The sequence below is a fragment of the Mesorhizobium sp. M0514 genome (genome assembly GCF_040321145.1).
Classification (GTDB): Bacteria; Pseudomonadota; Alphaproteobacteria; order Rhizobiales; family Rhizobiaceae; genus Mesorhizobium.
Genome location: NZ_JAMYQZ010000010.1, coordinates 54,299 through 102,455, shown reverse-complemented (window position 1 = coordinate 102,455; position 48,157 = coordinate 54,299). Strand labels below are relative to the sequence as shown.

42 protein-coding genes and 1 pseudogene (1 of these 43 only partly in view) are annotated in these 48,157 nt (G+C 62.5%); 22 read left to right on the top strand and 21 right to left on the bottom strand.

Annotation, left to right across the window (positions count from 1 at the left end; translation table 11 throughout):
* Window positions 1–34: 34 nt before the first annotated feature.
* Window positions 35–1,138, bottom strand: coding sequence for a saccharopine dehydrogenase family protein (locus NKI61_RS07065; RefSeq protein WP_023742032.1), 1,104 nt, complete (start codon window positions 1,136–1,138; stop codon window positions 35–37).
* Between the two features lie 150 nt (window positions 1,139–1,288).
* On the opposite strand from NKI61_RS07065, the gene NKI61_RS07060 reads away from it, so the two are divergent.
* A complete protein-coding gene (locus tag NKI61_RS07060) occupies window positions 1,289–1,717 on the top strand; it encodes an Lrp/AsnC family transcriptional regulator (protein WP_023742033.1) in 429 nt (142 codons plus the stop codon).
* 178 nt (window positions 1,718–1,895) lie between these two features.
* Here the strand turns inward: NKI61_RS07060 and NKI61_RS07055 are convergent, their stop codons facing one another.
* The 5 genes from NKI61_RS07055 to NKI61_RS07035 form a co-directional block, all read right to left on the bottom strand.
* Window positions 1,896–3,929: an aldo/keto reductase gene (locus NKI61_RS07055; RefSeq protein ID WP_352839081.1), complete on the bottom strand. Its 2,034-nt coding sequence runs from the start codon at window positions 3,927–3,929 to the stop codon at window positions 1,896–1,898.
* Between the two features lie 29 nt (window positions 3,930–3,958).
* Window positions 3,959–5,038 (bottom strand): ABC transporter ATP-binding protein, encoded by a 1,080-nt coding sequence (locus NKI61_RS07050; RefSeq protein ID WP_352839080.1) that lies wholly within the window; start codon window positions 5,036–5,038, stop codon window positions 3,959–3,961.
* Between the two features lie 12 nt (window positions 5,039–5,050).
* Complete coding sequence (locus NKI61_RS07045; RefSeq protein ID WP_023672164.1) at window positions 5,051–5,887, bottom strand: carbohydrate ABC transporter permease; 837 nt, start codon at window positions 5,885–5,887, stop codon at window positions 5,051–5,053.
* Window positions 5,884–6,744, bottom strand: coding sequence for a carbohydrate ABC transporter permease (locus tag NKI61_RS07040; RefSeq protein ID WP_352839079.1), 861 nt, complete (start codon window positions 6,742–6,744; stop codon window positions 5,884–5,886). Before NKI61_RS07040 ends, NKI61_RS07045 begins: the two co-directional genes overlap by 4 nt.
* 285 nt (window positions 6,745–7,029) lie before the next feature.
* Entirely contained in the window at window positions 7,030–8,298 is a 1,269-nt protein-coding gene (locus NKI61_RS07035; protein ID WP_352839078.1) for an ABC transporter substrate-binding protein, read from the bottom strand.
* A 106-nt stretch (window positions 8,299–8,404) separates the two neighbouring features.
* On the opposite strand from NKI61_RS07035, the gene NKI61_RS07030 reads away from it, so the two are divergent.
* Complete coding sequence (locus NKI61_RS07030) at window positions 8,405–9,274, top strand: helix-turn-helix domain-containing protein (RefSeq protein ID WP_023730312.1); 870 nt, start codon at window positions 8,405–8,407, stop codon at window positions 9,272–9,274.
* A gap of 239 nt (window positions 9,275–9,513) precedes the next feature.
* On the opposite strand, the gene NKI61_RS07025 is transcribed toward NKI61_RS07030, so the two are convergent.
* From NKI61_RS07025 to NKI61_RS07005, 5 genes are all read right to left on the bottom strand, one after another.
* The gene (locus NKI61_RS07025; protein WP_352839077.1) at window positions 9,514–10,902 is read right to left on the bottom strand and encodes a HAMP domain-containing sensor histidine kinase; all 1,389 of its coding nucleotides are present in this window, start codon (window positions 10,900–10,902) and stop codon (window positions 9,514–9,516) included.
* A 56-nt stretch (window positions 10,903–10,958) separates the two neighbouring features.
* Window positions 10,959–11,630, bottom strand: coding sequence for a winged helix-turn-helix domain-containing protein (locus NKI61_RS07020; RefSeq protein WP_023740151.1), 672 nt, complete (start codon window positions 11,628–11,630; stop codon window positions 10,959–10,961).
* Between the two features lie 120 nt (window positions 11,631–11,750).
* A complete protein-coding gene (locus NKI61_RS07015; RefSeq protein WP_352839076.1) occupies window positions 11,751–12,371 on the bottom strand; it encodes a cytochrome b in 621 nt (206 codons plus the stop codon).
* On the bottom strand, window positions 12,372–13,172 hold the full coding sequence (locus NKI61_RS07010; protein ID WP_352839075.1) for a COG4705 family protein: 801 nt from the start codon (window positions 13,170–13,172) through the stop codon (window positions 12,372–12,374).
* A gap of 64 nt (window positions 13,173–13,236) precedes the next feature.
* The gene (locus tag NKI61_RS07005) at window positions 13,237–13,494 is read right to left on the bottom strand and encodes a hypothetical protein (protein ID WP_352460938.1); all 258 of its coding nucleotides are present in this window, start codon (window positions 13,492–13,494) and stop codon (window positions 13,237–13,239) included.
* Between the two features lie 229 nt (window positions 13,495–13,723).
* Between NKI61_RS07005 and NKI61_RS07000 the strand changes: the two genes are divergently transcribed.
* A complete protein-coding gene (locus tag NKI61_RS07000; protein ID WP_352839074.1) occupies window positions 13,724–14,356 on the top strand; it encodes a methyltransferase family protein in 633 nt (210 codons plus the stop codon).
* Here the strand turns inward: NKI61_RS07000 and NKI61_RS06995 are convergent.
* On the bottom strand, window positions 14,350–14,565 hold the full coding sequence (locus NKI61_RS06995) for a hypothetical protein (RefSeq protein WP_023672157.1): 216 nt from the start codon (window positions 14,563–14,565) through the stop codon (window positions 14,350–14,352). The two genes, NKI61_RS07000 and NKI61_RS06995, sit on opposite strands and share 7 nt — an antisense overlap.
* Window positions 14,562–15,317, bottom strand: a complete 756-nt coding sequence (locus NKI61_RS06990) for a COG4280 domain-containing protein (protein ID WP_023706786.1) — start codon at window positions 15,315–15,317, stop codon at window positions 14,562–14,564. The genes NKI61_RS06995 and NKI61_RS06990 overlap by 4 nt, the downstream gene beginning before the upstream one ends.
* Window positions 15,318–15,376: 59 nt before the next feature.
* Here NKI61_RS06990 and NKI61_RS06985 point away from each other — a divergent pair.
* Window positions 15,377–15,563: pseudogene (locus tag NKI61_RS06985) on the top strand (ABC transporter permease); the annotation flags it as partial.
* Between the two features lie 90 nt (window positions 15,564–15,653).
* The gene (locus NKI61_RS06980; protein WP_352839073.1) at window positions 15,654–16,655 is read left to right on the top strand and encodes a LacI family DNA-binding transcriptional regulator; all 1,002 of its coding nucleotides are present in this window, start codon (window positions 15,654–15,656) and stop codon (window positions 16,653–16,655) included.
* Between the two features lie 6 nt (window positions 16,656–16,661).
* Here NKI61_RS06980 and ocd read toward each other — a convergent pair whose 3' ends face one another.
* Window positions 16,662–17,723 (bottom strand): ornithine cyclodeaminase, encoded by a 1,062-nt coding sequence (gene ocd / locus NKI61_RS06975; RefSeq protein ID WP_352839072.1) that lies wholly within the window; start codon window positions 17,721–17,723, stop codon window positions 16,662–16,664.
* Complete coding sequence (gene rocF / locus NKI61_RS06970; protein ID WP_023831909.1) at window positions 17,720–18,655, bottom strand: arginase; 936 nt, start codon at window positions 18,653–18,655, stop codon at window positions 17,720–17,722. Before rocF ends, ocd begins: the two co-directional genes overlap by 4 nt.
* A gap of 146 nt (window positions 18,656–18,801) precedes the next feature.
* Here rocF and NKI61_RS06965 point away from each other — a divergent pair, with 146 nt between their 5' ends.
* The 4 genes from NKI61_RS06965 to NKI61_RS06950 all read left to right on the top strand — a co-directional run bounded on the left by NKI61_RS06965 (window position 18,802) and on the right by NKI61_RS06950 (window position 23,438).
* Window positions 18,802–19,242: an Lrp/AsnC family transcriptional regulator gene (locus NKI61_RS06965; protein ID WP_023685065.1), complete on the top strand. Its 441-nt coding sequence runs from the start codon at window positions 18,802–18,804 to the stop codon at window positions 19,240–19,242.
* A 590-nt stretch (window positions 19,243–19,832) separates the two neighbouring features.
* On the top strand, window positions 19,833–21,047 hold the full coding sequence (locus NKI61_RS06960) for a glycosyltransferase family protein (RefSeq protein ID WP_023740146.1): 1,215 nt from the start codon (window positions 19,833–19,835) through the stop codon (window positions 21,045–21,047).
* 1 nt (window position 21,048) lies between these two features.
* Window positions 21,049–22,293 (top strand): glycosyltransferase, encoded by a 1,245-nt coding sequence (locus tag NKI61_RS06955; RefSeq protein WP_023827410.1) that lies wholly within the window; start codon window positions 21,049–21,051, stop codon window positions 22,291–22,293.
* Window positions 22,290–23,438, top strand: coding sequence for a glycosyltransferase family protein (locus NKI61_RS06950; protein ID WP_023824401.1), 1,149 nt, complete (start codon window positions 22,290–22,292; stop codon window positions 23,436–23,438). The genes NKI61_RS06955 and NKI61_RS06950 overlap by 4 nt, the downstream gene beginning before the upstream one ends.
* On the opposite strand, the gene NKI61_RS06945 is transcribed toward NKI61_RS06950, so the two are convergent.
* Window positions 23,416–24,087 carry a class I SAM-dependent methyltransferase gene (locus tag NKI61_RS06945; RefSeq protein ID WP_081731654.1) on the bottom strand — a complete coding sequence of 224 codons (672 nt, stop codon included), beginning with the start codon at window positions 24,085–24,087 and terminating at the stop codon, window positions 23,416–23,418. The genes NKI61_RS06950 and NKI61_RS06945 overlap by 23 nt on opposite strands.
* Window positions 24,088–24,349: 262 nt before the next feature.
* Between NKI61_RS06945 and NKI61_RS06940 the strand changes: the two genes are divergently transcribed.
* The 3 genes from NKI61_RS06940 to NKI61_RS06930 all read left to right on the top strand — a co-directional run bounded on the left by NKI61_RS06940 (window position 24,350) and on the right by NKI61_RS06930 (window position 28,529).
* On the top strand, window positions 24,350–27,064 hold the full coding sequence (locus NKI61_RS06940) for an ABC transporter transmembrane domain-containing protein (RefSeq protein ID WP_352839071.1): 2,715 nt from the start codon (window positions 24,350–24,352) through the stop codon (window positions 27,062–27,064).
* Window positions 27,065–27,098: 34 nt separating this feature from the next.
* Complete coding sequence (locus tag NKI61_RS06935) at window positions 27,099–27,566, top strand: cyclic nucleotide-binding domain-containing protein (RefSeq protein ID WP_023672144.1); 468 nt, start codon at window positions 27,099–27,101, stop codon at window positions 27,564–27,566.
* Between the two features lie 111 nt (window positions 27,567–27,677).
* The gene (locus NKI61_RS06930) at window positions 27,678–28,529 is read left to right on the top strand and encodes an MBL fold metallo-hydrolase (protein ID WP_023687624.1); all 852 of its coding nucleotides are present in this window, start codon (window positions 27,678–27,680) and stop codon (window positions 28,527–28,529) included.
* 1 nt (window position 28,530) lies between these two features.
* On the opposite strand, the gene NKI61_RS06925 is transcribed toward NKI61_RS06930, so the two are convergent.
* Complete coding sequence (locus NKI61_RS06925) at window positions 28,531–29,289, bottom strand: polysaccharide deacetylase family protein (protein ID WP_352839070.1); 759 nt, start codon at window positions 29,287–29,289, stop codon at window positions 28,531–28,533.
* Entirely contained in the window at window positions 29,286–30,374 is a 1,089-nt protein-coding gene (locus NKI61_RS06920; RefSeq protein ID WP_023685074.1) for a glycosyltransferase family 4 protein, read from the bottom strand. Before NKI61_RS06920 ends, NKI61_RS06925 begins: the two co-directional genes overlap by 4 nt.
* Before the next feature lie 74 nt (window positions 30,375–30,448).
* On the opposite strand from NKI61_RS06920, the gene NKI61_RS06915 reads away from it, so the two are divergent.
* The 7 genes from NKI61_RS06915 (at window position 30,449) to NKI61_RS06885 (ending at window position 40,019) form a co-directional block, all read left to right on the top strand.
* Window positions 30,449–31,627: a DUF3095 domain-containing protein gene (locus NKI61_RS06915; RefSeq protein ID WP_031196755.1), complete on the top strand. Its 1,179-nt coding sequence runs from the start codon at window positions 30,449–30,451 to the stop codon at window positions 31,625–31,627.
* A 303-nt stretch (window positions 31,628–31,930) separates the two neighbouring features.
* A complete protein-coding gene (locus tag NKI61_RS06910; RefSeq protein WP_023726703.1) occupies window positions 31,931–33,271 on the top strand; it encodes an adenylate/guanylate cyclase domain-containing protein in 1,341 nt (446 codons plus the stop codon).
* Window positions 33,272–33,422: 151 nt separating this feature from the next.
* Window positions 33,423–35,318: an ABC transporter ATP-binding protein gene (locus tag NKI61_RS06905; protein WP_023706796.1), complete on the top strand. Its 1,896-nt coding sequence runs from the start codon at window positions 33,423–33,425 to the stop codon at window positions 35,316–35,318.
* Window positions 35,315–37,213: an ABC transporter substrate-binding protein gene (locus NKI61_RS06900; protein WP_023672137.1), complete on the top strand. Its 1,899-nt coding sequence runs from the start codon at window positions 35,315–35,317 to the stop codon at window positions 37,211–37,213. Before NKI61_RS06905 ends, NKI61_RS06900 begins: the two co-directional genes overlap by 4 nt.
* A 2-nt stretch (window positions 37,214–37,215) precedes the next feature.
* Entirely contained in the window at window positions 37,216–38,214 is a 999-nt protein-coding gene (locus NKI61_RS06895) for an ABC transporter permease (RefSeq protein ID WP_352839069.1), read from the top strand.
* Complete coding sequence (locus NKI61_RS06890) at window positions 38,211–39,392, top strand: ABC transporter permease (RefSeq protein WP_031198424.1); 1,182 nt, start codon at window positions 38,211–38,213, stop codon at window positions 39,390–39,392. Before NKI61_RS06895 ends, NKI61_RS06890 begins: the two co-directional genes overlap by 4 nt.
* A 147-nt stretch (window positions 39,393–39,539) precedes the next feature.
* Entirely contained in the window at window positions 39,540–40,019 is a 480-nt protein-coding gene (locus NKI61_RS06885) for a class I SAM-dependent methyltransferase (RefSeq protein ID WP_023672134.1), read from the top strand.
* Window positions 40,020–40,034: 15 nt separating this feature from the next.
* On the opposite strand, the gene NKI61_RS06880 is transcribed toward NKI61_RS06885, so the two are convergent.
* A complete protein-coding gene (locus tag NKI61_RS06880) occupies window positions 40,035–41,450 on the bottom strand; it encodes an adenylate/guanylate cyclase domain-containing protein (RefSeq protein WP_023685078.1) in 1,416 nt (471 codons plus the stop codon).
* A gap of 300 nt (window positions 41,451–41,750) precedes the next feature.
* Here NKI61_RS06880 and NKI61_RS06875 point away from each other — a divergent pair, with 300 nt between their 5' ends.
* The 3 genes from NKI61_RS06875 (at window position 41,751) to NKI61_RS06865 (ending at window position 44,603) form a co-directional block, all read left to right on the top strand.
* A complete protein-coding gene (locus tag NKI61_RS06875; RefSeq protein WP_023706798.1) occupies window positions 41,751–42,572 on the top strand; it encodes a hypothetical protein in 822 nt (273 codons plus the stop codon).
* Between the two features lie 136 nt (window positions 42,573–42,708).
* Window positions 42,709–43,230, top strand: a complete 522-nt coding sequence (locus tag NKI61_RS06870; protein ID WP_023685080.1) for a GNAT family N-acetyltransferase — start codon at window positions 42,709–42,711, stop codon at window positions 43,228–43,230.
* Window positions 43,230–44,603, top strand: coding sequence for a hypothetical protein (locus tag NKI61_RS06865; RefSeq protein ID WP_352712985.1), 1,374 nt, complete (start codon window positions 43,230–43,232; stop codon window positions 44,601–44,603). Before NKI61_RS06870 ends, NKI61_RS06865 begins: the two co-directional genes overlap by 1 nt.
* Window positions 44,604–44,623: 20 nt before the next feature.
* Here the strand turns inward: NKI61_RS06865 and NKI61_RS06860 are convergent, their stop codons facing one another.
* Entirely contained in the window at window positions 44,624–46,387 is a 1,764-nt protein-coding gene (locus NKI61_RS06860; RefSeq protein WP_352839068.1) for an adenylate/guanylate cyclase domain-containing protein, read from the bottom strand.
* A 149-nt stretch (window positions 46,388–46,536) separates the two neighbouring features.
* Window positions 46,537–48,157 carry the 3' portion of an SAM-dependent methyltransferase gene (locus NKI61_RS06855; protein ID WP_352839067.1) on the bottom strand. It continues 602 nt past the right edge of the window, so only the last 1,621 of its 2,223 coding nucleotides appear in the window; the start codon falls outside the window, past its right edge; it ends in the stop codon at window positions 46,537–46,539.

Below are 48,157 nucleotides of genomic sequence, written 5' to 3'. Positions count from 1 at the left end.
ACTTCACCCTCCCCACAAGGGAGGGTGAAGTAGCTCAGCTCGCCAGGCGGCTCACCATCTCGTGCTGCGCATAAGCGCGCCCAAAACGATTGGCGAGAAACGCATCCAGCGCGATGTCTTCCTGCTTGACGAAACCGGTCGCCGGCAAGGTGCCGTCGGCCAGCATGTCGAGCACGGCGCAGATGCCGGAGGCGGTGGTGATCTGGATTGCGCTGCGCACCTGGTTGCCGATGCGCTGCGAATAGATCTTGTTGGCGTAGGTTTCCTGCAGCAGGCGGCCATTGCGGCGGCCCGAGACGGTGACGAAGACGATGACCACATCCTGCAGCGTTGCCGGCAGGGCGCTCTCGAAGATATCCTTCAGCACGTCGCGGCGGTGGCGCAGGCCGAGATCGTTGAGCAGCGCCTTCATGATCGCCGCGTGGCCGGGATAGCGGATGGTGCGGTAGTTCAGCGTGCGCACCTTGCCCTTCAGCGTCTCGGCCAGCGTGCCGAGACCGCCGGAGGTGTTGAAGGCCTCATAGGTGACGCCGTCGAGCGAGAACTCTTCGCGCTCCTCCAGCGGCGGCACCTCGATCAGCTCGCCCTCGACGATCGCCTCGCAGGGTTCGCAATATTCGTTGATGACGCCGTCGGTGCTCCAGGTCAGATTGTAGTTCAGCGCATTGGACGGGTATTGCGGCAGCGCGCCGACGCGCATGCGAACGCTTTCCAGCGTGTCGAAGCGGCTGGCGAGATCATTGGCGACGATCGAGATGAAGCCCGGCGCCAGGCCGCATTGCGGAATGAAGGCGCTGTTGCCCGACTTGGCCAGCTCCTTGACGCGGCGGGTGGAGACGACATCCTCGGTCAAATCGAGATAGTGCACGCCGGTGGCGGCGGCCGCTTCGGCGATGCGCGTGGTCAAATGGAAGGGGGCGGCGCTCAGCACGGCGAAGGCGCCGGCAAGGGCGGCCTCGAGTGCGCCCGGCGCTGCGATATCGAGCTCCAGCCCCTCGACGCCGGCGGGAAGTTCGGCCGCGGCAAACTGTGCCGCCGCGCGGTCGACAACGGTGACGTGGTAGTCGCCGCTGTCGGCGAGCATGCCTGCAATGGTCGAGCCGATCTTGCCGGCGCCGACGACGATGATTTTCTTCATGACCTTGCCCCTCGTGAAAACTCTTTGGCCCAGACCGCCGCGCGGTGGACGCGATGCCTTCAAGAATCGCAGCTTGCCTGTCGAAAGGAAGCGTGGGATCGTTCGAAATGAACCCTGCAATTGAACGATACGCCGACGAGGTTCGTCGAAATGCTCAGTGACGCCGAACAAAAACTGCTTTCCCTGCTGCAAGCCAATGCCCGCGCGTCGACCACTGAGCTGGCGCGCCAGCTCGGCGTTTCGCGCACGACAGTGCAGAGCCGGATCGAGCGGCTGGAACAGCGCGGCATCATCACCGGCTATGGCGTGCGGATGGCGCCGGACTACGAGCAGGGGCTTGTGCGGGCGCATGTGCTGCTCACCGTCACGCCCAAGCTCGCCGACAAGGTGGTGCGGGCGCTGCAGGCGCTGCCGCCGGTACGGACGCTGCACTCGGTGAGCGGCAATTTCGACATGATCGTCATCGTCGACGCGCCGTCGATCAGGGATCTGGATGCGTTGCTGGACGAGATCGGGGCGATGGACGGGGTCGAGCGGACGTCGTCGTCGATTATTTTGTCGACACGGATCGATCGGTAGGTGGAACGCATGAGCCGCTAATCTCCCCCGTGCGGGGGAGATGGCCGGCAGGCCAGAGGGGGTCGGTTCGACTGGGCTCGGCCTACCTGCCGCTGCAGAAGGAGGTTAGCGCTCCACGCGAGGCGACCCCCTCTGTCGCCTTCGGCGACATCTCCCCCTCAAGGGGGGAGATTAGCTGCTAAGCCCGCCGCCTTTCCGGCCCGCTATCCAGCCACGCCACATCCTCCGCCGACAGCTTGATATCCAGCGCCTTCAAACTGTCCTCCAACTCGTCCAGCGTGCGCGGGCCGATCAACGGCACCGACGGAAAAGGCTGCGCCAGCACATAGGCGAGCGCGATGTGGATCGGACTTTTGCCCAGGCGCTGCGCCAGCTCGATGGCGCGGTCGCGGCGGCCGAAATTTTTCTCGGAATACCAGACCCGCACCAGCTCCTCATTGTCCTGCTTGTCGCGGCCGGCGCGGTCGGTGAAGAAGCCGCGGCCCTGGCTCGACCAGGCGAAGTTGGGCATCTGCCTTTTCGTCAGCCAGGATTTCCAGTCGTCGGTGGACGAGGTGATGCAGCCGGCCCAGATCGGTTCCAGCATCTCGGCCAGCGAGAAATTGTTGGAGAGCACGCCGGGCTTCTGCTTGCCGGTGCGCTCGGCATAGGCAATCGCCTCGTCCATGCGCGCCATCGTCCAGTTCGAGCCGCCGAACGGGCCACGGATGCGGCCGGCCTTGACCTCGGCGTCCATCGCATCGACGAATTCGCCGACCGGCACATCCGGGTTGTCGCGGTGCATGAAATAGAGGTCGACATGGTCGGTCTGCAGCCGGTCCAACGACTGGGCGAGCTGCTTGCCGATGACATCGGGATAGCAGAGCGGCGAGTGGGCGCCCTTGGCGATAATCACCGACTGCTCGCGCACGCCGCGATTCCTGAGCCACTGGCCAAGCAGCGTTTCGGTGTAGCCGGCGCCGTAGACATAGCCGGTATCGAACAGATTGCCGCCGGTCTCGAAGAAGGCGTCGAGCAGGATTGCGCCCGACGAGAAGGTGCGGAAATCCTCGAAGCCGAGCGCCACCACGGAGGCCGGCTTCGACAGGCCCGGAATCTTGCGCTTGCCAATGGCCGTGCCGCCGGTGCGCAGCGGCCGGCCCGAAATGGTGTTGGTTCGCTTAGCCGGCTTTTCGATCTCATATTCCAGCCCAACGGCGGCGCGCCATTTGTCGAGCACACGCAGCGTGCCCAGACTGTCGGCCCAGGCCATGCCTGGCCAGGCGAACTCTTGTTTCCCGGCCAGGATCGCCTCGCCGGCGGCGTCGACCTCGAAGGAATAGAGATGGCGGGTTTCGTTGAGGCTGATGGTCTCGCGCGTGTCGTCGGCGAGAATTACATCGATCCGGCCAGGGCCGCCATCGCGGTAGGCGCCGCCGGCGAACCAGAAATCCGGCACCTCGATGCGGCCCTTGGTGCCGAGGATGCGCAGGACATTGTCCTGTTTGAGCGAGATGCTGCAGGATACCTCGGCAACGATACCACCGGGAAAATGCAGCAGCGCCGAGGCCCATTCGTCGACGCCGGACTTGCCGAGATGGGCGGTGCCGACGACCTTGTCCGGCTCGGCAAAGGGTTTGCCTGTGGCAGCGCCCGCGATCAGCCGCACCATGGAGACGGGATAGCCGCCGACGTCGAGAATGCCGCCACCGGCGAGATCGTTGGAATAGAGCCGGTGCTCGGGCATGAAGCCGGGCATGGCGAAGCCGAAGCTCGACTTGATCAGCCTGACATCGCCGATGACGCCCGACTGGATCACCTCGACCAGCTTCGCCGTCTGCGGGTGCAGGCGGTACATGAAGGCTTCGCCGAGGAAGGTGCCGGCCTTGCGCGCGGCATGGATCATGGCGTCGGCCTCGAAGGCGGTCAGCGCCAGCGGCTTTTCGCACAGCACATGCTTGCCGGCTTCCGCCGCCTTGATTGCCCATTCGGCATGGCCGGGATGCGGGATGGCGATATAGACGGCGTCGACCTCGGGGTCAGCGAGCAGCGCGTCGTAACCGTCGAGGATGCGGGCGCCGGGAAACGTCTCGGCCAGGCCTGCCTTGCCGGGATTGCGGGCGCCGAGCGCCACGATCGTGCCGGTGCGCGAGCCTGCCACGCCGCGGGCGAACGCTTTGGCGATGTCGCCAGGCCCGAGTATCCCCCAGCGGATGGGCGCGGTTGCAGTCATGGTCATTCTCCTTGCAAGGCTGGAAGCGCTCAGCGCAGCCGCTGGCCGTTTTCGTCGAACAGATAGGATTTGCGGATGGACACGGTGATCTCCTGGGTGTCGGGGACCTTTGCCGCGTCGCGCTGGATCACCAGGTCTTCGCCATGGGCGGTCCTGGCATAGATGAAGCTGGTGCCGCCGAGATGCTCGACCACGTCGATGCCGACGGTGAGGTCGGCGTCGCCTTCGCCGCCATTGCCGAAATGTTCGGGCCGCACGCCGACAATGACCTTGGCTCCTGTTTGCGGCACGGCGCCGGTCAACGGTTGCATAATGCGGGTCATTTCCTCGCCCACCAGCTCGACGGTGACGCTGCTCATGTTGCGCCCGACGACGCGGCCCTTGACGAAATTCATCTTCGGCGAGCCTACAAAGCCGGCGACGAACTGGTTGTCGGGATTGTCGTAGAGATCGAGCGGCCTGCCGATCTGCTCGACATGGCCACCGCGCAGCACGACGATCCGGTCGGCCAGCGTCATCGCCTCGGTCTGGTCGTGGGTGACATAGATCATCGTTGTGCCGAGTTCCTTGTGCAGGCGCGAGATCTCGACCCGCATCTGGACGCGCAGCTCGGCGTCGAGATTGCTCAACGGCTCGTCGAACAGGAAGACTTGCGGTTCGCGCACGATGGCGCGGCCAATGGCGACGCGTTGGCGCTGGCCGCCGGACAATTGCCTCGGCCGCCGCGCCATCAACTCTGTGATGCGCAGAATTTCGGAGGCCCGCTTCACCCGCCGCTCGGTGTCCTCCTTGGGGTTGCCGGTCATCCTGAGACCAAAGCTCAGATTCTGCTCCACGCTCATGTGCGGGTAGAGCGCGTAGGACTGGAACACCATGGCGATGCCGCGCTCGGCCGGCTCGACATCGTTCATCACCTTGCCGCCAATGGCGATCTCGCCGCCGCTGATATCCTCCAGCCCGGCGATCATCCTGAGCAGCGTCGATTTTCCACAACCCGACGGGCCGACAAAGACGACGAACTCGCCATCGGCGATATCGATGTTGGCGCCATGGATGATCTCATAGACGCCGAAGCGTTTTACGACATTGGTGAGGGTGACTGCCGCCATATCGCTCTAGTCCTACTTGACGGCGCCGGCGGCGATGCCCGCGATGAAATGGCGCTGCAGCAGCACGAAGACGACCAGCATCGGTACGGTCAGCATGACGGCGCCGGCCATGATGCCGCCCCATGAGACCTTGGTCAGGCCGATCAGCGTGCCGAGCGCCACAGGGGCCGTCATGGCGCCGGGCTGGCTGTTGATCAAAAGCGGCCAGAGATAATTGTTCCACGAGGCGAGGAACAGAATGATGGCGAGCGCCGCCAGCATCGGCCGCGCCAGCGGCAAAGCGACGAACAGGAAGATACGCCATTCCTTGACGCCTTCGACTCGCGCGGCGTCGAAGAGGTCGGCCGGCATCATCGAGAAAGCCTGGCGCATGAACAGCACGCCCAGCGAATTGAACAAGGGTGGCACGATCAACGCAATCCAGGTGTTGGCGAGCTGGAAGTCGCGCGCCACCATGATGAATTGCGGGATCAGCACCACCGCATAGGGCAGCGTGATGGTGCCGAGGATGATCGCCACCACCGCGCCCTTGCCGAAGAACTGATAGCGGGCGAGCGCCCAGCCGGCCATCGAGGTCAGCAGCACCGAGAAGAAGGTGTAGGTCACCGCCACCGCCACCGAAATGCCGATGGCGCCGACGAAATTGGTGTCGCGCTGCAGGTTGTTGAAATTGTCGACGAAATTGCCGTGCGGCAGAAGCTCGATGCCGGGGCTGAAAATGCCGTTGTCGGGCATGGTCGAAAACACCACCATCATCCATAGCGGAAACAGCCAGATCACCGCCAGCGGCGTCAGGACCAGATGCAGCAGGACGCTGCGGCCGAGCCGGCGTTGCGACAGCGAACTCATTTCGGCTCTCTTGTCAGCCACAGCTGCACCAGCGTGATGGCGATTGCCAAGCCCGCCATGGTGTAGGCGACGGCCGAGGCGTAGCCGAAATTGAGCGAGCGAAAACCCTGGCGGTAGAGCAGCAGGCCAAGCGTCTCGGTGCCGCCGCCGGGGCCGCCGCGCTCGGTGATCAGGAACGGCTCGGTGAACAGCTGCATGGTGCCGATGATCGACAGCACGGCGCAAAACACGATGACCGGCTTGAGCAGCGGCAGCGTTATGTAGAAGAACTGCTTGAGCTTGCTGACGCGGTCGAGCGTCGCTGCTTCATGGACGTCCTCGGGGATCGACTGCAGGCCGGCGAGCAGGATGATGGCGTTGTAGCCGGCCCAGCGCCAGGTTACCGCGATCATGATCAGCGCCATGGCCGGTGTGACGTTGGAGAACCAGTCGATCTTGGCCAGGCCGACGCCGGCGAGGAGCTTGTTGATGATGCCGAAATCCAGGTTGAACATCAGCCGGAACACGGCGGAATAGGCGACCTCGCCGACCACCACCGGAGCGAAGAAGGCAAAGCGGTAGAGGCCACGTGCTTTCAGCAGCGGCGAGTTCAGCAGCACCGCCATGATGATCGCCAGCGAGATCATCACCGGCACCTGGATGACAAGGATGAGCAGCGTGTTCTTCAGCGCGTTGAAGAAAGCGGGGTCGCCGATCAGGCGGCCCCAGTTGAACGTCGGCGCAAAGCGCCAGGGCACCGTGCGCGTCGCCTGGAAGGAAATCATGAACGAGGAGATGATCGGCCACACCCAGAAGATGGCAAAGATCAGAAGGTAGGGCGTAAGGAAGCGATAGGCCGTGGCGTTCTGGTAGCGCATGGTTTCCTCCTCCTTCCTCTTTCCCGGTTGATATCCGGCGTGTTGTTAGCCGGCGTCAATTATCAGGGCTTGGCGCCGCCCCTCATCCCCTGCCGGGACCTTCTCCCCGTATAGTGACGGGGAGAAGGGGCTTGTTGGGACACCGCCGGCGATTGGCGAACTGTTGGGCGAGAGCGTCCCCTCTCCGTCACTATACGGGGAGAGGATGCCGGCAGGCAGGTGAGGGGCAGCGCCAACGGTCCGGCAAATTGCCCTATATCTGGCCCGCCAACATCTCCGCCTTCGTCACTTTACCGGCAATCCAGTCGCCGCCGCGATCTGGCTGGCGGCGTCGTCGAGGGCGGCCTTGGCATCGGGATAGCCGCCGCCGAGATATTTGGTCTGCACGGCGCGCATGATGATTTCGGCGTCGCTCTGGAACGGCGTGCCGCGGCTCGGCACCACCTTGGGCAGCGTGGCGAGAATGTCCTTCCACACTGCCTGGCCGCCCCAATAGGGGAGGCCTTGCGAGACATAGGGATCGTCGAGCGCCGAGATCAGTGACGGCACCAGGCCGAAATCCCTGAGCATGGTGATCTGGCCGTCATTGGTCTCGAGCGTGTATTTCAGATAGGCGTAGGCGGCCTCCTTGTTCTTCGAGGCCGAGGTGATGGCGAGCGACGAGCCGCCGAGATTGGCGGCGCGCGGGCCGTCGGCGGTCAGGCTCGGCATCAGATAGACACCCCATTTGCCGTTTTCGCCGGCCGATTCGGTGCGGATGGTGCCCTCATACCAGCCGCCATAGACCTGGGTGGCGACGGTCCCGGCGGTGTTGTTGGTGATCTTGGTGCCCCAGTCGGCCGACGAGATGATGCCGGCGTCCTTCATGTCCTTGATCTTGGCCAGCGTGTCGACGCATTTCGGCTGGTTGACGGTGATCGACTGCCCATCGGCGGCGAAATAGCCGCAGCCCTGTTCGTTGGAAATCATGCGGAAGAATTCGGTGTCGCCGTTGAAATCGGCATTGGTCATGGTGACGCCGGGATTGGCGGCCTGGACCTTCTTGCCGGCGGCGATGAAATCGTCCCAGGTCTTGATCGAGGCCGGATCGACGCCAGCCTTCTCGTAGAAGTCGCGGCGGTAGAAGGCGGCGACTGGGCCGGAATCCCACGGCATGGCATAGGCCTTGTCGCCGACCTCCAGTTCGGTGCGCTTGAAATCCGGGAATTTCTTCTGGTCGTCGGCGGTGTAGCCCAGCGTGTGCAAATCGACGAAGCAATCGGGGAACTGGCTCCAGTAGTTCTCGGCCTCGCCGTTTTCGATCGAGACGATATCGGGCAGGCCGACGCCGCCGGCCGCACAGCCGGCGATCGACTTGTCATAGGTCGGCTGGTTGCCGAGATCCTGAACGGTGACCTTGACGTCGGGATGCTGTTTGTTGAAGCCGGCCACCGTCGCCTTCAGCGACGAAGCGGCGATATTCCAGCTCCAGATCGTGATTTCGCCGGACTGCGCCAAAGCTGGGGCTGAGCCCAGGCCAAGCGCCAGCGCGGCACAGATCAGTGTCGTGCGCATTGAAATCCTCCCATTTCATTTGCTCTCTCTTCGCGAGCATGGCTAGACTAGGCGGCGCGGAAGGCTTGTCCCTGACAACGGGAATAAAAGATGGGCGGAAAGTAAGATGCCGGAACGGCCGTTTTACCAGCCTGGCGCCAGCAGCGTCGAAGGCCTGCCGATGGCTTTGCAGATGTTTCACAACCATCCGCTGGTGATGCTGAAGCCGCATTGGCATGCCCAGGTCGAGGTCAATTTCATCGTCCGCGGCAGCGTGCATTACCGCATGAACGAGCACGAGATTTCGCTGTCGGCCGGCGACATGTGCCTGTTCTGGGGCGGGCTGCCGCACCAGATGGACGATCTCTCCGACGACGCCATCTATGCCGGCGCGCATCTGCCGCTGGTGCATTTCTTCCGCCTGCATCTGCCGACGGATGTCCGCCACCGGCTGATGACCGGCGCCACGCTGGTGACATCGGCGACCGACCAGGCCGACCATCACAATTTCGAACGCTGGAACCGCTATTTCCGCTCGGGCGATCCGGCGATAACCGAGCACGCCGTGAACGAGCTGCTGCTGCGGTTGGAGCGGGTGCGCTTCGAGCCCTACCGGCTGGTGCCGGAAACCGCCATCGGCCAGGAACCCGGCGGCCCGTTCGACCAGCAATCGCTGCGCAATGTCGGGCGCATGTGCGACTTCATCGCCGAGAATTTCCTCTACGACATAGACTGCGTCGACATTGCCGCTGCCGCCGACATCCACCCCAAATACGCCATGAGCATTTTCAAGAAATCGACCGGCATGACGCTCAACGAATATATGAATCTGCTGCGGCTGAGCTACGCGCAGGCGCTGCTGATGCATGAAGACGCCAATGTGCTGCGCGTCGCCATGGATTCAGGCTTTGGCTCGCTCAGCGCCTTCAACAAATCCTTCCGCAAGCTGGCAGGGATGTCGCCCTCGGATTTTCGCCGGGGTGCGGTGGGCCGATAGGTTCAACGGTGATCTTGATCAACCCGCAGCCGTTCCGGGTGGAAACATGTGCAAGGCTAATCGCGACCGCCTTTGTCGGATGCTATCATCAACTTGGAGAAAGTTGTCAGCGACTTCGCGTTTCATGAGCGCCTTCCCCCACTCCGTCGCTGCTTCGCAGCGCCACCTCTCCCCCGTCGATCGGGGGAGAGGTGTCGAGCGAAGCTCGACGGAGTGGGGTCGACCTGGCCCTGGCGTTGTCATTTCAAGCCGGGACCGGTGCCCTCCGCCCGAGGAAACCCGACAATTACCGCCAGCCCAGGCCGGCGATCCTCCAGCGCAATAGTTGCACCATGCAGGTCGGCGATGGCCCGCACCAGGCTGAGGCCAAGGCCGCTGCCGGGCGTGGTGCGGCTGGAGTCCAGCCGGTAGAGCCGCTGGAACACTTTCTCGCGCTCCTGCGCCGGGATGCCGGGGCCATTGTCGGCGACCTCAGCCAGAATGCGGTCGCCTTGCCGCCGCACCGATAGAAGGATTGCCGTGCCATCGGGGCAATGCCGCAGCGCGTTCTCAACCAGATTGGCAAACAATTGCGTCAGCAGGTCGCGGTCGCCGTGGACCAGGCATGGGGTGCCGTGGACGATCGTGGCCGACAGCGACTTGCCGTCATCCTCGGCGACACCGGCGTAGATTTCGGCAATGGCATCGATGACGCCGGTGAGGTCGAGATCGACAAAGCGCGCCTTGCGGGCGCCGGCCTCGATCTGGGCAATACGCAACAGCGCATCGAAAGTATCGTTGATCTGCAGGCTTTCCCCACCTGCCTCCGCCAGCTCATCGGCAACGGCCTCACCCCGCGCGGTCCTGTCGGCCGCAGCTTCCAAAATCATCTGCAGCCGGTTGAGCGGCGTCTTCAGATCATGCGCGATGTCGGCGCTGACCTGGCGCATGCCGTCCACCAGCGCCGCCAGCCGCTCCAGCGCGGCGTTGACCTGGCGCGAGACGCCGTCAATGTCGTCGCCATTGCCGAGCAGTGGAATGCGGGCGTCGAGCCGGCCGTTGGAGACATCGTCCATGGTGGCGGCTATGCCGTCGAGGCGGCGCTGCACGCGCGACGCCAGCAGGGCGCCGCCGGCCACCCCAAGGCCGGAAATGATCAGGGTGGCCCAACCGAAGCTCATCAGCACGATGTTTTCCAACGCCCTTATCTCAGTCAGCGAGAAGGCCACGGTCAGGCTGTTCGGCCCGACCGAACCGGACCAGGCGCGGTACATGGTGCCGGGCGTCACATCGGGCAGGGACGCTGCAAAATCCGAAAAGCCATCGGGAAGGTCGGCGGCGGTGAAATTCCCGGCCAGGCGATTGCCGGCGGGATCGGTGAGCGAGAACAGCTGTTCCTTGCTCGGGCTGAGCGCGGCGTGGCTGTCGACTGCCGAAACCAGATCCTCCCGGTCGTTTCCGGCATAGGTCACCGCCACGACCGAATAGGTCTCCTTGACCGACTGGTCGAGCTGCTCGGCAAGATCCGCGCTCATCAGCTGGTAGACGATGGCGCCTGACAGGATGAAGGCGAGCACGAACAGCAAGGCGAAGGTCAGGGCCAGCCGAAACGGCGTGCTGCGCAGCAGGCGAGAGCCTGTCTCAGTCATAGTGCGTTTCAGTCATGGCAAGCTTCAGTCATGGCAAGTTTCTGTCATGCCGCGCCTCAGTCGTGAACACTGTAGCCAGTGTTGCGCACGGTGTGGATCAACGTGGTTTCGAACGGCCTGTCGATCTTGGCGCGCAGCCGGCTGATATGGGTTTCGACGACGCTGGTCTTGGGGTCGAAGTGAAAATCCCAGACCCGTTCCAGAAGCATGGTGCGGGTGATGACGCGGCCCTCGCCGCGCATCAGCACTTCGAGCAGGCTGAATTCGCGCGGCTGCAGGTCGATCGCCTGGCCCTGCCTGGTGACGCGGCGCTGGATCAGGTCCATTTCGAGGTCTGCGATGCGCAGCGTCGTCTTCAGCTCCTGCACCGCAGGGCGACGGCCGAGCGCGTTGATGCGGGCGAGCAGTTCGGAAAAGGCGAATGGCTTGACGAGATAGTCGTCGCCGCCGGCCTCAAGCCCTTCAACCCTGTCGTCGACGCCGCCGACCGAGGTCAGAAAGATCGCCGGCGTGCGCACGCCCGCCGCCCGCACCGCCTTGATCATCGACAGGCCGTCGAGGCCGGGCAGCATGCGGTCGACGACGATCACGTCATAGGCGTCGCGTGTCGCGGCAAACAGCGCGTCATGCCCGTCGCGCAGCAGATCGCAGACATGCCCGGCTTCGCTCAGGCCCTTGACGACATAGTCTGCGGTCCTGGGGTCATCCTCAACAAGGAGAAGTCGCATCTCTGTTCCGGTCTGTTGCCGAGGCTTTGCCAGAGCGGCATGCTAGCACCGGCGGCGGTCCGTTCCTAGAATATCCGCCGGCGCCTGGTCGCTCGTGGTCGTTGCACATGTCCATAAGTGTCATCCGACCGGATCGCGCGCAGGGACAAGCATCCTGCGCAGCACGGCGTCTTTCAGAATAAAATGATGGAAGAGTGCCGCACCGGCATGAATGCAGATCAGAACGATGAATACCGGCTTTGCCCAAGTATGGACATCGCCCATCCAGCTCCAAACATAAAAGGCCAGAAGCCCGGAAACAGGAGCGGCAACGAGAAGGCCATAGAACAGCGCATGCGTTGTGCGTGAGGCGAAAGCCATCCATTTCGGCATTGTGGATTGCGGCTTGGGCGCACCGATGAAGAGGCGGACGGCCAGTCGCACGAACACCAGCAACAGGATCGCCAGGCCGACCCAGTAATGGGCGGGCCCCATGGTCTGCCCGTAGGACGACAGTTGGCGTCTGTCCGCTGCCGCATCGACATAGATTGTCATGTTTTCGCCGAACAGGAGCTGGAACAGGACAAGCGCCGCTATCATCCAATGCAGGCTAATTTGGAGGCCGCTATAACCGGATTTCCTGGAGTTCATTCTTCCGTCCATGAGGTGAGCGCGATAGCTGCCCAGGGCGACCCACGGCAGGGATCCATTGACGTTTTGGCGCGTTCTCGTCGCGTCAGGCGGGCGTGCAGGTGCTTGCATCTACTCCGATTCAAGCAGGATTTTGTCGGCCTCGCCGGTGCCCTTCTTCAGACTCATATAGAGAACGAGGGCGACGATGCAGCCCAGGAAGATCATGCTGGTGAAGGTGGTGCCGAAGCCGAGGCCGCCATATTCGACCGGCTGCGACAGCAGGTCGCCGAACGAGGCGCCAAGCGGTCGCGTCAGGATGTAGGCCAGCCAGAAGGCGAGGATGGCGTCGATGCCGAAGGCGAAATAGCCGAGGGCGATGAAGACGATGACCGCGCCGAACAAGAAGCCAGTCGTGAGATAGCCAATGTCGAACGTCTCGGCGACAAGGTCGCCGGCCGCGGTGCCGAGCGAAAAGGTGAACAGGATCGCCAGCCAGTAGAAGATCTCGCGCCTGGTGGTGACGATCGTATGGATGGAGAGCGTTCTTTCGCTGGCGTACCAGACCGCGAATGTCGCGGCGAGCAAGACCGTGAAGGCAATCGTGGTGGTTTGCAGACGGACGCCCAAATTGTCGACCAGATTGTCGGTGATCAAGGTGCCGACGACGCTGATCAGCACCACCGCCAGCCAATAGGCCCATGGCACATAACGCTTCTGCGCGAATTGCAGCGCCAGCGCGACGACAAGGATGCCGGTCATGATCAGCGAGGTGACGGTCAGTCCGAAGCCAAGATTGACGGCCAGATAGTCGGCCGCCGTCTCGCCCATGGTGACCGCCAAAAGCTTGATCAGCCAGAATTCGACGGTGACATCAGGGACCCTGTTGGGTGATGCCAGTGCGGCGGGTGCAGTGCTTGCAGACAAGCGCATGATGGGATCCTTGTCGTTTCGCGGGGACGGGCCTATTCCCCGGTACGTGCGGCGAGGCTTGGCCTTACTTCCCCATGATCTTCATGGCCTGAGCGAAGAAGTCGTCGGCGCGCTTGTCGTCGTCGGCATTGCAGCGCTCGACGCCTTTGGCCTCGAGATCGGATACTTTGGTCTTGTCCGCGGCGCTCAGCGCCGCCAAGGCTTCCGCCGCGCGCAGGTCCTTCAGAGCGTCTTCGCAAAGCGTCGCAGCGGAAGCGGCTGAAAAAACCGGGTTGGCGATGGCAATGGCGCAGAGCGAGAAAGCGAGGGCTAGCTTTTTCATGCTGGTGTTCCTGTCTTGCGCCGGTATCCAGGCGGTGATGAAACGATGTCCGGCAGGTCGGCCGGCACAAGGACTATGGGCAGGCGACCTCGCCGCAATCTGTCCGCCCGCTTACAAATTCGTAAGAATGGCTGAAATTCCTGCCGGTTGCCTCGCCATCGCCGCACGGAAGCGCTAGTGGGTGGCGAGACACCGGCGCTATGAGCCCTGCCGGAGAGCAGGAACTATGATGAGCTACGCTCCCCCCAAGCCGGCAGCGAAGGCGTTCGACCAGCACAAGCGCCTGCTCGTCATACAAGTGGCGGCAGCCCTCGCCGTCATGCTGTTGCTGTTCACCAAGCCCTTTCTCGTCGAAGGCTCGGACGGGCACGAATACATTGAGGCGCTGGGCATCGGCTTCGTGCTGGTCTGCTTCCTTGGCCGTCTGTGGAGCATTCTCTATGTCGGCGGCAGGAAGAACGACGAGCTGGTCACCATCGGCCCGTTCTCGATGAGCCGGAACCCGCTCTACTTCTTTTCCACGGTCGGCGCGGCGGGCGTCGGGTTGATGTACGGCTCGGTGCTGGTGGCGGCGGCGCTGGCTCTGGTGAGCTACCTGTTGTTCCGGGTGACGGCGCGCAAGGAAGCCGAGTTCCTGTTTGGAAAGTTCGGCCCCGCCTACAGCGTCTATGCCGAACGCACGCCGCCTTTCTGGCCGAACCCGCTGCTGTTTCACGATCAAGCCGAACGCCGGTTCTCGACAAAGGCGTTGCGGCGGACATTCACGGACGGGCTCTATTTCCTGGCGCTGTTCCCGGCCATCGAGACGATTGAGCAGTTGCGGATCAGCGGCATGCTGCCGGTGTTTTTCACCCTCTACTGACCGGAGCGCCGTGCCGCGCGGCGCACGCTGTAGAGCAGGATGACGAGGCAGCCGGGCAGAAGCAGGACGCCGCCGGCAAGCGGCGGCAACGCCAGCAGCTTCACTGCCGCGGCAATCGCCACGATCAACAGCAGCGCCAACGTCGCAAGGCTGCCGTCGTCGATGAACATGCCGACGAGCTCCTTTAGAATGAGGCGGACGACGTTCATCGAGCAACTCCTTGTGCAGCCTTGGGGTAGCTGGCGCGCAACCAGCGCACCATGGCGAAGCACGCGACGGCGATGATTGCGAAGATGGCCAGCAGCGCCAGATCGGCGCCCGGCCAGTCGGTGCCCAGGCCTTCGCCGGTCCAGAAAATGCCGAAGCTTGTCAACATCAGGCCGACGGCGAATTTGAGCGCGTTTTCCGGCACCCGCGTCAGCGGCCTGTGCACCGCAAGGCCGATGATCGTTACCAGGATGAAGGCCGCCAACGCGCCAAGGCTGGCATAGAAGGTCTGTGCATGCGCGGCGCCGACGGCAATGACGATGAACACCACCTCGACACCTTCGAGCAGCACCGCCTTGAAGGCCGCGAGCCCGGCCAGATAATCGGCGCGGCGGTCATTGGCCTGCTGCTGCAAAGCGGCGGTTTCCTTTGAAAAGGCGGCGTCCTCGTCATGCAGGGCGATGACGCCGACACTGCGCAAAATGGCCTTTCTCAACCAGCGCATGCCAAACAGGACCAGGAGCACGCCGACGACGAACTGCAGCACCGCAATGGGAATCAGCGCCAGCAGCGGTCCGAAGGCCAGCACCAGAGCCGCCAGCACCGCCAGCGCCAGCGCCGCGCCTGTCAGCGCTGGCCGCCAGCTGCGGGTGACGCCGACCGCCAGCACGATGGTGAAGGCCTCGACCACTTCGACGAAGGAGGCAAGGAACGAGGCGGTCACGGTGGAAAGTATGGGCGTCAGGCCGTTCATGAAGGTTTCCTGTCTGCGGGAATCACTAGCCTGAGAAGGATACAGCGCTCCGGCGGAAGGGAGAACGCGCCGGCATCGTCGCCATGGTCTATCTGTTGCGTCAACATCGGTGGCCCGGTCGCCGGCGTTCGCTACGAGCTGCTCGGCGTCGGCGACAATTTCAAGCCGATCGTGCTAGGCCTTGTCATTGTGCTCGCCGTCATTCTGGATGCCTATCGGGAAAAGCTGTTGAGGGTGATCCGATAAAGCGCGTCGCGCTTTTTGGTTTTTGTTTTATGGATGTCATTTTCCCAGATCCGCCGGACACTCCGGGCGACATGCACTAGGGGACAAGAAATGACGACGATTGCCGATGTCGCGCGCCATGCCGGAGTGTCGGTCGCAACCGTCTCGCATGTGATGAACCGCACGCGCCATGTCGAGCCTGAGACGGCCGAGCGCGTGCATTCGGCCATCGCCGCCTTGCGCTACAGCCCGAACACGCTGGCGCGCAGCCTGAGGCGCGGCGAGACCAAGACCATCGGCCTGCTGCTGCCGGACAATTCCAACCCGTTCTTCGCCGGCGTGGCGCGCCAGATCGAGGATGCCGGCTTCCTTGCCGGCTATACTGTGATCCTGTGCAACTCCGACGGCAGCGCCGAGAAGGAGGAGCGCTACCTCCAGGTGCTGATGGCCAAGCAGATCGACGGGCTGATCTTCGCCGGCTCGTCGGATCATGCGCGGGTGTTCTCCAGCCTTCTGCCCGGCGTGCCGGCGGTGCTGATCGACCGCGAGATCCATTCGGTCAATGTCGATTCCGTGCTGGTCGATCACGATCATGGCGGCTATCTCGCCGGCCGCTATCTGGCCGGGCTCGGCCACGAGAAGATCGGCGTCATCGGCGGCCCGCGCGATTCCAGCTCCAGCCCCGCCCGCCTGCGCGGCTTCGCCAGGGCGCTGCAGGAAGCCGGCCTCGACCTGCCGCCGGCCTCGGTGGTGGATTCCGACTATCACTTCGCCGGCGGCCGCACGGCGATGGAGCGGCTGATGGCGCAGGAGCCGGGGATCACGGCGCTGTTTGCCTGTAACGATCTGATGGCCATGGGGGCGCTGACAGTGCTGCGCGGGCGCGGATTGCGGGTCCCAGGCGACATGTCGATGATCGGCTTCGACGACATACCCTATGCCGTCACCACCTGGCCGCCGCTGACGACGATCGCACAGCCGGTCGAGAAGATCGGCACCCGCGCCGTCAGCCTGCTGCTCGAGCGGGTTGCCGAGCCGGCGGCGCATTCGCGCCGCGAAGTGCTCACCCCGGTGCTCGTCGAACGGGAGAGCTGCGCGCCGTTGAGCGGCTGAAGTCCCTCAGGCGGCGGCCGGCTGCAGCGCTGCCCTGAGCAGCATGCCGAAGAGGTCGCGCGGCTCGTCGGGATCGGCGAGCAGGTCGAGTTCCTCGTACAGGCCGGTGGCCTGAAGCTGGTCTCTGACATAGCGCAGCGCGGAAAAATCCTCGGTGGCGAAGCCGACGGAATCGAACAGGGTGATCTGTTCGGCCGTCTTGCGGCCTTCCGCCTTACCGGTCATCACCTGCCACAACTCGGTCACCGGATGGTCGGCGTGGAGCTGCTGGATTTCGCCCTCGATGCGCGTCTGCGGCGGGAACTCGACGAAGATGTCGGAGCGCAAAAGGATGTCGCGGTGCAGTTCCGTCTTGCCGGGGCAGTCGCCACCGACCGCGTTGATGTGCACGCCGGAACCGACCATGTTGTCGGTGAGGATGGTGGCGGACAGCTTGTCGGCGGTCACCGTGGTGATGATGTCGACTCCTTCCACAGCATCCTGGCCCGTTGTGCAGATGGTGACGTCAAAGCCTTTGCCGGCGAGGTTGCGGGCGCATTTTTCCGAAGCGGAACGGTCGATGTCGTAGAGCCGCAGCCGGTCGATGCCGAGCAGCGCTTTGAAGGCGACAGCCTGGAACTCGGACTGGGCGCCATTGCCGATGATGGCCATCGAGCGCGCGCCCCTGGGCGCCAGATATTTGGCAGCGACCGCGGAGGTGGCCGCGGTGCGCAGCGCCGTCAGGATCGTCATTTCGGTGAGCAGCATCGGATAGCCGGAGCCGACATCGGCGAGCACGCCGAAGGCGGTGACGGTCTGGCGCCCCTCGCGCATGTTCTTGGGATGGCCGTTGACATATTTGAAGCCGTATAGCCGGCCGTCGCTGGTCGGCATCAGCTCGATGACGCCGTCATGGCTGTGCGAGGCGATGCGCGGCGTCTTGTCGAACAGCTCCCAGCGGCGAAAATCCTCCTCGATATAGGCGGCGAGTTCGGTGAGGAACCGCTCGACGCCGATGGTCAGCACCAGCTTCATCATGCGGTCGACGCTGACGAAGGGGACGATGGCAAGGCGGGAAGGCTGGGTCATGCAATGCTTCCGGAATGGCTGCGGGTCGGGCGGTCCATGATGCGGCGGCCCATCAGGCTGGCGGCGAGGTCGACCATCAGAGTGGCGGTGCGGCCGCGCTCGTCGAGGAACGGGTTGAGCTCGACCAGATCAAGGCTGGAGACCAGGCCGCTGTCGGACAGCATCTCCATCACCAGATGCGCCTCGCGGAAGGTGGCGCCGCCGGGCACGGTGGTGCCGACGGCCGGCGCGATGGAGGGGTCGAGGAAGTCGACGTCGAGGCTGACATGCAGCAGGCCGTTTTCCTTTTCGACGATGGCCAGGAAGGCGCGCAGCAAAGGTGCGACGCCGTGCTCGTCAATGGTGCGCATGTCGTGCACGGTCACGCCCGCTTCGCTCAGCGCCCGGCGCTCCGCCGGATCGACGCTGCGCAGGCCCATGACGCAGATGTGGGCGGGATCGACGGCGACGGGCAGGTCGGGGAAATAACCGTTGAAGCCCGGCCGGCCGCTGGCATAGGCGAGCGGCACGCCGTGCAGATTGCCGCTGACGGTGGTATCGAGCGTGTGGAAATCCGGATGCGCATCGAGCCACAGCACGAAGAGCGGCCGGTCGCGTTCGGCCGCCCGGCGGGCTATGCCCGACATCGTGCCGGCCGATATCGCGTGGTCGCCGCCAAGGAAGATCGGCATGGCGTCCCGCGAAGCCGCATAGGCGGTCTCGGCAATTGCCGCCGTCCAGGCGGAAATCTCCGGCAGGGCCTTCAGCGCGAGATTGCCATGGACGAGTGCGCGCACTGCGGCCGGTTGCACCGCGCCCCAGTCCTCGACCTGATGGCCGAGTTCCGACAGCACCGAGACAAGCCCGGCCGTGCGCAGCGCGCTTGGCCCCATCTCGCATCCCATCCTGCCGGCGCCGTCCTGTACCGGCGCGCCAACGATCCTGCAGCGCATGGTTTTTGGTGTCCTTGCAAATTGATTGGGCAATTGATGCGTGGAATGAACCATCCTGGACCGGCAGTTTGAACAGGCGAAATTGGCATTTCGAGAAGAATGATTTATCATTCCGATAAGTCGCTTCGGTCAAAGTGGATAGAATCATGGACTTGCTTGACGAAAGGCTGGTCACGCTGCTCAGGCATGATGCCCGGCGCAGCATCTCCGATCTCGCGGTCGATCTCGGGGTGTCGCGCGCCACGGTCAGGGCGCGCATGGAGCGGCTGGAAAAAACGGGCGAGATCATCGGCTACACGGTGGTGCTGCGCGCCGACGCGGTCGACCAGCGGATACGCGGCGTGATGATGATCGAGATCGAGGGCCATGCTGCCGACCGCGTGGTCCGGGCGCTCGGCGGCCTCGCCGAGGTTTCGACCATTCACACCACCAATGGCCGCTGGGACCTGGTGGTCGAACTCGGAACGGCGTCGCTCACCGATTTCGACGCGGTGCTTAGGCGGATACGGCTCATCCCGGGGATAACCGGCAGCGAGACAAGTCTGCTGCTGGCAACGCCGAGGACGACAAGGGCAAGGTTGGCGTAGCCGTCCTTTCGGCCGGCGTGTTCACGCAAAGCTTTGTGACGGATCTGGCGAATGGGTCGCCTGGCTGACGAATCTCATTGGGGCCGCACCTATCCTCCACATGACGGAGGAAGCCGGCATGACGCGAGATTGCACCAGCTTCAACGGTGCAAGGACCCGACGCTTGCCACAGGCCAAGGCTGATGGCAGGATAGAAGGCCGCAACGTGCGGCCTCTGGCGGCCGTTGTGTTTCGATGGATTATGAAGCATTTTCCCAAGGTGCGGGTTCTCCTCACAATGTGCGGCAGCCTCGTTTCGCCTTGGTCGCCCTTGATTTTTCGCAATGTGCGCTTTGCCTGCCTCAGGCCGCAGGGCATTTAATTCCACGGGGTCAAGCCTCATGACAGAGATTTGTGCTCGGGCCGTCTATCGTCGGCGAAGACAAGGCATGGCGCCACAATCAGCGCCCCTGGCATTCGTGACCTGGTGAAGAATGCCGTTGCGTACCTCTCGCCCCCATGTTTCAAAACAGGTCGATAGACCCGCGAGAATGGTTTCGAAGCCTGCGGGGTTGCCCACGGTCCGGCGAGAATTCTAAAAGACGTTCACAATGACACAGCACGCAAAAGACGCACGAATTCTCATGTACAGCCACGACACGTTCGGGCTCGGCCATTTGCAGCGTTGCCGAACGATCGCTCATTCGCTGGTCGGGGATTTCCGCGGACTTCAGGTGCTAATCATTTCGGGTGCGACCATCGCCGGCGCCTTCGACTACCGCGCCCGCGTCGACTTCGTGAAGATCCCCAGCGTCATCAAGCTACGCAACGGCGAATACACCTCGCTGGAAAAGGACATCGATCTGCATGAGACGCTCAGGATGCGGCAGTCGATTATTCGCCACACAGCCGAGAGCTTCCGGCCGGATATTTTCATCGTTGACAAGGAACCGCTGGGGCTGCGCGGAGAGATCGAGGATACGCTGTCCTACCTCAAGACGCGGGGCACCACGCTCGTGCTTGGCCTGCGCGAGGTGATGGACGCGCCGCATTTGCTCGAAGCGGAGTGGGCACGCAGGGATGTGATGCGCAAGATCGGCCTGTTCTACGACAAGGTCTGGGTCTATGGCCCGCCGGATTTCCACGATCCGTTGACCGGCCTGGACGTGCCGCCGGCGGTCAGGGCAAAGATGAAGTTCGTCGGTTTCCTGCAACGGAGCCTGCAGCAGAACCAGTTGCCCGGCCACCGGCCCGAGGGCGACTATATCCTGGTTACCACCGGTGGCGGTGGTGACGGCGCCGACCTGATCCACAACGTCATCGAGGCCTATCAGCAGGATCCGCGATTGCAGCACAGGGCGCTGATCGTGCTTGGGCCCTACATGCCGGCGCGCAAGCGCAACAAGCTGGTCAGGAAAGGGGCCAAGATCCCCTATGTCAAGATCATCGAATTCGACAACCGCATGGAAGAACTGATTGCCGGCGCCAAGGCGGTGGTGGCGATGGGCGGTTACAACACCTATTGCGAGATATTGTCTTTCGACAAGCCGGCGCTGATCGTGCCGCGCGTCACGCCGCGCGAGGAACAGCTGATCCGGGCACGGCGCGCAGCCGAACTCGGCCTCATCGAGATGCTTTTGCCTGAGGAAGCCGAGGATGCCCAGCGGTTTGCCGATGCGCTGCAGGTTTTGCCGGGCCGGCCCCGCCCATCGCAGAGCAATGCGCATCTGACTCTGGAAGGGCTGCCTCATATTTCCGAAATCGTCGCGGAACTGCTCGACCGGCGGGCCGGCCATCACCTTTCGGTCATTGAAGGCATGAACTGAGTTGCAACACCGCAAGATCGTCGTGGTTCTGAAGGGCTATCCGCGGCTGTCGGAAACCTTCATCGCGCAGGAATTGCTCGGTCTGGAGCGTGCGGGGTTCGACCTGATACTTTTCGCGCTCAGGCGGCCGACCGACGCAAAACGTCATCCCGTGCATGACGAGATCAAGGCCCCCGTCCATTATCTGCCGGAATATCTGCACAGAGAGCCGCTGCGCGTGGTTCGATCGCTGTTTGCCTGCCTGCCGCGGCCTGGCTTTTGGCGCGCGCTCAAATCGCTCGCTGCCGATATCCGCCGCGACTTTACCCGCAATCGCGCGCGGCGCTTCGGGCAAGCGCTGGTGCTGGCGGCCGAATGGCCGCAAGATGCCGGATGGCTGCATGCCCATTTCGCGCACACGCCGGCATCGGTGACGCGCTATGCCAGCCAGCTTCGTGGCTTGCCCTGGAGCTGCTCAGCCCATGCCAAGGACATCTGGACGTCGGCGGACTGGGATCTGGCCGGCAAGCTTTCCTCGGCGCGCTGGACGGTCACGTGCACGAAAACCGGCTTCGACCATCTGAAAAAACTCGCCAACGGCAGTTCGTCCGTGCATCTGAGCTATCATGGGCTCGACCTTGACCGCTTCGGCAGTTTCGGCGAGGCGCGAAAACAGCGTGACGGCTCGGCGCCGGCCGAACCGGTCATGATCTTGAGTGTCGGACGCGCCGTTGAAAAGAAGGGCTATGATACGTTGCTGGAGGCTCTTGCCCTCTTGCCTGGCGATCTGGCGTGGTGTTTCGAGCATATCGGTGGCGGCGAGGAACTGAAACGGCTGAAGGCGCTGGCGCAAAGGCTCGGGCTGGAGGGGCGCGTCTCCTGGAAAGGCGCGCTGGCGCAGGAGGAGGTGCTTGAGCACTACCGCAGCGCCGACATTTTCGCTTTGGCCTGCAGGATCACCGCGGATGGCGACCGGGACGGCCTGCCGAATGTTCTGGTGGAGGCGGCCAGCCAGCGGCTTGCCTGCGTGTCGACCGATATTTCCGGCGTGCCGGAGCTTTTGTCGTCGGATGAAACCGGGCTGCTGATTCCCTCGGAAAACCCGACTGCCCTGGCACAGGCGCTGGAGCGCCTGATCCGCGATCCCGTCCTCCGCGCCCGTCTCGGCGACGCCGCGGAGCGGCGCGTGCGAAGCAATTTCGATCATGTGGCAGGCATTGGACAGCTCAAGGAACTGTTCGAGCGGGAGTGGCGGGCCGCCGAATGAAGCGGCTGCGCGCTTTCTTCTATGTTCAGCACCTGCTCGGCATCGGCCATCTCGCGCGCGCCAGCCGCATTGCGGCGGCTCTGGTCGATGACGGGTTCGACGTCACCGTCGTGACCGGCGGAGCGCCGATCGCGGGATTTCCGGGATCGGGTGTAAAATCCGTGACCCTGCCGCCTGTCACCTCCGGTGACGAAGGATTTTCCGGACTTGTCGACCTGCAGGGCAAAGCCATCGACGATGATTTCAAGACGCGGCGCTCAGAGATGCTGCTGCAGGCTTTCCGGGATTACAGGCCCGACATCGTCATTATCGAGGCGTTTCCCTTTGGACGCCGGCAGATGCGTTTCGAACTCTTGCCACTGATCGAGGCCATCGAAGCGACATCGCCCAGACCGCTGCTGGCGGCGTCCGTCCGCGACATCCTTCAGGAGCGCGTGAAGCCGAGCCGAAACGAAGAAACGGTCGATATCGTCAACAGGCATTTCGATCTTGTCATGGTCCATGGCGATCCGGCTTTCGCAACCATCGACAAGACATTTCCGCTGGCTGGGGCGATCAGGGCCGAGGTCGCCTACACCGGGCTCGTTGCCGCGCCGCCGGCGCAAGCGGCCTCAGAGCGCTTCGACGTTCTGGTGTCGGTTGGCGGCGGGGCGGCCGGAAAGAGCCTTGTCAGATCCACCGTCGCGGCGGCGCGAAGTGCCGATAACGCCTGGACATGGTGTTTGATCACCGGCCCAAACCTGCCGAAGGACGAGTTTGACGCGATTTCACGCGATGCCTCCCCACGCCTGTCCATCTTCCGGTTCCGCGGGGATTTCGCCAGCCTGCTGACCGGCGCCCGCCTGTCGGTCTCGCAGGCGGGTTACAACACGGTCTGCGATGTCATGCGCGCGGGGTGTCGCTCGCTGCTCGTTCCATTTGCAGCCGGCGGGGAAACCGAGCAGACGCGTCGCGCTCTGATGCTCGAAGAGCTCGGTCTTGCAACGGTGCTGACGGAACAGGACCTGACGCCTGAAGGTCTGGCGCATGCGATCGAGCAGGCGCTTGCCGGACCGCCGCCAGCCGCGCATCGTCTCGATCTGGAAGGGGCGCGGCGCTCGGCGCAAATCCTGCGCGAGCGCTTCAAACAGCTCCGATCAGCATGAAGCGTGTATAATTTTTTGTCGGCAATTCGCCGGAGAACCTGATCTGCCGCAGCGCCGCCATGGCTTCGAAGGCCGCAAGTGACGCCACGCAGTTGATGTGCGTCGGCTCGCTGAAATAATCGTTCGACTGCAGCAGCACGTTCGTACCCCGCGGAAGCAGGGCAAGCCAGGCGCTGAGATCGGCTATGTGTTCGCAGCTCGTATTGACCACCAGGTCAGGCCCGCCGGCGGCATAGTCGAGTGTGTACATATCTGCCGTCAGCGCTTGAAACCGCTCGCCGGCTTGCCGGTTGAGTGTCCGGGCGACCGCGCCGACTTCGGGATCGATGTCGATGCTGTCGATCGCCGCGATGTCGAAGCGGGCGTCGTTGAAAAGCATCGCCGGCAATACGCCGTACCATCCACCCAGAACCCATATGCGTTCGAACCGGCCGCCGTCGCTTTCGAACAGCCTGTCGAGCGCCCACATCTTGCAGGCGACCTGCTTGTGGTTGAAGGCATTGGCGATATCGGCCTGCGGATGCTTGGCGATGACGCGCGCCAGCCCGGCCACGAGAGGGTGGTCGACATAGGCGGCAATTCCCCGCGTGAGGTCCAGGGCTTGCTCATGCCCACCCATGCCGGCATTGCGTGGTTGCGTGACATCCATCATATTCGTCTTCTATGTTGGGATTTCCGGCGACACAACGCAATCTTGCCTCTTGCCTGTTCGACTTGCGGACGCGACTGTGCCGCAAGCCGTTTCGCCATTGCCCGGAGGAGGCCGATTGAATTTGTCCGGACCATCGGCGCCCATCCGCCTGGCGCGCAGCTGCCGCTTTGAGCTCGTCGTTGGCGGCGAAGACATGGCCGATACACCATTTGCCAGCAGGTGCCTTTACATTCCGCATCCTTCAAACTGACAATCGCATATGGAAACCAGCCTAGCCCGCTATATCTGGACGCACACCAGGAAGCAGCAGCTCTGGATATTGATGATCGTCGTGCTTTCGATGGTCCCGTATTTCATGTCGTTCGACCTGCCGAAGCTGATCGTCAACGGCCCGATCCAGGGCAAGGGGTTCGAGCAACCGGGCGCGACCCTGCCATTCATGCGGTTGCACTATAACCTGCCGTTCATCGGCGAGGTCCAGTTCTTCTCCGGTTTTCAACTGGACCGCACCTCGACCCTGCTTGCGCTCAGCCTTGTGTTCCTCTTGCTGGTCGTCATCAACGGCTTGTTCAAGCTCTACATCAACACTTACAAGGGCCGGCTCGGCGAACGCATGCTGCGGCGTATTCGTTTCGATCTGGTCGATCGTGTGCTGCGGTTTCCGCCGATTTACTTCAAGCGGGTGAAATCCGCCGAAGTGGCGACCATGGTGAAGGACGAGGTGGAGCCGCTGGGCGGCTTCATTGGCGATGCCTTCCTGCAGCCGGTGCTGCTCGGCGGCCAGGCGCTGACGGCCATGCTGTTCATCATGGTCCAGAACGTCTGGCTCGGAATGATAGCGGTCGTGATCGTGGCGATCCAGATCGTGCTTATCCCGCGAATGCGGCGGCGGCTGCTCGTGCTCGGGCGCCAGCGGCAGTTGACGGCGCGCGCGCTTTCAGGCCGGGTTGGCGAAATCGTCGACGGCATCGGCGCGGTTCACGTCCACGATACGTCGAACTACGAGCGCGCCGACATAGCAGCCCGGCTCGGGCTCATCTTCAAAATCCGCTTCGATCTTTACCAATGGAAATTCATGGTAAAGTTCCTCAACAATTTTCTCGCGCAGCTCACGCCCTTTCTGTTTTACATGATCGGTGGCTATCTGGTCATCCAGGGGCGGTTGGATGTCGGCCAGCTCGTGGCCGTGATCGGCGCTTACAAGGACTTGCCCGGACCGATGAAGGAACTGATCGACTGGGATCAGGACCGGCAGGATGTCCAGGTCAAATATCAGCAGGTCGTCGAACAGTTCACCGTCGAGAATATCATCGCGCCGGAAATCGGAGCACTGACGGTCGACGATCCCGATCCGATGACCAAGCCGCTGTCGGCGGTCAGCCTGTCGATAGCAGACGATGGCGGCGCAATGCTCCTCAATCGCATCTCGCTCGAGGTCAAGCCGGGTGAGACGGTGGCGCTGGTCAGCACCGCAACAGGGGGAGCGGAGGCGCTTGCGGAAGCCTTTGCGCGGCTGACCTGGCCGGACAGCGGAAGGATCGTTTCGGGCTCCGATGACTTGCTCGATCTCCCCGAAGCCGTGACCGGCCGGCGCATGTCCTACGCTTCGTCGGATGTTTTCCTGTTCCAGGCAAGCCTGCGCGACAATTTGCTCTACGGGTTGAAGCATGCGCCGCTGACATCGGTGACATATGACGGCGCCGCGGCGGACCAGCACCGTTGGAATATCGACGAGGCGCGCCGGTCGGGCAATCCGGATCTCGATATCCGCAGCGATTGGATCAACTATGCCTCCGCCGGCGCCACCGGCCCGCACGACCTCTTCGAAGCCGTGCGCCGGGTGCTCGACGCGGTTCTTCTGTCGCGCGACATTCTGGATCTAGGCTTGCGCTCTTCGGCCGACCTCAAGCGCCACACGAAGCTTGCCGGGCGGATCGTCGAATTGCGTGCGGCGCTGCGAACCCGGTTGGAGGAAGAAGGCCTGAGCGCGCTGGTGGTTCCTTTTGAACCGGGCGCCTACAACAAGGAAGCGACGATCGGCCAGAACCTGCTCTTCGGCGCTGCGGCCGGCCCCGAACTGGCTCACAAGGCACTGGCGTCCAATCCCTATTTTGCTTCCGTGCTGAAGCAAGCCGGCCTCGACCGCACGCTCTACGAAATGGGCATGGAGATCGCCGAACAGGCGATCGAGCTGTTTGCCGACCTGCCGCCCGAACACCAGTTCTTCCAGCAGCTCGCCTTCATGAGCGCCGAGGAGATACCCGCCTACGAAACCTTGCTGCAACGGCTCAAGAATCGCCCCTACGATGCGGTTTCGGAGAACGACCGCGCCATGATGGTCACGTTGAGCTTTGCCTATATCGAGCCCCGGCATCGCTTCGGCCTCTTGACCGACGAGCTGATGAGCAAGATCATCGCTGCACGCAACCAGTTCTATGAAAACCTGCCGGCCGAGCTGGAGAAAGCTGTCGAACGGTTTGACCCTGCCAAATACATCGCCGCGGCCACCGTCATGGACAACGTCCTGTTCGGGCGTGTCGGCAACAACCATCCCGACGCGCCGGACCGCATTCGCTCCATCGTCTATGATATTCTTGACGAACTGGGGCTTTATGCCGAGCTTCTGGATGTCGGCCTGGACTTCAACGTCGGCGCCGCCGGCAGGCGGCTGACCGGCGGACAGCGACAGAAGCTCGATGTTGCCCGCGCCTTGCTCAAGCGTCCCGATTTCCTCATTCTCAATCGGCCGCTGTCGGCGCTCGACCAGCGCGTGCAGGACAAGGTGCTGCGGAATGTGCTCGACGAAGCCAGACGCGACGGCCATTCGCCGGCAATTGTGTGGGTGGTGACGAATCCGGCAATGGCGACGATGTTCGACCGGGTTGTGGTCTTTGACTCAGGCCAATTGGTGGAAGACGGAACACACGAGACACTCTTGGCGGGAAACGGTATCTTCAAGGAACTTGTGTCATAGTCTGGCAAACGCGAATTCAGGAAGGTTTGCGACAATGCTGCTCAAGGATGAAGTTGGAATGCTGCAACGCGTTCCCTTGTTCTCTGGCATCGAGCCGACAAAACTCAAGCTGCTCGCGTTCACGTCCGATCGCGTGAACTACAGTGCCGGCCAGATTCTTTTCCGGCAGGGCGACGAGGCAGACGCCGCCTATGTCATCCTTTCTGGCAGCGCGGATATTCTGGTCGATTCCGACAATGGGCCGATCAAAGTTGCCGAATTGCTGCCAAATTCGATCGTTGGCGAGATTGCCATATTGTGCAACAGCTCCCGTACTGCCACCGTCAAAGCGGCAAGTGAGCTGGAGGCCTTGAGAATCCGCAAGGACCATTTCCTGAGGCTTATGAAGGAGTTTCCCGAAATGACCATCGAGATATTGCGGGTTCTTGCCGATAGGCTAAGCAGTACGACCGCGGACCTGATCGACGCACGAACGGCCGAGAGCGATTCACAGTTGCACTGAAGCGGCGAGCCGCTCTGTTTCTTTGTTTGGATGCAGTTTCCGGAACCGTGTCACACCTTTCCTGGAACGACTCTGGCAGCAGTTGGTTGGCTACGATGGGCGAAAGGGTGCATGGACGACGATTTCTTCCTTGTCAGGTTTTGGGGCGTGCGCGGCAGCATTGCGGTGTCGGGGCCAGAATTTGCTCGCTATGGCGGCAACACGATCTGCATCGAGATGCAATGCGGCAATCATACGCTTCTGTTCGACGCGGGCTCCGGCCTGCGGCCTGCCGGCAGGACGCTTCGAGCGTCGGGCGTCACCGATTTCGACCTGTTTTTTACCCATTGCCATTACGATCACATCATCGGGCTGCCGGCTTTCAAGCCTATTTATGAACGAGGCATCAAAGTTACGCTTTGGTCCGGGCATCTCGCTGGACGCATGACGACGCGGCAGATGGTCGATGAATTCATTCGGCCGCCATGGTTTCCGGTGACACTCGGTGTCTGCAAGGCGAGCCTCGACTGCCGCGATTTCGCATCCGGAGACCTGCTTCGGCCACGCGAAGGAGTTGTTGTACGAACCGGTAGTCTTACCCATCCGGGCGGCTGCATCGGCTACCGGGTCGAATGGGGGGGCCGCGTCGTGGCGGTCATCACAGACACCGAGCACGAGCCGGGCAAACTCGACCAGGCGGTGCTCGGCCTGATCAGAGATGCCGACCTCGTCATTTACGACTGCACCTACACCGAGGAGGAAATGGAGCGCTACCGCGGCAACGGGCACTCGACATGGCAACAGGGCGTCAAGCTCTGCGAGGCGGCCGGCGCGCGCGGGCTTGCGCTGTTTCACCACGATCCGGCACGCACCGATGATGAGCTGGACGAGATGGAGAAACTGGCCAAGGACAGGTTTGCCGGCGCTTTTGCGGCGCGGGATGGCCAGACGCTCACATTTCCAGTCTTGCACAAAAAGCGCTGAGCTATTTTCCGGCGCTGCGTTCGGTCAATGTGCTGATCGGAAGCCATGCGCAGGCTTCGGTCCGCGCGGTGATCGTGAACAGCCGTTCGAGGAAAAGCCATGCCGATTCATCATGGACGAGATGGTGGGTGAGCAGGCCGACCGGTTCGCCGCCGTCGAATGCACGCTGCAATTGCGCGACGATGGCCTGAACCAACAGACCATGATCGCGGCAGCCGCGCGTGCCATGCCAATCCATGATGTCGACATTGCTGTTGATGACCGCCAAGGAAGCCGGCCTTGGCGGCCCGAACACCGACAATGCCGCAAATCCTATCGATCCGAGGTCGGGTACCAGGCCGGCGTCGATCCGGTTCCAGGGCGGCACCAGCATCGGAACCGCACGTGCGCCGTGCAGGCCGGTTACACGCGACAGCCCGCCGGCCAGCTCATCCAGCACCACCTCGCGTGGCCGATGCGCGCCGAGCTCCTGCTTTTTTTGACCCTCGGGCGCATGATTTCGGTGCGCCCAGCCATGAATGGCGACCGTGGCATGCGGCGCGGCCTCAAGCCGGACGACAAGCTTCCCGTCGGTCTGGGCCGGAATGACGGCCAGAGTGACCGGAACCGCGAAGTCACCGGTGAGGTCGAGCAACCGATCGAGCGCCGGCGTAGGATCCACGGCGTCATCGTCGCGCAGCCAGAACTCTGCCTTGCGGCCCCACCGTTGCCGATGCGCCAGCTCGTCCACCAGAGGCTGCCAAATCGGGTCGGACGTCATGACAACGGGATCATCTTGAGAAGTTCCGCCAGACGGGCCTTTGCAGCACCGAGAGAGCGTTCTTCGAGAACGAAACGTCTGGCCTCTGCAGCCATGATGGTTCTTTCGTCATTATTGGCCAGAAGCCTTGCGATGGCCGAAGCGAACGCCCCCACATCGCCCGGCGGGGTGAGAAACCCGGTCTGGCCATGCCGCACGACCTCCGGCACGCCGGCAATGTCCTGAGCCACCACCGGAAGGCCGGCGGCCTGTGCTTCAAGATAGGCAATGCCATAGGCCTCGCCGTAACCCGGCCAGACGTAGATTCCCCCGCGATAAAGGACATCCGGCACGGCGGCAGGCTCGATGGCGCCAAGCCATTCGATACGGTCGGCGGGCAAGCCGGCGAATTGCGCCTTTACCTCGTCACGGGCAGGTCCGTCCCCGACGACCGATAGCGTCCAGGGGAGATGGCCGATCAACCCGAGCGCCTGCGCCAGCATGCGATAGCTCAAGACCTTGTCGCCCGGGCGCATCATGGCGACGGTCACGAGGCGCGTCGGATAATCCAGTACCGGCATTTCGTGGAATGCCGATGTGTCGATGAAGGGTGAAAGCATACCGAGAGCGGCGTGGGGGACAGCATCCGCCAGCCCCTGGCGATCCCTTTGCGTGAAGCAGATGTTCAGCGCCGCCTGTTCGATGGCTCGCGCGACCAATGCTTGGCTATCGGCCCACGAACCGGCGTTGCGCCGTTCGGAATAGGAGGCTTCGGCCGTCACATAGGGGACGGCAAAGGCCAACGCCAGCTCGGGCCCGATCAGGTCGGGCGCCTTGTAGTAGGGATGATAGGAGAACCAGAGATCGGGCTTGCCGTCACGGTCCCAAAGCCTTGTCAGTCGCGCGGCTTCGTCCCGGGCCTCGATCATGAGCGCATCGAAACTTTTCGGTTCCGGCTGGCGTAGATAGAAGCGCAACTCCGATGCCAGTTCGACGCTATGCCCGCCATGCTGCAGCGCCTGGACCAGCATCCGTGCCATCTGGCGGTCGCCGGAGACAACGGGATGATTGGGCGACTTCAGCGGGGCGTAGAAGGCAATTCGCATCGCGCGATCCTATCATCGCAAAGCCTGCCCAAGTCAATTTCGAGGCATGATCGACTTCACCTTCAAGCGCTGGAATGTGCTATCTGATGCTTATGGAAACAGCTGTCGCGTCCGACCCGTTCGTCGCTTCTTTGCCGGTCTTCGCAAAGTTCGAAAGCGTTGCCGATATCGACAACTATCGGCCTCTCCCCGATGGCTGGGCGCTGGCCACCGCCGACATCGTCGGCTCGACCAAGGCGATCGAAGCCGGGCGCTACAAAACCGTCAATATGGCCGGCGCCAGCGTCATTTCGGCGCTGCTCAATGCACTGGGCCGGCAAGATCTTCCCTTCGTCTTCGGCGGCGACGGCGCGCTCGTGGCGTTTCCCGGCTCGGCGCTGGAGATCGCCCGTAACGCGCTGGCTTCTGTCCAGAGATGGGTGGCGGACGAACTGGACCTGACCTTGCGTGCCGCAATCGTGCCGATAAAGGACATAAGAGCGCAAGGCCTCGACGTTCGCGTGGCGAGGTTCCAGGCCTCCGAAGCAGCCTTCTATGCCATGTTCGCCGGCGGCGGCGGCAGTTGGGCGGAAGCCGAAATGAAAGCCGGGCGCTACCGCGTCGACCCCGCCCCGGCCGGCGCGCGGCCGGATCTGACCGGCCTCTCCTGCCGCTGGAACCCGATCGAAGCCCGGCATGGCGAAATTGTCTCGATCATAGCCGTGCCCGGGGCATCGCGCGACTTGCGTGGTTTCCAGTTTCTGGCTTCCGACATCATCGCCCTTGCCGGCAGGCAGGAGCGCGATGGCCACCCGGTGCCGGTGGACGGTCCGGCCTATAGTCTCTTGCCCGCCGGTCTCGATGTCGAGGCACGGGCCACGGCGCCGCCGGGGCGGCGGTGGCTGGCCAAGCTGTGGGTGATCTTCCTGATGACGCTTACGGCCGTCACCGACAAATTGGGCTGGACGATCGGCGGTTTCGACCCGAAGGTCTACAAGCGCGAGGTGGCCAGCAATTCGGATTTCCGCAAGTTCGACGACGGCTTGAAGATGACCATCGACGTCGACGCGGATGTGTTGCAGCGGATCGAGAACCGGCTGAAACAAGCGGAAGAGGCCGGCATCTGCAACTATGGCCTGCACCGCCAGAAGTCGGCCTTGATGACATGCCTCGTCATCTCGCCGCTGCAGCGCGATCATGTTCACTTCATCGATGGCGCCGCCGGCGGCTATGCAATGGCTGCCGCAAGCCTGAAGGCGAAGGCGCCGGTCTGATGACGGCTTGGGGAATCGATTTTCCGCAATGCGCCGCGGCCATGGTTCTTGGGACCCGGCGAGCCCGACGGTGCCTGAGCCGACCAATTATTTGCGCGATGTCAGGATCGGGATTGCACTTCGCCGGCAGCCTCGCCACATAGTGTTGCAGGTGATTTGTGCGGTCGACGTCTGCTTGCTTCCTGCAAGGACAGTCATTCGGGATATTCTTCGCCGGCTTCTGCCCCCGAAGCCGGCTTCATTGACTTCGAGAATTTTGCGGATCAAAGGAGATGGCTCGTCTTCGACGGGTTTCGAGATAGCATGAGCACAGCGCAAACAGAAATTTCCAACATTCTCATGGATAAGGTTGCCGATTGGCTGACCCAATCGGCGCTGGCGGGCGACGACCTGGAAACATTGGTCAAGGGTTTTTGTGAACGGCTGGCTGCTGCCGGCCTGCCGCTGAAGCGGGTGCATTTGAGCTTTTCGATGCTGCATCCGCTTTATGACGCGCTCGGTTTCACCTGGATTCGCGGCCAAGGCCTGGAAGTGGAAGGCTTCCGGAGTGAGAACGGCGTCCATTCCGACAGATTCCTGACCAGCCCATACTACCATCTGCTCAGCAACAAGCTCGACCATCTGCGGCGCCGGCTCGACCCGTCGGTGCGGTCGGAGTTTCCTGTTTTCGATGAGCTCAGGCTTATGGGCGTCACCGATTACATGGCTTTCGTCCATCCCTTCAACGGCGATACAAGTCAGGGCATGTTGGGGTCCTGGTCCACCGACAGTGCTTCAGGCTTCAGCGACAGCATGATTTCGGCGCTGCTGCGGATCCAGAACCATCTCGCTATAGCAAGCAAGATGGCGGTGCTCACCAAGCTCGCCGACAACATGATGACCACGTATCTCGGCGGTGACGCCGGCAGGCGCGTGCTGGACGGCCAGATCAAGCGCGGCGAGGGCGACACAATCCGGGCCGCGCTGGTGATGGGCGATATGCGCGGGTCGACAAGGCTCGCCGAAACCTCCGGCCGCGAAGTCTATATCGATACGCTGAACCAGTTTTTCGATGCCATCGCAGCACCTTTCAATCGCAAAGGCGGGCAGATCATGAGTTTCCTGGGGGATGGATTCATTGCCGTCTACCCCTGCGAAAGGCACCGGGCGCAGTCAGAGATCGCCTGCCAGGCTGCTCTTGCGGCTGCGCACAAGGCCAGCATGCGCATGATGGAGCTCAATCTGCGCAGAAAAGAGCAAGGACTGGGCGACATAAAATTTGGTATCGGCCTTCATGTCGGCAATGTGATGTTCGGCAATGTCGGGCTTACCGACCGACTCACATTCTCCGTCTTCGGCTCGGCTGTAAACGAGGTCCAGCGTCTCCAGACCCTGACTAAGAAATATCCGCACAGCGTTCTCGCCAGCAAGGACTTCGCCGGCTATTGCGGGGCCAACAGCTGGCTGACGCTCGGCGAGGAGGAACTGGCGGGCAGCAAGCAGAAGCTGACGGTGCTTTCACCCGATCTGTCGGGTGCTCTCGCACTCGATGAAGACGCTGCGCTGCAGCCGTTTCACGATCGGATATCGGACGCCGAGCAGGTCATGCTGCTTCATCGCGATGCCGCGCGGCTGTCGGCGGGCGACCGGAGGAAGCTCCAGTAGTCACCACCATCCGATCTGGACGCCCTGGTATGCTGTCCGGCCGCCGGTCGCCGGGGAATTCGTTTCGAATCCAAGTTGCTCTGCGCTGACAATGCGCTAGTCTTGCTTTTTGGGGCCGGTCGGGAGGCGCCAGATTGGGGCTGGTGTGGGAATGGATGCAGGCGTTGATCTGCTGCGGATCGAGGATGTTGGCATCTCTTTTGCCATTGTCGGGGGACCGTTGCATGCCGTCAGGCGGGCAAATCTTCGCGTCCTGCCCGGCAAGGTCACCGCACTTGTCGGTGAGTCCGGTTCCGGAAAATCGGTTCTCAGCCAGGCCGTGATGGGCATCTTGCCGAACACGGCCCATGTTCGCGGCCGTATCCTGTTTTCCGATCCCAAAAAGCCCGGCACGACGCAGGATATCCTGCAGATGCCGCGAGACGGACCCGAAATCCGGGCGTTGAGAGGCAGCCGCATCGGCAAGATCTTTCAGGAGCCGATGACATCGCTGTCGCCGCTGCACACGATCGGCAACCAGGTCAGCGAATCCCTGCAGATTCATACGTGCATGGATCGGACGGAGCGCAAGGCACGGACCGAGGAAATGCTCGGGCTCGTCGGGTTTCCCAATCCCAAGCGCGCCTACGACATGTATCCGTTCGAACTTTCGGGAGGATTGCGGCAACGCGCCATGATCGCCATGGCGCTTATCTGCCGGCCCGCTCTGTTGATCGCCGATGAGCCGACGACGGCGTTGGACGTCACCATCCAGGCGCAAATCCTGCAATTGCTTCGTGGGCTCCAGACCAAGCTCAACATGGCAATGCTGCTGATCACGCACGACCTCGGCGTGGTCGCCAATGTCGCCGACGAGGTGGTCGTCATGTACCATGGCGAGATCATGGAAGCGGGCCCTGTGGAGGCAATATTCCGCCGGCCAGGCCACCCTTACCTGAAGGGCCTGATGGCAGCCGTTCCGCATTTCGACCTGAAGCCTGGCGAAAGACTGAAGGCGCTCCGCGAGGTGCCGGTGAATGTCGGGACCCTGCTGGGCAAGCAGACGGCGCCGGAAGCGAAAGGGCCGGACGACATTCTGCTGTCGGTCAGGGATCTGAAAAAGGTCTACACCATCCGCAACTCCGGATGGTTCAGCGGGAGCCATCAGACCTCTGTTCGCGCCGTGGACGGCGTCAGCTTCGACATCAGGCGAGGTGAGTGCCTGGGCCTGGTTGGCGAAAGCGGTTGCGGCAAAACCACCGTCAGCAAGATCCTGATGCGGGCCGTCACCCCTACCGGTGGCTCCGTGATCTTCAACGGCCGCGACGGACCGATCGACGTCCTGGAAGCCGAGGGAGACGCCCTGCGCTTGCTGCGGGCGAAACTCCAGATGGTTTTCCAGGATCCGGTCTCGTCGCTTTCGCCTCGCATGACCGTGGAAAACATCTTGAGCGAGCCGCTGGAAATCCATCAACGTGGCAATGCCGCGTCCCGGCTAGCCACAGTCAAGAGCCTGATGCAGGCAATCGGGCTCGATCCGCGCTTCATCCAGCGTTATCCCCACAGCTTCTCCGGCGGGCAGCGTCAGCGTATCGGCATTGCGCGCGCCTTGGCGCTGGGGCCTGAACTGCTGATCTGCGACGAGCCGGTTTCGGCGCTCGATGTCTCCGTGCAGGCGCAGATCCTGAACCTTCTGAAGGACCTGCAGAAGGAACTGGGCCTGACCTACCTGTTCATATCCCACAATCTGGCGGTGGTGGACTACATGGCGGACCGCATCGCGGTGATGTGCGGCGGGCGTATCGTCGAGCTTGCGCCGCGCGAAATTCTGCTCAGGAAACCGATCCACCCCTACACGCGCTCACTGCTCGCCGCAGTCCCCTTCCCCGATCTCGACCGGCCGATGGATTTCAAGACGCTGAAGCTCGGCGGCGCTTCCGACACCAGCGCATGGGGCCCGCAATTCCGCGACGAGGGCGAAGAGGATATGCTGTCGCCGCTCGATCTCGGCGGCGGCCATCTCGTGCTGGCCCGACGTTCGGCCGATGTCAGCGAGTTACGCCATTGATCAGCCGCCGCACTGTCCTTGGTCTCATGGCTTCGGCATTTCTGCCGGGCACGGCGCGCGCCGGCGATCTGGAGCCGGATTTTCTTCAGCCGCAGCTGAAAGCCAGGGCTCTGCCGCCACTCGCGGAGCGCCTGCCCAAAAGCCCGCGCGCGTTGAACCTCGCGGCGATGGGCCGGCAGCCCGGCCAGTATGGCGGCACGCTGCGTACGATCATCGGCAGCCAGAAAGATATCCGGATGATGACGATCTACGGGTATTCCCGGCTGGTCGGCTATGACGAAAAGCTTAACTTTCAGGCCGACATTCTCGAAAGTTTCGACGTAAAGGATGATCGCGTCTTCACGTTCAAGATTCGTGAAGGCCATAAATGGTCAGACGGCAGTCTGCTGACGCCGGAGGATTTTCGTTATTGCTGGGAAGATGTCTGGCTGAACGATGAGCTTTCGCAAGGGGGGCTCGCCCCTGCCCTGCTGGCGGACGGCAAGCCGCCACGTTTCGAGATCGTCGATCCGTTGACGGTGCGCTACAGTTGGGACGCGCCCAATCCCGACTTCCTGCCCAAACTTGCCGCTGCTTCGCCGACACCGCTTGTTTTGCCAGCCGCCTATCTCAAGCAGTTCCACAAGAAATATCAGGATCCATTCCGGCTCGCCGGCCTGATGAAGGAGAACCGGACCGCAAAATGGACGCTGCTGCACATCCGCATGTCGCGGCAGTATCGCCCGGAGAACCCGGATCTGCCGACACTCGACCCCTGGCAGAACCGGACCAAGCCGCCGGCCGAGCAGTTCATCTTCGAGCGCAACCCGTTCTTTCATCGAACAGACGAGAACGGCCGGCAACTGCCCTATGTCGACCGGATCATCATGAATGTCAGCTCGTCGGCGATCATCTCCGCCAAGACCGGTGCGGGCGAGAGCGACCTGCAATGCATGGGAATCGACTTCAGCGATTACTCCTTCCTGAAGGACGCGGAGAAGCGCTACCCGGTGAAGATGCATCTGTGGAAACGCACACAGGGTTCGCGGCTGGCGCTCATGCCCAATCTGAATTGTGCCGACCCGGTGTGGCGCGGCCTTTTGCGTGACGTGCGCGTGCGCCGCGCCCTTTCGCTCGCTGTGGACCGGCGCGAGATCAACATGGCCGTCTTCTACGGATTGGCGCAGGAAAGCGCCGATACGGTCTTGCCGGAGAGCCCGCTCTACCGGCCGGAATTCGCGAAAGCCTGGGTCGCCCACGATCCCGACCAGGCCAATGCACTGCTTGACGAGGTCGGGCTTCAGGCCCGTGACGATGACGGCCTGCGGCTACTTCCCGATGGACGCCCGGCGCAGATCATCGTGGAAACGGCCGGCGAAAGCACGCTGGAAACCGATGCGCTCGAACTCATCACCGATCACTGGCGCAAGATCGGCATCGCTTTGTTCATCCGTACTTCGCAGCGCGACATCTTCCGCAGCCGTGCGCTTGGCGGCCAGATCCTGATGTCGATGTCGTCGGGCATCGACAATGGCGTGCCGACCGCCGACATGAATCCATACCAGCTGGCCCCCACCATCGACGACCAGCTGCAATGGCCGCTCTGGGGCGCTTACTATCTGTCGCATGGCAAGATGGGTGAGGCGCCCGATGTTCCTGAAGTGGTCGAGTTGATGGCTTTGCTCAAGCGCTGGAACGGATCGACCGAATCCAGCGAGCGCGCCGAAATCTGGAACTCGATGCTGTCGATCTACACCGATCAGGTGTTCTCCATCGGTACGGTGAACGAAACACTTCAGCCGATTCTGGTATCCTCGCGGCTGCGCAACCTGCCTGACAAAGCACTCTACGGCTACGACCCGACCTCCTATTTCGGTGTCTATTTGCTGGACACATTCTGGCTTGGAGGCTCCTGAGCGTGCTTCGATATCTTGTCTGGCGCATCGCCGTGATGGTTCCAACGCTGCTGGTCATATCGGCGCTGGTGTTCACCATCATCGAACTTCCACCGGGCGATTATTTCGACAGCTATGTCGCTGAGCTTCGGGCCCAGGGCGAAGCGGTGGATTCCGACCGCATCCAGATGATGCGCAAGGAATATGGTTTCGACCAGCCGCCGGTCATTCGCTACTTCTACTGGGTGGGCGGGATGCTGCACGGCGATTTCGGCTATTCCTTCGAATATGAGCTGCCGGTTCGCGACGTCGTCGGCGACCGAATGTGGCTGACCGTGCTGGTTTCCTTCGTCACGATCATCTTCACCTGGCTCATCGCCTTTCCGATCGGCATGTACTCCGCCACGCATCAATACAGCTGGGGCGACTACGGCCTGACTTTCTTCGGCCTTCTCGGCCTTGCCATTCCGAATTTCATGCTGGCGCTGATCCTGATGTATTTCGCCAACATCTGGTTCGGCACGTCCATCGGCCACCTCATGGACCAGCAATATCTCGGCGAGCCGATGGGCTGGGCCAAGGCGAAGTCGATCCTCGCTCATCTCTGGATCCCGGTCCTGATCATCGGCACCGGCGGCACGGCGAGCATGATCCGGCGGCTGCGCGCCAATCTGCTCGACGAACTGCACAAGCAATATGTCGTTACGGCGCGCGCCAAGGGCCTGCATCCGTTCAACGCGCTGGTCAAATATCCGCTGCGCATGGCGCTCAATTTCTTCATTTCCGACATCGGCTCGATCCTGCCGGCCATCATCTCCGGCGCTGAGATCACGGCTATCGTTTTGTCTTTGGAAACGACCGGGCCGATGCTGATCAAGGCGCTGCAAAGCCAGGATATGTATCTGGCAGGGTCATTCCTGATGTTCCTTGCCTTCCTGACGGTTATCGGCGTGCTGATTTCCGACCTGGCGCTGGCGCTGCTTGATCCACGAATTCGTTTGCAGGGTGGCAGCACCAAATGAAGCAGGACTCGCCGCTGCCCGCTCCGGGTGCTCCACTGCAACACTACATTTCCGGCGCGCCCTTCGACCTGCAGTCGGTCGAGGCGATGACGCCGGAGCAATCGAAGGTCTTTCAGGCATCGCAGTTGCGGCTGATGTGGTGGAAATTCCGCAAACACCGGCTTGCGCTTATATCCGGCATATTCCTGGCAGTGCTGTATTCCGGGATACTGATCTGCGAGTTCCTGGCGCCCTACAATCTGCACTCGCGCAACATGGACTACATCTATGCGCCGCCGCAGCACGTGCACCTGTTCCACAATGGCGAGTTCGTCGGGCCGTTCGTCTATGGCCGCCAGATGACGCTGGATATGGACACGCTCAAGCGGAACTACATCGAGAACCACGACGATGTTCAGCGGCTCCGTTTCTTCTGCAAGGGCGACACTTATCGGTTCTGGGGCCTGATCGAAGGTGACAGGCATTTTGTCTGTCCTGCCGAAAACGGGCAGCTGTTTCTGGCCGGCACCGACAGGCTGGGGCGCGACGTGCTCTCGCGCATGATCTATGGCGCACGCATTTCACTGACTATCGGCCTCGTCGGCATCAGTTTCAGCTTCCTGCTCGGCATCGTCATCGGCGGACTGGCCGGCTATCACGGCGGTATCTTCGACCTGATCGTCCAACGGATAATCGAAGTCCTGCAATCGATTCCCAGCATTCCGCTATGGCTGGCCCTGGCGGCGATCATGCCGATAACCTGGAGTCCGATCCTGATCTATTTCGGCATCACCGTCATCCTCGGGCTGCTCGACTGGACCGGACTGGCGCGCGCCGTGCGTTCAAAGCTTCTGGCCTTGCGCGAGGAGGATTACGTTCTGGCGGCGCAGTTGATGGGCGCCGGAAGCAGCCGCATCATCAGGCGGCATCTCATTCCCGGCTTCATGTCGCATCTGATCGCGACGGCGACGCTCTCCATCCCTGGCATGATCCTGGGCGAAACGGCGCTGAGCTTCCTCGGGCTCGGCCTGAGGGCGCCGATAACCAGCTGGGGCATCCTGCTCACCGAGGCGCGCAGCGTCAGCGTGATCGCGTTCTATCCATGGCTGCTTTTGCCGATGCTGCCGGTCATCCTCGTTATCATGGCGTTCAACTTCCTCGGCGACGGCTTGCGGGACGCCGCAGACCCCTACAAGTGATATCGCTGTTCCACCGCGCGGCCTGCCGAACACTCCACCCGGTATGACGCTTGTCGGCGGCCGGTTGCGTTATTGCAGGGTTCGTCGTTCGCCTTTATATGCAGCAAGCCTCGATCGGGGCTGCTGGTTCAGGACACACAATCGCATATGAGTCGCCTCGATAATTTCATCAGCAGGATGACCGCGCAGCGCGACATTCTCAATCGAATCTGCCCCGAGGTGGCGAAGATGGAGGGGCTTGTGCTTGAGCTCGGCCTCGGCAATGGCCGGACATTCCACCATCTGCGCGAGCTTCTGCCCGGGCGCCGGATCGTGGTGTTCGACCGCGAAGTTGGCGCGCACACTAGCTCAATTCCCGAAGCTGAAAACCTCGTGCTCGGCGAAATACGCGAGACGGGCCGCAAGTTCATTGGCATCGAAGCCGCCCTTGTTCATGCCGACATCGGCACCGGCTATGACGATCGCGATGCAGTGACCGCTACCTGGCTTCCCGATCTGATTGCGAGCCTGCTTCGCGTCGGCGGCTTCGCGGTCAGTGGCACGCCGCTCGATCACCCGCTGCTGCAACACCTCCCGGCGCCCACTTCGGAGCCCGCCGACCGTTATTTCCTCTGCAAGCGCGTGTAAGCGGCAGAGAACTCTTCAGGGGATCGTATAAACCGCAATCTCCCGCTCGATGCCGCGCAGCGAGACCTCGTGCGGCACGGGCGTCAGCGCGTTCCTGTGCAACAGATCGGCGGTGAGATTATCGTCGACCACCGCACGCGTGGCGAAGATCGCCTGTGCGTTGGCGAGGTTCTGGACCCGCGAAGCAATGTTGACCGTCTGGCCGAAATAATCCTGCCGCTCGTTCATGGACACGGCTATGCAGGGGCCGGCATGAACACCGATCTTGAGCAGAAGGTCCTCGCGCCCGCTTTTGTCATTGAGCGCCCGCATGGCGTCGCGCATCCGCAGCGCCGCGGCAATCGCACGGTCAGGCGTCGCGAAGGTCGCCATCACCGCATCGCCGATCGTCTTCACAACCGCGCCTGCCTCCGCCGCGACGATCTCGTGCAGAACCTGGAAATGCTCGCGCACGAGATCGAAGGCTGAAAGATCGCCCACCCGCTCGTAAAGCTCGGTCGATCCGCGCAGATCGGTGAACAGGAAGGTCAGGCTGGTGATCTTCAGGCGCTGGTTGATGTCGAGCGTATCCGTGCGATAGAGATCCCGGAACGTCTGGTTGGTGAGCAGGCGCTTGGCGGTCACGAAGGGCCGGCGCTTGCCCAGGAAATCATGCAATACCGGGCAGGCGATGAAGACCGTCGGCAGCACGCGCGTGTCGGTCCTGTTTTCCAGCGAAATGCGCAATGGGCCGGGCTGCATCTCCAGCGTCTGGCTCTGGACATGGTCGCGGTCGAAGGCCAGAGAGAGGTTTCGCCGCTCTTTTGCCGGTTCGCCCTTCGCGTCGATGAACTGGGCCGAATGTGTGACCGGCTCGAAGACGATGATAAATTGGGGCGGAAGCTGGATGTGCAGAACCGCCTTTTCACCGGGCGCAAGCTCGATATCTTCCAGCGAGAACGCTTCCATCTTTTCCGCCAGATCCTCGTCCGGCAGATCGGCCCCGGACGCCCAGTAGATCTGGCGGTAATATTCCACCAACGGCAGTTCGTGTGGATTGTGGGCGGCAATCCTGCGCACACGGGGACTGACGGTGAATGTCACCTCGACCATCTCGTCGAGTGTCGGCGAATAGCCCTGGGAGCACAGCGCGCAGGTGTATTCGTCCTTCTGCATGGTTTTCAGCGTGGCGTTGGTGTCGAGCACGCCGCCACAGCCGGGGCACAGAACATTCCAGGAAATGTCGAAGATGCCCACCCGCGCCGCATGGAGAAAGGCGCTTATGGTGCGTTCCTCGTCGAGGCCATGCTTGCTGGCGAAGGCCAGCGCATTGATGCGGCAAAGTTCGCGGTCCTTGCCCTCGGCGATGGTTTGCCGGATTGCGTCGATTGCCTGCGGATCGACATCGGTCGATTGCCGCAGAAGCGAGAACAGATCCTGAGCTTCGGTCATCGTGCAGGCTCCGGAAATTGCGCCGTTAGGGCATGATGCCGAAAAGTGTGAAGCGGTTTTCGGACGACATCATGCTCTATTTCCTGATTTAGAGGCGGATTCAGATTTCAGGTCGGACAGACCTGAAATCATCCGGCTCTAGGCGTGTTGGCCGGACCGATCTTCGACCCGAACGCTCCATCATACTGCGAAATGGACCGTACGGCCATTCGAATGGACAAGCCTGGTGACAGGTCAATTTCCATTTGTTGAATTCCAAACTATGATAGCCCATGGGGCATTCATCTCTGGGGTTTCTCCATGCCGACACGCGACAACCCGCCATTTCCGGCGGCCCTGCGCCTTTTCTCGGCGGGGGTCATCATCGTCCTGATCGTCGGGGCCGGCCTGTTTTTCGCGCCTGCGCTGGTCAAGCCGCGCTGGCCCTGGGCCGTCACGCCGTTCAATGCCCGCTTCCTCGGCGGCTTCTACACCGCCGAAATGGCAGTGATGGCGGCGCTGCTGGTCTGGAATCGCTGGTCGCCCGGCAGGCTCGTGCTGGTCATGGCCTTCATCTTCACCGTCATCGTGTCGGCGGCTTCGTTCATCAATCTCGGTTATTTCAACTTCGAGCGCAAAGCCCCCTGGCTCTGGTTTCTGGTCTATCTTGCGTCAGCCGCGGTATCCGGGCTGTTCCTGTGGCGGGCAAGGGCCCGCCCTTCTGCAAAAGGCGTGATCTTGAACCCCGCATGGCGCGCCTACCTACCGGTGGAAATGACGATCCTCGGGGCCTACGGCGTCGGCCTGTTGCTGTTTCCCCTGACATTCGGTGGCTTCTGGCCATGGCCGATCGATGCCTTCCACGCCCAGGTCTACAGCGCCATCTTCCTCGCGGGTGCAGGCGGCACCTATCTCGTCTGGAGAAGTGCGCCGCGTGAGGAATTGCTGGTGCTCGGCCTGGCGCAGTTTCTGGTTGGCCTGCTTGCCGTCCTTGGCCTCGTCATCACCGACGCCGCCGTGCACCGGATCGACTGGACGGCGGCCGGGACATTGTGCTGGCTCGCCCTTTTCGGCTGGATCGGCGTCAGCGGTATCCTCAAACTCTACGCCGCCCCCCGGCATTTTGCCGCGCAATCGGCATAGGTCGCAGAGACGGCTGGATTTTCAGGTGACGTCCGGTGCATCGTGCCGGGCATATTGCCTCTGTCCTTTGTTCTGACGCAATTCCGGACGGAAAACCGCTCACACTTTTCCTGGAATTGCTGTAGCCGGAAAAGCCATGACCAGCACGACCTCCTTATCCGAGAAAATCCAGCCGCAGCTCCGGGCTGTCCGGCCAAGCGATGCCGAGGCGCTGTGCGCTATCTTCAATATGCCGGGCTTCCGCTGGGGCACGCTCAGGATGCCGTTCGAGATGGTGGAGCAGGTGGAGCGGCGCATCGCCAAGTCCGGCCCGGAAACCACCTGGATCGTTGCCGAGTTGGACGGCAAGGTTGTCGGCCACGGCAGCCTGGTCGCGCAGGGTTCGCCGCGCCGCTCGCATATCGGCGAGATCAATATCGGCCTTGACGATGGTTTTGTCGGCAGAGGCATCGGCTCTGCCATCCTAGGCGCGCTGCTTGACGTGGCCGACAATTGGCGCGCCCTTAAGCGGGTCGAGTTGACTGTCTATGCCGACAACGAACCGGCCATCCGTCTCTACACAAGCCATGGCTTCGAGGTCGAAGGCCGGCATGTGAAGGCCGGTTTTACCGACGGGCAGTACCACGACCTCCTGAGCATGGCCCGGCTGCGGTTCTGATGACCGCCGTCCCTGCCCTTGCCCCTCCGGTGGACATTTTGGCCGTGCTGTCGCTGCTCTGCCCGGAGGTCGTGCGTGACATCGAGCAGAACTGGAATGCACCGGTTTCCGATTATGCCCGCCATCTGTGGCGGCCGGTGGCAAGGCCTGGATCGGCCCCGTCGATTGCTGCCCGCTCGATCCTGCGCGACGTCCTGCAGCAGCGCCTCGGTGCGATCGTGCAGCCTGAAGCGATCGGCAAGGCCCTCGACGAATTCGACCACAGACCGGTTATCCAGTCCGGCCTGCACTGCCTGCTTCTGATGGATCGCATCACCTTCGATGCCCTGCTGCTTGCCTGGCTCGGCGCGGTCGAAAACGGGCTGTCGGCTTTTTTCGGCTTCATGGGAACGACCATGACCATGGAGACAACCGGCCGGGAAGGGCCGGGATGGCTCGATGTCGGCGACGACAAGGTCAATTTGTTTGGCATGGGGCGCCACAAACTGTGCCGCAAAAGCGCCTGCGCGGCCGGTCCCGTCGCCCTCAACGGGCGCGCGCTCGAAACGGTGGGCAATGAGACGGATGCCAGAAGCTGGCTGGGCACGCTGCTTGCCAGCCAGGACAAGGTGTTTGCAACCGCCGCCGATGCGCTGACAGAACTCAACGAGGATCTGGTCGCCGATTGGGATCGTTCCGGCATGGCTCGGCCGGTTTTCATCGATGATAGGCTGGCCGCGACTGTCGTGTCGCGGCATCTGGAAGATGAAGGCAGCCTTCTTTCCAGGCTGCTCCTCGAGCCCGCAAGGCGCCGGCGTCTCGACCATGCCTTGCAAGAAGCCGCATCGGGCCCATTTGGCAGGTTCCTGCCCAATGCCACGGACTATTTCTGGGGCATCCGCGAGCAGCGCGTGCGCAAGCTCGTCCTCGAGAACGGGCGGCTGATCGAGCCTGACAGGCCGCATGGTCTTTCCATCCCGTTCGAGCGGCCGCATCTCCAGCAGGCACTGCTGGACGGCCTGCTTTTGCCGGACTTGTTCCTGATGTTCCTTGCCCTTGCCATATTGCCGCGCGTGCGGGTTGTGGGCGGCCTGAGACAGATTGGCTATGTCGCGCTTTTCCACTCGATCCTGCTGGCTGCGCTTGATGAAAACGCGCCAGAAGAGCGCGATCTGGCCGCCGAGCTGCAGGTTCGGGAAAATGCCTGGGGCATGCGGGTCATCGATGAAAAGATCTCGGTCCGCGAGCAGCTTGCCGGACTGCCGGAAGGGGCGCTGTTCCCGGACCTGCTGCGGCAATACCGGTTGCGGACATTTGCCGAGACGACCGATGACCTGAAACCGGTTCGCGAAAACGCCCGATGGCGCAAGATCGGCCGGGCCTCGGGCCTCTGATCCGGCCGGGCTTTAGCCCGTCATTGCACCACGCCGGCCTTGCGGAGCCCCTCTACCATCAGTTCGAAATCGGCAGGGTTCTTGTAAGGCAAGACCTTGCGACGGTGTTCCAGCGAATAGGCGGGATTGACGCGAAGCAGGTCCTGCCATGCCGTATGGGCCTCCTCCAAACGGCCCAGATGGCCGTAGCATGCGGCCAGAAGCGCACGCGAGACGTCGGTGACAGCGTTGCGAGCCAGCCGTTGCAGCAAGAGGTCGACGGCCTCTTCGTACCTTCCCAGTTGAAACGATGCCAAAGCCTGGAAGTGCAGAAGCACATCCGGAAAGTATGGATTCAAGGTCTTTCCCCGGGCGAAACTCTCTAGCGCCTCCGCGGGTCTACCCGAATAATACAGCGCCTCGCCGCGGGCGACGTGCGCTTCGGCGAAGTTCGGATTGAGAGCTATCGCGCGCTCGACCTCGCCGATGGCCTCATCGTGCCGTCGTGTGTAAAGCTTGGCCGATGCCAGCGCCCAGTGCGCCCAGGGATCGCTGTCATCCAGCGTTACCGCTCGCGTTGCGGCCTCTTCCGCTTGCGCCATCGAGTCCGACGCACCCCACCTGTTGAGGTAATCGAGCCCGTACGTGAGGGCTAGGAAAGCGTGGGCAGAGGCAAATTTCGGGTCCAGTTCGATGGCCCGCTGCAAGAGCTCGCGGGCCGCGACGTTCGTGTCCTTCGTCAGCCGGTGCCATAGCTCCCGGCCCCGCAGGAAACAGTCATACGCCTCCGGGTTGCGCTGGTGTTCGGGCGCCAGCCGCAGACGGTCATCCTCGGTCAGATTGAGCGCCAGCGCACCGACGATGTGCTGCGTCACGTCATCCTGCACGGCGAATATGTCGGTCAGATCGCGATCGAACCGCTCCGCCCAAAGATGGCCGCCTGAAATTGCATCGATGAGCTGCGCGGTGATGCGTACCTTGTTCCCCGACTTGCGTACGCTGCCTTCAAGGACATAGCGCACGCCGAGCTTCGTGCCGACATCCTGCACATGGACGTTCTGGCCCTTGAAGATGAAGGACGAATTGCGAGCGATGACGAAGAGCTGTGACAGTTTGGACAGCGCCGTGATGATGTCTTCGGAGATGCCGTCGGCGAAGTAGTCCTGTTCGGCATCACCGCTCATATTGGCGAACGGCAGCACGGCGATCGACAGTTTCGGCGGCGCTGCCGCAGCCGGAGGGCTCGTCGGGGTTTGCGAGGTCGCGGCCACCTTGGCCCCGGCGCCGACTTGCAGCGAATACACCCGGATCGGCTCGGCGATGTTCTTGAGCTGTGTGCTGCCGAGATCGCTGACCGAGAGGTCAAGCCTGGCCTTGACCTGGCGATAGGCATCCTCGGACAGGCAGATGGCGCCGGGCGCCGCAACGCCCTCCAGACGCGAGGCGATGTTGACGCCGTCACCCATCAGGTCGCCATCGCTCTCTTCGACCACGTCGCCCAGATGGATGCCTATCCTGAACTCGATGCGGCGCTCCTGCGGTACGCCGGCATTGCGCTCAACCATACCGTTTTGAATCTCAACGGCGCAGCGCACGGCATCGACCACACTGCGAAACTCAACCAGCGCCCCATCTCCGGTACGCTTGATAACCCGCCCGTGGTGCACTGCAATGATCGGATCGATCAGGTCGCTGCGCAGTGCCCGCAACCGCGCCAAGGTACGATCTTCGTCCGCGCTCGCGAGCCGGCTGTATCCGACCACATCTGCAGCCAGGATTGCGGCCAGCTTACGGTTCTCGCTCATGGGTCGCCTCCTCATCTCCATCATAGCAGGAAGACGGCGGGACGAGGGAATTTTCGCAAATCACGGCCACGCAGCCGCGCTACCGGCAGCGCTCTGACACCAGCCCACGCGGATGCCCATTTGCGCTGCCGCACCGACCAGTTCGGCGTTTATCCGAGCACGGCCTCCACAGTGGCGACAAAGTCATCGAGCGAGCGGTCGCCGCGAATCTCGATGCGCGGAAGGTCGATGAGATCGCTATCGAGGTCCGCCGGCCCGTGCCTGCGGCCGAAGCCTACTCGATAGCCGCACTCCCTGGCCAGCCGGCCAAGCCGTCGGTCGGTGACGGAGAAGGGTGCCGCGAACGCCGTGGTTGGACGGCCGGTCCAGCGTTCGATGAACAGACGAGAGCGCAGGAGCTCGGCGGCCAGGTCAGCGCTCGACAGACCATCGATGGCGCGATGCGTCGCCATGTGGCTGCCGAAGAAGGCGCCTTCGGCAGCGAGGCGTCGCACCGTCCCGGCGCCCATAAGCGGCGTCGGCGGACCGATGTCGGTGTCCCACTTTGCACTTTCGCCCACCAGGTCCGTCACCAGGAACACTTCCGCGGTCAGGTCGTTGGCGCGCAAGATCGGCCAGGCATGGTCGGCGAAGTTCTGGAAGCCGTCATCGAAGGTGATGAGCACCGGGCGGCCGACGAAAGGCTGACGGTTGGTGATGAACTGCTCCAACTGCTCGGAGCCAATGGCGTGAAAGCCATTGGCCCGCAGCCATGCCATCTGGCTGGCGAATGCGGCGGGCGTGAGCCGAAAGCGAGCGAGCGCGGCCGGACCTCCATCGGCAACGCCGTGATACATGAGGACAGGGATATGCCGGCGCTGCTCGTTACGTGCGACGTCGCGGCGCAAGGCTCGCGCTCCACCCCAGACGATATTTCGCGCGACGCCGATTTCGATCGGCGCGCGGATCGGCACATGAGCAATCACCGGTTCCGTCGCCACATCGTCCGACGACAGGCGGCGGAAGCGATCTATGCGGTAGAGCTCGGTCTGGATCGATTGCTCGAGGACGAGGCCTTCGGTCGCCGCCAGCGTCTCGGAGATCGACTGGGCACCGAATGTATTCCAGTCGAAGCCGGTCTTTTCGACATTGTCACGCAGCACGAATGCGTGTGCGCTGATGAAGCTGCCGCCAGGCGCCAACGCCTCGGCGAATTTCCTGGCGATGCGCCGTAGCTCGGCGAGGTCATCGAGGTAGTAGAGCACTTCCGAGCAGACGATCAGATCCATCTTACCCCGCAGCGTGTCGGCAGCGAAATCGAGTACGCCGAACTCGACATTCGGCTGATCGGTGCATCGCACGCGGGCCCGCCCGACGGCTATGGCGGAGATGTCGGTTGCGGTCAAATGGCCGACGCGAGGCGCCAGCTGCCGCGTGAAATGACCCTCCGCACAGGCCAACTCAAGCGCCCGCCCGATGGAACCGGGAGGCAGAATTTCAAGCTGGCGCTCATATTTTTCCTGCTCATAGGACGAACCGTAGTTCCAGGGATCTTCGGTCGCGAAATAGCTGTTCCAGAACGCCGTGCGATCCTTGTCGTGCTTGTCCGCGACCTGTGCGCGGCGCGGCGCAACAGGCTCTGACGGTTCAGCGCTCGACCGAACCAGGTCATGCGCCTGTGCGGCCAATTGCGCGAGTTTGCCGAAATGGCTGTCCGGATCGGGCTCGCTTCCCGCCATGGCAAACGATGCCTCGGCTGCAGGCGTGTTTGACGTGGTCGCGCCGGCGCCC

Coding starts and splice junctions, on each gene's coding strand:
- NKI61_RS07065 (WP_023742032.1), bottom strand. CDS start 1,138: ATGAAGAAAATCATCGTCGTCGGCGCCGGCAAGATCGGCTCGACCATT.
- NKI61_RS07060 (WP_023742033.1), top strand. CDS start 1,289: ATGCTCAGTGACGCCGAACAAAAACTGCTTTCCCTGCTGCAAGCCAAT.
- NKI61_RS07055 (WP_352839081.1), bottom strand. CDS start 3,929: ATGACTGCAACCGCGCCCATCCGCTGGGGGATACTCGGGCCTGGCGAC.
- NKI61_RS07050 (WP_352839080.1), bottom strand. CDS start 5,038: ATGGCGGCAGTCACCCTCACCAATGTCGTAAAACGCTTCGGCGTCTAT.
- NKI61_RS07045 (WP_023672164.1), bottom strand. CDS start 5,887: ATGAGTTCGCTGTCGCAACGCCGGCTCGGCCGCAGCGTCCTGCTGCAT.
- NKI61_RS07040 (WP_352839079.1), bottom strand. CDS start 6,744: ATGCGCTACCAGAACGCCACGGCCTATCGCTTCCTTACGCCCTACCTT.
- NKI61_RS07035 (WP_352839078.1), bottom strand. CDS start 8,298: ATGCGCACGACACTGATCTGTGCCGCGCTGGCGCTTGGCCTGGGCTCA.
- NKI61_RS07030 (WP_023730312.1), top strand. CDS start 8,405: ATGCCGGAACGGCCGTTTTACCAGCCTGGCGCCAGCAGCGTCGAAGGC.
- NKI61_RS07025 (WP_352839077.1), bottom strand. CDS start 10,902: ATGACTGAGACAGGCTCTCGCCTGCTGCGCAGCACGCCGTTTCGGCTG.
- NKI61_RS07020 (WP_023740151.1), bottom strand. CDS start 11,630: ATGCGACTTCTCCTTGTTGAGGATGACCCCAGGACCGCAGACTATGTC.
- NKI61_RS07015 (WP_352839076.1), bottom strand. CDS start 12,371: ATGCAAGCACCTGCACGCCCGCCTGACGCGACGAGAACGCGCCAAAAC.
- NKI61_RS07010 (WP_352839075.1), bottom strand. CDS start 13,172: ATGCGCTTGTCTGCAAGCACTGCACCCGCCGCACTGGCATCACCCAAC.
- NKI61_RS07005 (WP_352460938.1), bottom strand. CDS start 13,494: ATGAAAAAGCTAGCCCTCGCTTTCTCGCTCTGCGCCATTGCCATCGCC.
- NKI61_RS07000 (WP_352839074.1), top strand. CDS start 13,724: ATGAGCTACGCTCCCCCCAAGCCGGCAGCGAAGGCGTTCGACCAGCAC.
- NKI61_RS06995 (WP_023672157.1), bottom strand. CDS start 14,565: ATGAACGTCGTCCGCCTCATTCTAAAGGAGCTCGTCGGCATGTTCATC.
- NKI61_RS06990 (WP_023706786.1), bottom strand. CDS start 15,317: ATGAACGGCCTGACGCCCATACTTTCCACCGTGACCGCCTCGTTCCTT.
- NKI61_RS06980 (WP_352839073.1), top strand. CDS start 15,654: ATGACGACGATTGCCGATGTCGCGCGCCATGCCGGAGTGTCGGTCGCA.
- ocd (WP_352839072.1), bottom strand. CDS start 17,723: ATGACCCAGCCTTCCCGCCTTGCCATCGTCCCCTTCGTCAGCGTCGAC.
- rocF (WP_023831909.1), bottom strand. CDS start 18,655: ATGCGCTGCAGGATCGTTGGCGCGCCGGTACAGGACGGCGCCGGCAGG.
- NKI61_RS06965 (WP_023685065.1), top strand. CDS start 18,802: ATGGACTTGCTTGACGAAAGGCTGGTCACGCTGCTCAGGCATGATGCC.
- NKI61_RS06960 (WP_023740146.1), top strand. CDS start 19,833: ATGACACAGCACGCAAAAGACGCACGAATTCTCATGTACAGCCACGAC.
- NKI61_RS06950 (WP_023824401.1), top strand. CDS start 22,290: ATGAAGCGGCTGCGCGCTTTCTTCTATGTTCAGCACCTGCTCGGCATC.
- NKI61_RS06945 (WP_081731654.1), bottom strand. CDS start 24,087: ATGGATGTCACGCAACCACGCAATGCCGGCATGGGTGGGCATGAGCAA.
- NKI61_RS06940 (WP_352839071.1), top strand. CDS start 24,350: ATGGAAACCAGCCTAGCCCGCTATATCTGGACGCACACCAGGAAGCAG.
- NKI61_RS06935 (WP_023672144.1), top strand. CDS start 27,099: ATGCTGCTCAAGGATGAAGTTGGAATGCTGCAACGCGTTCCCTTGTTC.
- NKI61_RS06930 (WP_023687624.1), top strand. CDS start 27,678: ATGGACGACGATTTCTTCCTTGTCAGGTTTTGGGGCGTGCGCGGCAGC.
- NKI61_RS06925 (WP_352839070.1), bottom strand. CDS start 29,289: ATGACGTCCGACCCGATTTGGCAGCCTCTGGTGGACGAGCTGGCGCAT.
- NKI61_RS06920 (WP_023685074.1), bottom strand. CDS start 30,374: ATGCGAATTGCCTTCTACGCCCCGCTGAAGTCGCCCAATCATCCCGTT.
- NKI61_RS06915 (WP_031196755.1), top strand. CDS start 30,449: ATGTGCTATCTGATGCTTATGGAAACAGCTGTCGCGTCCGACCCGTTC.
- NKI61_RS06910 (WP_023726703.1), top strand. CDS start 31,931: ATGAGCACAGCGCAAACAGAAATTTCCAACATTCTCATGGATAAGGTT.
- NKI61_RS06905 (WP_023706796.1), top strand. CDS start 33,423: ATGGATGCAGGCGTTGATCTGCTGCGGATCGAGGATGTTGGCATCTCT.
- NKI61_RS06890 (WP_031198424.1), top strand. CDS start 38,211: ATGAAGCAGGACTCGCCGCTGCCCGCTCCGGGTGCTCCACTGCAACAC.
- NKI61_RS06885 (WP_023672134.1), top strand. CDS start 39,540: ATGAGTCGCCTCGATAATTTCATCAGCAGGATGACCGCGCAGCGCGAC.
- NKI61_RS06880 (WP_023685078.1), bottom strand. CDS start 41,450: ATGACCGAAGCTCAGGATCTGTTCTCGCTTCTGCGGCAATCGACCGAT.
- NKI61_RS06875 (WP_023706798.1), top strand. CDS start 41,751: ATGCCGACACGCGACAACCCGCCATTTCCGGCGGCCCTGCGCCTTTTC.
- NKI61_RS06870 (WP_023685080.1), top strand. CDS start 42,709: ATGACCAGCACGACCTCCTTATCCGAGAAAATCCAGCCGCAGCTCCGG.
- NKI61_RS06865 (WP_352712985.1), top strand. CDS start 43,230: ATGACCGCCGTCCCTGCCCTTGCCCCTCCGGTGGACATTTTGGCCGTG.
- NKI61_RS06860 (WP_352839068.1), bottom strand. CDS start 46,387: ATGAGCGAGAACCGTAAGCTGGCCGCAATCCTGGCTGCAGATGTGGTC.